Origin of the sequence: Flavobacterium wongokense (genome assembly GCF_021608265.1) — a bacterium.
Taxonomy (GTDB): domain Bacteria; phylum Bacteroidota; class Bacteroidia; order Flavobacteriales; family Flavobacteriaceae; genus Flavobacterium; species Flavobacterium wongokense.
Genome location: NZ_JAKIHP010000001.1, coordinates 403700 through 461370 on the forward strand (window position 1 = coordinate 403700; position 57671 = coordinate 461370).

At 38.4% G+C, this 57671-nt stretch carries 52 protein-coding genes and 2 tRNA genes (1 of these 54 cut by a window edge); 24 read left to right on the plus strand and 30 right to left on the minus strand.

Annotated elements, in window-relative coordinates; genetic code table 11:
• The first annotated feature begins 51 nt into the window (after positions 1-51).
• Entirely contained in the window at positions 52-504 is a 453-nt protein-coding gene (locus L1S31_RS01605; protein WP_236461209.1) for a hypothetical protein, read from the plus strand.
• A gap of 158 nt (positions 505-662) precedes the next feature.
• On the opposite strand, the gene L1S31_RS01610 is transcribed toward L1S31_RS01605, so the two are convergent.
• From L1S31_RS01610 to mraZ, 16 genes are all read right to left on the minus strand, one after another.
• A tRNA-Arg gene (locus tag L1S31_RS01610) sits at positions 663-736 on the minus strand.
• A gap of 11 nt (positions 737-747) precedes the next feature.
• Complete coding sequence (locus L1S31_RS01615; protein WP_236461211.1) at positions 748-1194, minus strand: GatB/YqeY domain-containing protein; 447 nt, start codon at positions 1192-1194, stop codon at positions 748-750.
• A 442-nt stretch (positions 1195-1636) separates the two neighbouring features.
• A complete protein-coding gene (gene ftsZ / locus L1S31_RS01620) occupies positions 1637-3703 on the minus strand; it encodes a cell division protein FtsZ (protein WP_236461213.1) in 2067 nt (688 codons plus the stop codon).
• A gap of 51 nt (positions 3704-3754) precedes the next feature.
• Positions 3755-5146, minus strand: coding sequence for a cell division protein FtsA (ftsA, locus tag L1S31_RS01625; protein WP_236461215.1), 1392 nt, complete (start codon positions 5144-5146; stop codon positions 3755-3757).
• A 6-nt stretch (positions 5147-5152) separates the two neighbouring features.
• The gene (locus L1S31_RS01630) at positions 5153-5875 is read right to left on the minus strand and encodes a cell division protein FtsQ/DivIB (protein ID WP_236461217.1); all 723 of its coding nucleotides are present in this window, start codon (positions 5873-5875) and stop codon (positions 5153-5155) included.
• On the minus strand, positions 5872-7212 hold the full coding sequence (gene murC, locus L1S31_RS01635; RefSeq protein WP_236461219.1) for a UDP-N-acetylmuramate--L-alanine ligase: 1341 nt from the start codon (positions 7210-7212) through the stop codon (positions 5872-5874). Before murC ends, L1S31_RS01630 begins: the two co-directional genes overlap by 4 nt.
• On the minus strand, positions 7190-7393 hold the full coding sequence (locus tag L1S31_RS01640; protein ID WP_236461221.1) for a hypothetical protein: 204 nt from the start codon (positions 7391-7393) through the stop codon (positions 7190-7192). Before L1S31_RS01640 ends, murC begins: the two co-directional genes overlap by 23 nt.
• Positions 7393-8484 carry an undecaprenyldiphospho-muramoylpentapeptide beta-N-acetylglucosaminyltransferase gene (gene murG, locus L1S31_RS01645; RefSeq protein WP_236461224.1) on the minus strand — a complete coding sequence of 364 codons (1092 nt, stop codon included), beginning with the start codon at positions 8482-8484 and terminating at the stop codon, positions 7393-7395. Before murG ends, L1S31_RS01640 begins: the two co-directional genes overlap by 1 nt.
• Position 8485: 1 nt before the next feature.
• Positions 8486-9784 carry an FtsW/RodA/SpoVE family cell cycle protein gene (locus tag L1S31_RS01650; protein WP_236461226.1) on the minus strand — a complete coding sequence of 433 codons (1299 nt, stop codon included), beginning with the start codon at positions 9782-9784 and terminating at the stop codon, positions 8486-8488.
• A gap of 3 nt (positions 9785-9787) precedes the next feature.
• Complete coding sequence (murD, locus tag L1S31_RS01655) at positions 9788-11122, minus strand: UDP-N-acetylmuramoyl-L-alanine--D-glutamate ligase (RefSeq protein WP_236461229.1); 1335 nt, start codon at positions 11120-11122, stop codon at positions 9788-9790.
• On the minus strand, positions 11122-12348 hold the full coding sequence (gene mraY, locus L1S31_RS01660) for a phospho-N-acetylmuramoyl-pentapeptide-transferase (protein ID WP_236461232.1): 1227 nt from the start codon (positions 12346-12348) through the stop codon (positions 11122-11124). The genes murD and mraY overlap by 1 nt, the downstream gene beginning before the upstream one ends.
• A gap of 3 nt (positions 12349-12351) precedes the next feature.
• Positions 12352-13815, minus strand: coding sequence for a UDP-N-acetylmuramoyl-L-alanyl-D-glutamate--2,6-diaminopimelate ligase (locus tag L1S31_RS01665; protein ID WP_236461235.1), 1464 nt, complete (start codon positions 13813-13815; stop codon positions 12352-12354).
• Positions 13812-15830 (minus strand): PASTA domain-containing penicillin-binding protein, encoded by a 2019-nt coding sequence (locus tag L1S31_RS01670; protein ID WP_236461237.1) that lies wholly within the window; start codon positions 15828-15830, stop codon positions 13812-13814. The genes L1S31_RS01665 and L1S31_RS01670 overlap by 4 nt, the downstream gene beginning before the upstream one ends.
• The gene (locus tag L1S31_RS01675) at positions 15821-16168 is read right to left on the minus strand and encodes an FtsL-like putative cell division protein (protein ID WP_236461239.1); all 348 of its coding nucleotides are present in this window, start codon (positions 16166-16168) and stop codon (positions 15821-15823) included. The genes L1S31_RS01670 and L1S31_RS01675 overlap by 10 nt, the downstream gene beginning before the upstream one ends.
• Before the next feature lie 3 nt (positions 16169-16171).
• Entirely contained in the window at positions 16172-17080 is a 909-nt protein-coding gene (gene rsmH, locus L1S31_RS01680; RefSeq protein WP_236461241.1) for a 16S rRNA (cytosine(1402)-N(4))-methyltransferase RsmH, read from the minus strand.
• Complete coding sequence (mraZ, locus tag L1S31_RS01685; RefSeq protein ID WP_236461244.1) at positions 17055-17528, minus strand: division/cell wall cluster transcriptional repressor MraZ; 474 nt, start codon at positions 17526-17528, stop codon at positions 17055-17057. Before mraZ ends, rsmH begins: the two co-directional genes overlap by 26 nt.
• A 374-nt stretch (positions 17529-17902) precedes the next feature.
• Here mraZ and L1S31_RS01690 point away from each other — a divergent pair, with 374 nt between their 5' ends.
• Positions 17903-18667, plus strand: coding sequence for an alpha/beta fold hydrolase (locus L1S31_RS01690; protein ID WP_236461246.1), 765 nt, complete (start codon positions 17903-17905; stop codon positions 18665-18667).
• 44 nt (positions 18668-18711) lie between these two features.
• The gene (gene yihA, locus L1S31_RS01695; RefSeq protein WP_236461249.1) at positions 18712-19329 is read left to right on the plus strand and encodes a ribosome biogenesis GTP-binding protein YihA/YsxC; all 618 of its coding nucleotides are present in this window, start codon (positions 18712-18714) and stop codon (positions 19327-19329) included.
• Positions 19330-19357: 28 nt separating this feature from the next.
• Here yihA and L1S31_RS01700 read toward each other — a convergent pair whose 3' ends face one another.
• From L1S31_RS01700 to gldB, 3 genes are read right to left on the minus strand one after another with little or no spacing between them, the layout of a single operon-like run.
• Positions 19358-19945 (minus strand): hypothetical protein, encoded by a 588-nt coding sequence (locus L1S31_RS01700; RefSeq protein WP_236461251.1) that lies wholly within the window; start codon positions 19943-19945, stop codon positions 19358-19360.
• 38 nt (positions 19946-19983) lie between these two features.
• Positions 19984-20319 carry a gliding motility protein GldC gene (gldC, locus tag L1S31_RS01705; protein WP_236461253.1) on the minus strand — a complete coding sequence of 112 codons (336 nt, stop codon included), beginning with the start codon at positions 20317-20319 and terminating at the stop codon, positions 19984-19986.
• A complete protein-coding gene (gldB, locus tag L1S31_RS01710) occupies positions 20312-21280 on the minus strand; it encodes a gliding motility lipoprotein GldB (RefSeq protein WP_236461255.1) in 969 nt (322 codons plus the stop codon). The genes gldC and gldB overlap by 8 nt, the downstream gene beginning before the upstream one ends.
• A gap of 86 nt (positions 21281-21366) precedes the next feature.
• Here gldB and nadE point away from each other — a divergent pair, with 86 nt between their 5' ends.
• Together nadE and L1S31_RS01720 are read left to right on the plus strand one after the other, a co-directional pair.
• Entirely contained in the window at positions 21367-22179 is an 813-nt protein-coding gene (gene nadE / locus L1S31_RS01715) for an NAD(+) synthase (RefSeq protein WP_236461257.1), read from the plus strand.
• Positions 22180-22257: 78 nt separating this feature from the next.
• A complete protein-coding gene (locus L1S31_RS01720) occupies positions 22258-22887 on the plus strand; it encodes a response regulator transcription factor (protein WP_236461259.1) in 630 nt (209 codons plus the stop codon).
• A 58-nt stretch (positions 22888-22945) separates the two neighbouring features.
• Here L1S31_RS01720 and L1S31_RS01725 read toward each other — a convergent pair whose 3' ends face one another.
• Positions 22946-24199: an ABC transporter permease gene (locus tag L1S31_RS01725; protein WP_236461261.1), complete on the minus strand. Its 1254-nt coding sequence runs from the start codon at positions 24197-24199 to the stop codon at positions 22946-22948.
• A gap of 165 nt (positions 24200-24364) precedes the next feature.
• On the opposite strand from L1S31_RS01725, the gene purH reads away from it, so the two are divergent.
• The 8 genes from purH (at position 24365) to L1S31_RS01765 (ending at position 32216) form a co-directional block, all read left to right on the plus strand.
• Positions 24365-25891, plus strand: coding sequence for a bifunctional phosphoribosylaminoimidazolecarboxamide formyltransferase/IMP cyclohydrolase (gene purH / locus L1S31_RS01730; RefSeq protein WP_236461263.1), 1527 nt, complete (start codon positions 24365-24367; stop codon positions 25889-25891).
• A gap of 53 nt (positions 25892-25944) precedes the next feature.
• A complete protein-coding gene (locus L1S31_RS01735; RefSeq protein WP_121312631.1) occupies positions 25945-26973 on the plus strand; it encodes a rod shape-determining protein in 1029 nt (342 codons plus the stop codon).
• Positions 26974-27046: 73 nt separating this feature from the next.
• A complete protein-coding gene (mreC, locus tag L1S31_RS01740; RefSeq protein ID WP_236461265.1) occupies positions 27047-27874 on the plus strand; it encodes a rod shape-determining protein MreC in 828 nt (275 codons plus the stop codon).
• Positions 27867-28373, plus strand: coding sequence for a rod shape-determining protein MreD (locus L1S31_RS01745; RefSeq protein WP_236461266.1), 507 nt, complete (start codon positions 27867-27869; stop codon positions 28371-28373). Before mreC ends, L1S31_RS01745 begins: the two co-directional genes overlap by 8 nt.
• Entirely contained in the window at positions 28370-30322 is a 1953-nt protein-coding gene (gene mrdA / locus L1S31_RS01750; RefSeq protein WP_236461269.1) for a penicillin-binding protein 2, read from the plus strand. The genes L1S31_RS01745 and mrdA overlap by 4 nt, the downstream gene beginning before the upstream one ends.
• A 12-nt stretch (positions 30323-30334) precedes the next feature.
• Positions 30335-31594, plus strand: a complete 1260-nt coding sequence (gene rodA / locus L1S31_RS01755) for a rod shape-determining protein RodA (RefSeq protein WP_236461270.1) — start codon at positions 30335-30337, stop codon at positions 31592-31594.
• A 70-nt stretch (positions 31595-31664) separates the two neighbouring features.
• Entirely contained in the window at positions 31665-31958 is a 294-nt protein-coding gene (locus L1S31_RS01760) for a hypothetical protein (protein WP_236461272.1), read from the plus strand.
• A gap of 69 nt (positions 31959-32027) precedes the next feature.
• Positions 32028-32216, plus strand: a complete 189-nt coding sequence (locus L1S31_RS01765) for a hypothetical protein (RefSeq protein ID WP_236461274.1) — start codon at positions 32028-32030, stop codon at positions 32214-32216.
• 53 nt (positions 32217-32269) lie between these two features.
• On the opposite strand, the gene L1S31_RS01770 is transcribed toward L1S31_RS01765, so the two are convergent.
• Positions 32270-34540 carry a carboxy terminal-processing peptidase gene (locus L1S31_RS01770; protein ID WP_236461276.1) on the minus strand — a complete coding sequence of 757 codons (2271 nt, stop codon included), beginning with the start codon at positions 34538-34540 and terminating at the stop codon, positions 32270-32272.
• 205 nt (positions 34541-34745) lie between these two features.
• On the opposite strand from L1S31_RS01770, the gene surE reads away from it, so the two are divergent.
• The 4 genes from surE (at position 34746) to L1S31_RS01790 (ending at position 39384) form a co-directional block, all read left to right on the plus strand.
• Positions 34746-35516 carry a 5'/3'-nucleotidase SurE gene (gene surE / locus L1S31_RS01775; RefSeq protein ID WP_236461278.1) on the plus strand — a complete coding sequence of 257 codons (771 nt, stop codon included), beginning with the start codon at positions 34746-34748 and terminating at the stop codon, positions 35514-35516.
• 2 nt (positions 35517-35518) lie between these two features.
• Entirely contained in the window at positions 35519-36631 is a 1113-nt protein-coding gene (gene lpxB, locus L1S31_RS01780) for a lipid-A-disaccharide synthase (RefSeq protein WP_236461281.1), read from the plus strand.
• Positions 36632-36666: 35 nt separating this feature from the next.
• Positions 36667-37320, plus strand: coding sequence for a C40 family peptidase (locus L1S31_RS01785; protein WP_236461283.1), 654 nt, complete (start codon positions 36667-36669; stop codon positions 37318-37320).
• Positions 37321-37464: 144 nt separating this feature from the next.
• A complete protein-coding gene (locus L1S31_RS01790; RefSeq protein ID WP_236461284.1) occupies positions 37465-39384 on the plus strand; it encodes a ComEC/Rec2 family competence protein in 1920 nt (639 codons plus the stop codon).
• A 10-nt stretch (positions 39385-39394) separates the two neighbouring features.
• Here the strand turns inward: L1S31_RS01790 and L1S31_RS01795 are convergent, their stop codons facing one another.
• The 6 genes from L1S31_RS01795 to L1S31_RS01820 form a co-directional block, all read right to left on the minus strand.
• Positions 39395-39862 (minus strand): thioredoxin family protein, encoded by a 468-nt coding sequence (locus tag L1S31_RS01795; protein ID WP_236461287.1) that lies wholly within the window; start codon positions 39860-39862, stop codon positions 39395-39397.
• A gap of 51 nt (positions 39863-39913) precedes the next feature.
• A complete protein-coding gene (locus L1S31_RS01800; RefSeq protein WP_236461289.1) occupies positions 39914-41719 on the minus strand; it encodes a peptide MFS transporter in 1806 nt (601 codons plus the stop codon).
• 7 nt (positions 41720-41726) lie between these two features.
• Positions 41727-43208, minus strand: coding sequence for a peptide MFS transporter (locus tag L1S31_RS01805; RefSeq protein ID WP_236461291.1), 1482 nt, complete (start codon positions 43206-43208; stop codon positions 41727-41729).
• A gap of 72 nt (positions 43209-43280) precedes the next feature.
• The gene (locus tag L1S31_RS01810) at positions 43281-44957 is read right to left on the minus strand and encodes a peptide MFS transporter (protein WP_236461293.1); all 1677 of its coding nucleotides are present in this window, start codon (positions 44955-44957) and stop codon (positions 43281-43283) included.
• Between the two features lie 181 nt (positions 44958-45138).
• On the minus strand, positions 45139-45738 hold the full coding sequence (locus L1S31_RS01815) for a tetratricopeptide repeat protein (RefSeq protein ID WP_236461294.1): 600 nt from the start codon (positions 45736-45738) through the stop codon (positions 45139-45141).
• Positions 45739-45979: 241 nt separating this feature from the next.
• Positions 45980-46052: transfer RNA gene (locus L1S31_RS01820), tRNA-Phe, on the minus strand.
• Between the two features lie 99 nt (positions 46053-46151).
• Here L1S31_RS01820 and L1S31_RS01825 point away from each other — a divergent pair.
• The 7 genes from L1S31_RS01825 (at position 46152) to L1S31_RS01855 (ending at position 53667) form a co-directional block, all read left to right on the plus strand.
• Positions 46152-46880 (plus strand): type III pantothenate kinase, encoded by a 729-nt coding sequence (locus tag L1S31_RS01825; RefSeq protein WP_236461298.1) that lies wholly within the window; start codon positions 46152-46154, stop codon positions 46878-46880.
• Complete coding sequence (bamG, locus tag L1S31_RS01830; protein ID WP_236461301.1) at positions 46877-48157, plus strand: BamG family beta-barrel-assembly machinery protein; 1281 nt, start codon at positions 46877-46879, stop codon at positions 48155-48157. Before L1S31_RS01825 ends, bamG begins: the two co-directional genes overlap by 4 nt.
• Before the next feature lie 12 nt (positions 48158-48169).
• Positions 48170-49438 carry a tetratricopeptide repeat protein gene (locus tag L1S31_RS01835; protein ID WP_236461303.1) on the plus strand — a complete coding sequence of 423 codons (1269 nt, stop codon included), beginning with the start codon at positions 48170-48172 and terminating at the stop codon, positions 49436-49438.
• The gene (gene lptC, locus L1S31_RS01840; RefSeq protein ID WP_236461304.1) at positions 49438-49992 is read left to right on the plus strand and encodes an LPS export ABC transporter periplasmic protein LptC; all 555 of its coding nucleotides are present in this window, start codon (positions 49438-49440) and stop codon (positions 49990-49992) included. Before L1S31_RS01835 ends, lptC begins: the two co-directional genes overlap by 1 nt.
• A gap of 2 nt (positions 49993-49994) precedes the next feature.
• Positions 49995-50192 (plus strand): hypothetical protein, encoded by a 198-nt coding sequence (locus tag L1S31_RS01845; protein WP_236461306.1) that lies wholly within the window; start codon positions 49995-49997, stop codon positions 50190-50192.
• A gap of 3 nt (positions 50193-50195) precedes the next feature.
• On the plus strand, positions 50196-51455 hold the full coding sequence (locus L1S31_RS01850) for a hemolysin family protein (RefSeq protein ID WP_236461308.1): 1260 nt from the start codon (positions 50196-50198) through the stop codon (positions 51453-51455).
• A 106-nt stretch (positions 51456-51561) separates the two neighbouring features.
• Complete coding sequence (locus L1S31_RS01855; protein WP_236461311.1) at positions 51562-53667, plus strand: peptidylprolyl isomerase; 2106 nt, start codon at positions 51562-51564, stop codon at positions 53665-53667.
• Positions 53668-53725: 58 nt separating this feature from the next.
• On the opposite strand, the gene dnaG is transcribed toward L1S31_RS01855, so the two are convergent.
• The 3 genes from dnaG to L1S31_RS01870 all read right to left on the minus strand — a co-directional run.
• Positions 53726-55708 carry a DNA primase gene (dnaG, locus tag L1S31_RS01860; RefSeq protein ID WP_236461313.1) on the minus strand — a complete coding sequence of 661 codons (1983 nt, stop codon included), beginning with the start codon at positions 55706-55708 and terminating at the stop codon, positions 53726-53728.
• A gap of 108 nt (positions 55709-55816) precedes the next feature.
• A complete protein-coding gene (locus L1S31_RS01865; protein ID WP_236461315.1) occupies positions 55817-56881 on the minus strand; it encodes a hypothetical protein in 1065 nt (354 codons plus the stop codon).
• Between the two features lie 35 nt (positions 56882-56916).
• On the minus strand, positions 56917-57671 hold the 3' portion of the coding sequence (locus tag L1S31_RS01870) for a hypothetical protein (RefSeq protein WP_236461317.1). The gene runs 19 nt beyond the window's last position; only the last 755 of its 774 coding nucleotides appear in the window; the start codon falls outside the window, past its right edge — the gene reads right to left on this strand; its stop codon occupies positions 56917-56919.

The following is a 57671-nucleotide window of genomic DNA, read 5'->3' on the forward strand; positions in this document are numbered from 1 at the left end:
TTATTTCAAGGAATGATATTTTTTTTTACTTTTATCAAAACTTACAACACTATGAAGAAATTACTATCATTATCGTTCCTATTCCTTGTCCTTGCAGCCAATGCCCAAATAAAGGTTGCGAAGGCAGAAGCAAAACCTGTTATCATCGGTAAGGTGGGAACACCGACTTTGAGTACCGTAGAAATTACAAAGACTGGCGACCTTGTTACATTTAAATACCAGAATAACAACAAACCACAGGTAGCCGAATTCAAAACCTTTAGCTTTAAGGATGTTGATGGCGCACTGGAGGGATTTTATAGTGTCATTATGGACGGTATGGCAAACCAACCGAAAGAAGACATTAAGATTGAACTGCCGAATGAAACCGTGAACCTTCAATACAAAAAAGAGATGAATATTGCCAGCGTGAAGATGAAGATAAGTTACAACAGTAAGGAAGAAGGTGGTGTAACCGTGTGGTTAACCAAACTGCAGATTGATAAATTATTCGGGAAATTATAAATTAAAAAAGCACTCTGTGGAGTGCTTTTTTATTATGTGACCCCGGCAGGGTTGACTACATCTTCCCAGACATAGCTCCGCTTTGAAAAATAAAAGAGTGCTCTTGAGCACTCTTTTTACCTGACAGCCACTGGCTGTCCTCCTTTTAATTTCAAATGTGACCCCGGCAGGGTTCGAACCTGCAACCATCAGAGCCGAAATCTGATATTCTATCCAGTTGAACTACGGAGCCATTATTGGTTGTTACACCAAAAGTTTCTTAACGATAGCCGAAATGGTTTTGCCTTCCGCCTGGCCACCAATCTGCGCGGTTGCCAATCCCATTACTTTTCCCATCGATGCGATTCCGGATGCGCCGGTTTCTGCAATGATTTTGGTAATGATTGCTTCAACCTCTGCTTCGGAAAGCTGTGCCGGAAGGAATTTCTCAATCACGGCAATCTGCGCCAATTCGGGTTCAGCCAAATCAGCACGGTTTTGTTTGGTGAAGATTTCGGCACTGTCCTTACGCATTTTAACCAGTTTCTGCAAAATCTTGATTTCGTCAGCTTCGGTGATTTCTGTATTGTTCCCGGAAGTCTGGGCCAATAAAAGTTCCGATTTGATGGCACGAAGCGCTTCCAATGCGATGGTGTTTTTTTCACGCATGGCATTTTTCATTTCGTCCATTATTTGGGTTGATAAACTCATAGTCGTATGATTTAATTTTGTTTTAAATGGTTTCCTTTTTAGCCCTGATGGCAGCTAGCTACCATGTAGCGCGGACAGCAGGAAAATGGATGGCAAAAAATACCCCAACCATTCGCTCCTAAAAAGCTTTGCGAAGGTAAAAAAATAACCCGAAAATAGCAATGCCGTTTTCGGGTGATTTCAAGCAAAAAACAATATGTATAAAACCTGTCTCAATAGGTATTATGATTGTTCAAAATAATGAGCAGGTTGCAATGTAACTGGGGATGAAATTAATTGCCGAATGGGTAAGGCAATACTACGGACAAAGTAGGAAATTATCCTTAGGGTTTTTACTATATTTTGATGTGAATTTTACTATATTTTCTATTCGGTCGCTCCAAATAAAAAAATAACCCGTCTCTAACGAGACGGGTTAAGGATTTTGGGGTTATCTGTAGATTTAATCCACATTATCATGCAAGAAGGAATTGTTTGAACGCAACTGCATGTCGTCGTTGCTGTCAGTTCCTATCGACAATCTTGAGTTTGTATCCTGAGTATTTTGTGACAGATCTACTCCAAGGCGTTTGTATGCCGGTTCTTTTTCCATTTCCTCAATTTTTGAAGGATTGTTATGGAATTTATAGTTGAACTCTTTCAACTTTCTTCTTCTATCATCAGCTCGGTGTTTCAAAGTCTCCTCAATAGTCATTTCCACTGGTGAAATGTCTTCGAAAGCCCCAACAACAGTTTGTGGTTTTTCAACCTCTGCCTGTGGCTTCATGGTGATGTTCAGCTCTTCTGCGATTGGCTCTTCAGTGATTGCTGCCGCAGCAGGTTTTGAGTTCAACAAATCGTTTTCCAACTCCATGTACTCTTCCAAAGAATATTTGATGATGCCTTCTTCGTTAAGTTCGGTCATTGGCACGAATTCTACCGGTTCGTTCACAGTGATTTCATTTACCGCTGCTTCCGACAGGTCGAAAACAATCCTGCTTTCTTCAACAGCTTCAATTGGCTTAACCTCTGCTACTCTTTCGAATGTTGGCAGTTCCGGCATGTCAAAAGTGAAGGTGATCTGCTCTTCCTCTTTTTCGATGATTGGCTCGATTACTTTCATTTCCTTAACTTCAGGAGTCGTTACTTTGTAATCGATGTCTTTTATTGGGGAAACAATTTCAAAAGTCACATCAAGGTTCCTGATGAAATGGTTCATTGCGATTAATTCATTTTCGTCGATTACAGCTGTTGGAGTTTGCGGAGCTTCGAATGCGATTGGCTCTGCTACTTCAAATGTTAATGGAGTTTCTTCAGCCAGTTCGCTAACGCTTGTTTCAATTTCAGCAACATGAGCATCAATTTCTAATTCATCTTCGATCAATTCGAATACGATTTTCTCTTCCTTAACTTCAGCAGCCGGAGTGTCGATGATCGTTTTGAAAACGTCAACCGGTTTTTGGGTTAAATCGCGAACAATCGTTTGATTGTCTTCTAAAGCATGAACGATTTTCTTAACTTCAGTATTTACGATACCATTTTGCTGCTCTACATTAAAACCTGTAGCAATGATAGTAACGGCAATCGCTTCACCTAATGTTTCATCTTCACCAACACCCATGATGATGTTTGCACCATGGCCTGCTTCCGATTGGATATAGTCATTGATTTCTCCGATTTCGTCGATAGTGATTTCACTTGAGCCGGAAACGATAAGCAACAATACGTTTTTGGCACCTGCGATTTTATTATCATTCAACAACGGAGAATCCAGGGCAGCAATGATTCCTTCTTTTGCACGGTTATCACCGGTAGCGATTGAAGAACCCATAATGGCTGTTCCGCTATTCGACAAAACAGTTTTGGCGTCTTTTAAGTCGATGTTTTGGGTATAGTGGTGCGTAATTACTTCCGCAATTCCGCGTGAAGCTGTAGCCAACACTTCGTCAGCTTTAGAGAATCCGGCTTTGAAACCAAGATTTCCGTAAACTTCCCTCAACTTATTGTTGTTGATTACAATCAATGAATCAACCTGCTTTCTTAATTTTTCAACACCTAATAATGCCTGCTCAGAACGAACCTTTCCTTCAAACTGGAACGGAATCGTAACAATTCCAACCGTAAGGATGTCTCTTTCCTTTGCTAATTGTGCAATCACAGGAGCAGCACCGGTTCCGGTTCCGCCACCCATTCCTGCCGTAATGAAAACCATTTTGGTATTGGTATCCAACATCTTTTCGATGTCGCCAATGCTTTCGATGGCAGACTGTTGACCCACATCAGGGTTTGCTCCTGCTCCAAGTCCTTCCGTAAGGTTTACACCCAATTGGATTTTGTTAGGCACAGGACTGTTCTGAAGTGCTTGTGAGTCGGTGTTGCAAACAATGAAATCAACGCCTTTGATTCCTTGTTTGAACATGTGATTGATAGCGTTACTTCCTCCGCCACCAACTCCGATTACTTTAATCACATTTGATTGATTTTTTGGTAAATCAAATGAGATGTTTCCAAATTCTGAGTTGCTTATCATACTTCTTTTGGTATTAGGTATTATATATTCTGTACTTTCTGTCTTGTTCTGTTATTCAGCGTTGTCTAAGAAATCCTTGATCTTTTCAACGTAACGGTCAAAAAACGACCTTTTGATTTTGTGCTCTGTCGTTTCCGTTTCAAGGTTGATTTCTTCTTCAATCACATCCGAAACCGGTTCGATTTTCTCTTCCTCTACAACCGGAGCTGCCTGCTGGTAAACAACCTGCTTCGGAGCTTCGGCAACCACTTCCTTCAATTCAATTTTATAGGCACTGTTCGAATTGTTTTCGATGCTGTTCATTACCAATCCAACTGCTGTTGCAAACAATGGGCTTGAAATCTCTTCGCTTGAATTTCCTGCCAAATGTTCATTTGGATAACCAATTCGCGTATCCATTCCGGTGATGTATTCCACCAACTGTTTAATGTGTTTCAATTGCGAACCTCCACCAGTCAATACAATTCCGGCGATTAGCTTTTTACGTGGATCTTCATGTCCGTAAGCTTTGATTTCGGTGAAAACCTGCTCAATGATTTCAACCACACGTGCATGGATGATTTTTGACAGGTTCTTCAATGAAATCTCTTTTGGGTCTCTTCCTCTCAATCCCGGAATCGAAACAATTTCGTTATCCTTATTTTCGCCTGGCCACGCTGAACCAAATTTTGTTTTCAATAATTCGGCTTGTTTTTCGATAATCGAACAACCTTCCTTGATGTCATCGGTAATTACATTCCCACCAAAAGGAACTACTGCCGTGTGGCGGATGATTCCATCTTTGAAAATGGCCAAATCCGTTGTTCCACCACCTATGTCAATCAAAGCTACACCGGCTTCCTTTTCTTCCTGGCTCAACACCGCATCAGCCGAAGCCAAAGGTTCCAAGGTCAATCCTGATAATTCAATTCCTGAACTCTGGATGCATCTTCCGACATTTCGGATAGAAGAAGCCTGTCCAACCACTACGTGGAAACTTGCTTCCAGCCTTCCGCCGTACATTCCGATTGGTTCCTTGATTTCAGACTGACCGTCGATTTTGAATTCCTGTGGCAATACGTGGATAATTTCCTCACCCGGAAGCATCGCCAGTTTATTAACCTGGTCAATCAACAACTGAATGTCTTTTCCGCTGATTACTTCCTCAGGATTTGTTCGGATTACGTAATCGGTATGCTGAATGCTTCGAATGTGCTGTCCGGCAATCCCAACAACCACATCGTTTATTTTGTATCCTGATTTTGCTTCTGCTTCAATGACTGCCTGCTGGATAGACTGGATGGTTTGAGTAATATTGTTAACAACGCCACGAGCCACACCAAGGCTTTTGGATTTTCCAACACCCAAAATCTCTAACTTCCCATACTCATTTTTCTTGCCAATCATGGCAACAATCTTGGTTGTCCCAATGTCTAAACCTACTGCAATATTCTCTTTTTCCATAATCTTCTATTTAATGCAAACCACTTGCTTAGTAAACTTCAGGTTAATCTTTTTGTATTTTGTCAAAGTGCTGTCTGAAACCGCTTTTTGAAAAAATGCCTTATAATTTTTAAATTTCTTTTCAATGTTGATCGTTCGTCCGAAATCAATCTGAAAATCATAATTCCTGTTTGCCATGATTAAGCTGCCGTTAGGCAAAACCTGCACACCGATGATATTTTTTTTCAAAAACTCATCTTCATTAATCATCCTTAAAACTTCAGATAATTTTTCTTTTTTTACTACTGTAATTTCCCCCGATAGTAGCGGCACTCTGGCTGTGTAATTATCTGACAGCGGCATTTTATTTCCCTCATAATCAATATAAAAAGAACCCGTCTCATCAAACACTCTTCCCACTGGTGTTTTTTGTTTCACCACCGCTTTTAGGACACCATCAACACTCACAAAAACATCCGCTTTTTGGACCATTTGCTGTTTATTGATGGACGTCTCCAATTTCTTCAAATCTAAATCAACTTTATCGAATGTTTTTAGGTCTTGATTTTTTTCTATTAACAATTTATTAACCATTTCAGGCTTCAGAAATAAGGCGTTTTCTCCGACAAAAACAACCTCTGTTTTTTTGATTTTCCGGTGCTCATTTCTGTACGAAGTGAACGAAAACAGGGCTATTACAGCGATAACCATCAACACCAACCTGATATTTGTCCAGTTAAATATTTTCATGATAATGCCTTTTTAATTTTTGGAACTAATTCACCAATATCTCCTGCTCCGATGGTCACAATAATTTTGGCTTTACTTTCTAAAATTGACGGAATTAAATCGGTTTTTGAAACCAATTTTTTATGCCTGTTTTCAATTTTTGAAAGCAGCCATTCTGACGTAATTCCCTCCATCGGTAATTCGCGTGCCGGATAAATATCCATCAAGATAATTTCGTCAAATTGAGACAGGCTTTTGGCAAAATCATCTGCAAAATCTTTGGTCCTGCTGAACAAATGTGGCTGGAAAACTGCCAAAACTTTTTCGCGCGGATACAACTCGCGGACTGCCTGATGCACAGCATTGATTTCGGTTGGATGATGCGCATAATCATCAATATAAATCCGATTTTCATTTTTGATTTGATAAGAAAACCTTCTTTGTATTCCTTTGAAAGTTGCTAATGCTTTAGCAATGGCACTGGTCGGGGTGCCATACGTTTTTGCCATTGCTAAGGCCATTAGCGCATTCATTAAATTGTGCCTTCCCGGCAAACCGAATTGTATATTTTCTATGGTTTCTGATGGCGTCTGCACATCAAAAACATAATAGCCATTTTCTATCCTGATGTTGAACGCCTTGAAAGTTGACGCTTCATCAATTCCCACAGTCAGGCCTTCCAATGGCAGTCCTTTCGGAACAAACAGATTCTTTTTGTCTTCCACCTTATCGGCAAATTCCCTGAACGAATCTTCGATGGCATTCTTATCGCCATAAATATCCAAATGATCAGCGTCCATAGAGGTTACGCAGGCTATGTTGGGATGCAGATGCAAAAACGAACGGTCAAATTCGTCTGCTTCAACAACTGTAACTGTTTTTCCGTTTCCAATCAAATTGGAATTATAATTTTCTACAATACCACCAATAAACGCCGTAACATCGGCACCGCTTTCATACAAAATATGGCCAAGGATGCTTGAAGTTGTTGTCTTCCCATGCGTTCCGGCAACGGCAAAACAAAAGGTATCTTTGGTAATAATGCCTAAAACTTCGGCCCGTTTTTTTACCTGGTACTGCCTTTCGATAAAATAGTTCCATTCCGAGTGCGAAATCGGGACCGCTGGCGTAATAATCACCAAAGTATTTTCGATGTAATAATCCTTTGGAATCAGGTTGATATTGTCTTCAAAGTGAATGTCCATTCCAGCTGCAATCAGTTCATCCGTAAGCATCGTCGGAGTCTTGTCATAACCCGAAACATTCTTACCGATGTATTGGAAATAGCGTGCCAAGGCACTCATTCCGATACCACCAATCCCGATGAAATAGACGTTATTTATCTGACTTAAATTCACTTTTATTTTTAATTATTATAGCTTGAATAATTAGATATATTCCAAAAATTATAGATCCAAATCCTGCTATATATCCCTTCATATCATTTATACTTTTCTCTTTCTTTCTTTTATCAAAAACATAGGAAACCAAGGCTAATCCAATGACAAGAAAAATCACTCCTGTTAAAGCATCATTCATTATTTTATCAGCTTGACTATTTGTTCCACTATATCTTTTGTAGCATTTGGCTTCGCCAGTTTTTTAATATTTTGACCTAACTCTGCTTGCAAATTTTCATTGAAAACCAAATTCGAAAATATCGGTTCGAAGGTTGTTTCCAATTCATTTTCCTTTATCAGTATGGCGCCTTTTTTATCCACAATTGCTTTGGCATTTTTGGTTTGATGGTCTTCCGAAACATTGGGTGACGGAATGAAAATCACTGGTTTGCCTACCAAACATAATTCGGAAACCGAGGATGCTCCTGCTCTTGAAATCACAAAATCGGCTGCAGCATAAACCAAATCCATTTTATCAATAAACGAAACAACCTGCACAACCTTACCATCAGTGAAATGGTTGTAATCGTGGTAATACAATTTGCCACACTGCCAGATAATCTGGATGTCTTTGGAAACTATATTGTAAATTTCTTTCTCAATCAATTGATTCAATCTTCGGGCACCAAGGCTTCCGCCAAGCACCAAAAGTGTTTTCTTATTAGGGTCTAAATTGAAATGTCTAATCGCTTCCCTGCGTTTGGAATCAATTTCCAACAAATCCTGGCGCACCGGATTTCCGGTGAAGACAATTTTATCTTTTGGAAAAAAGCGTTCCAGGTTTTCATAAGCCACACAAATCGCATCCGCTTTTTTGCTCAAGAGTTTGTTTGTAATTCCGGGATAGGAATTTTGCTCCTGGATTACTGTTGGAATATTTAAACTATTGGCAGCCTGTAATAATGGCCCGCTGGCGAAACCTCCGGTTCCTATTACTACATTCGGTTTGAACTCCCTGATTATTTTTCTGGATTTCCACAAGCTGCTTGCCACCTTTATTGGAAACATCAGGTTTTGCAACGTCAGTTTTCGTTGCAAACCGGCAATCCAAAGCCCTTCGATTTTGTATCCTGCGTGGGGCACTTTCTGCATCTCCATTTTGTCTTTGGCACCAACGAAAAGAAATTCAGCGTCCGGAAAGCGCAACTTCAATTCATTGGCAATGGCAATCGCCGGGTAGATATGTCCACCCGTTCCGCCTCCGCTTAATATGAATTTTAGTTTTCCCATTTTATTTTTTATTTAAAACAGCACTCATTGGATTTGCAGTATCTACAATTGAGAAACCTTCGAGTTCTACTTTCTCGGCTTCTTCATCTTCCTGTAGTTGTTTATCGATAAGTTTTTGCAAAGCATCTTCGCGTTTTTGTTTTTCGTCCATTTCTTTGGCGATTTCCTCCTCTTTTTTGGTCACGCTCAAAATGATTCCCAGTGCAATGCAGGTCATCCAGATGGAACTTCCTCCGGAACTAATCAATGGCAACGTCTGTCCCGTCACCGGAAGCAGCTCGACAGCAACAGCCATATTGGTCATTGCCTGGAATATTATGGGAAAACCTAATCCAACGACGACAAGTTTTCCAAAAAGTGAATTGGCTTTATGCGCCGCCACTACAAATCGGAACAGCAATAAAAGGTACAATCCGAGAACACATAATCCTCCGAACATTCCGTATTCTTCGACAATAATGGCATAGATAAAATCGGAAGAAGATTGTGGCAGGAAGTTTTTTTGTACACTTTTTCCAGGGCCAAGTCCGTATACACCACCAGTGGCAATGGCAATTTTTGCCTTTTCAATTTGGTAATCATCCTCGTCGGGTTTATCGCTGGTGAAATTGTCAATACGGCTGATCCAGGTATCGACACGGTTTGGGAAAGCATCCGGAAACGCTTTGGCAACCAAAATGAAAAAGGTCAGCCCGATGATTCCGGCACCTAATATGATTCCGATATATTTCAGCGGGTATTTTCCAATAAAAACCAGCATGATTACCATTGAGAAAATCAAGGCTGCTGTGGATAAATTCGCCGGAAGGATAAAAATCAGCGTCACAAAAACCGGAGTCCACAATTCCCAAAGTGAGTTCTGGAACGTGATTGGCGTTTCGCGCTTTTTGGATAAATACCGGGCAACAAAAACATATAAGACTATCGAAGCCAAAGTTGATGTCTGGAACGTAATTCCGATAAATGGAATCTGAATCCAACGGCTGGCATTGGCTCCGTCGATGATGGTTCCTTTAAGCAAAGTGTAAATCAATAATCCCCAAACGACAGGCAACAGGATTTTGGATATTGCCTTGAAATAGTGATAAGGAACTTTGTGGACTTTGTATAAAATAAAGAATCCGACCAAAACCTGCGCTGCGTGTTTCAGCAAATAGGTAAAGGCATTTCCGGAACCGTGGCGCATGTAAGCCAAGTTGCTGCTCGCGCTGAAAACAGGCATAAACGAGAAAAGCGCCAACAAGGCAACGAATGCCCAGATGACTTTATCTCCGTGTAAGCTGTTTACTAATTCCTTCATTTTCTATAGATTTTTAACCGCTGCCTTAAATTGATTCCCTCTGTCTTCGTAGTTTTGGAACAAGTCGAAACTTGCGCAGGCCGGAGACAATAAAACAGCATCGCCTTTTTCCGCAAGGTGTTTTGCCGTAACCACAGCATCACGCATATTGTCTACTTCCACCATCATATCAACAACATTTCCAAAGGCATCGATGATTTTTTTGTTGTCGACGCCAAGGCAGATGATTGCTTTTACTTTTTCGCGAACCAACGACATGATTTCGCTGTAATCATTTCCTTTGTCAACACCACCAACAATCCAAACGGTTGGAACCGTCATGCTGTCCAATGCAAAAAACGTAGCGTTCACATTGGTAGCCTTGCTGTCATTAATGTATTGTACATTTTGGATCTTGAGCACTTTTTCCAAACGATGCTCCACACCTTGGAAATTGGATAAACTCTGACGAATTGTTTCCTTTCTGATTTTCATCAGCTGCGCCACAGAAGTTGCCGCCATAGCGTTTTTCATGTTGTGCTTTCCTTCCAGAGAAATATCTCCGGTTTTCATTTCAAATTCTTCGTTGTTGATGATAATATCCATAATGTCGTTTTTTATAAATGCTCCGTTTTCAAATGTTTTGTTCAATGAAAAAGGAATTAATTGGGCTTTTGTTTTGTTTTTTTTGAACCATCCTTCGATTGCTTCATCATCTGCGTCGAAGATGAGATAATCGTTCTCGGTTTGATTCATTGTTATTCTAAATTTTGATGCGATATAATTGTCATAATTGTATTCGTATCGGTCCAAATGATCCGGACTTATATTTGTAATTATTGCGATGTCGGGCCTGTAATGTATGTTTCCGTCCAACTGAAAACTGCTCAATTCCAACACATAGCAATCATAATTTTCTTCGGCAACCTGCCAGGCGAAACTCTTTCCTATGTTGCCTCCCAATCCTACGTTCAGCCCGCCTTCCTTTAGCAAATGATAGGTCAGCATTGTCGTTGTCGTTTTACCGTTGCTTCCTGTAATTCCGATGGTTTTGGCATTGGTAAACTGCACTGTAAACTCAATCTCCGAAATCACCGGAATCCCTTTTGCAACCAACTTTTTTACGATCGGCGCCTTTTCCGGAATTCCCGGGCTTTTCATCACCACATCAGCATTCAGTATCAGCTCTTCGGTATGGGTTTCGTCTTCCCATTTAATCTCATAAAGCTTAAGAACTTCCCTGTAATTGTCTTTTATCCTTCCAAAGTCAGAAACAAAAACATCGTATCCCTGTTTCTTTCCCAAAATGGCCGTTCCAACGCCACTTTCTCCACCGCCAAGTACTACCAATCTTTGCATTATCTCAATTTTAAGGTCACAATGGAAACGATGGCTAACAGTATGGCAACAATCCAAAAACGGGTTACGATTTTACTTTCGTGATATCCTTTCTTTTGGTAATGATGATGTAATGGTGACATCAGGAAAATCCGTTTTCCTTCACCAAATCTTCTTTTGGTGTATTTGAAATAAGAAACCTGAAGGATTACCGATAAATTTTCGGCAAAGAAAATCGCGCACAAAACCGGAAGCAGCATTTCCTTCCTAACCGAAATGGCTAAAACCGCAATGATTCCACCAATGGTTAAACTTCCTGTATCTCCCATAAATACTGTTGCCGGGAAAGAGTTGTACCAAAGGAATCCGATTAAGGAACCAACAAAAGCGGCTATGAAAACCGTCATTTCTCCCGAATTTGGGATGTACATGATATTCAAATAGCTTGATAAAATAAGGTTACCCGAAACGAAGGCGAAAATCCCGAGTGCGAGTACTGAAATAGCTGAAGTTCCCGCGGCAAGACCGTCGATTCCATCGGTTAGGTTTGCGCCGTTGGAAACCGCAGTAATAATGAAAATCACAATTGGAATGAATACTAGCCATGCCCAGTTTTCGTAACCTTCGCCAGTCCATTCGATGATTTTGGCATAATCCAATTCGTTGTTTTTGGTAAACGGAATTGTGGTTACGGTAGATTTAATTTCGGCCGGAGTTTCAGTAATTACATTCTCGGTCTGATTGAACGATATAGGTGTAGTAGACCTTTCACGAACCGTAACCGTTGGGTTGAAATACAATACCGAACCTACAATTAAACCTAAGCCGACCTGTCCTATTACCTTAAAAATTCCTTTTAAACCTTGTTTGTCTTTTTTGAAAATCTTGATATAATCGTCGATAAAACCAATGGTTCCCATCCAAAGCGTAGTCACTACCAAAAGGATGATGTAGATATTATTTAGTTTGGTCAACAACAAAACCGGAATCAAGGTCGCAATGATGATGATCAATCCTCCCATTGTTGGCGTTCCTGCTTTTTCGTTTTGTCCTTGTAAACCTAATTCACGAACTGTTTCACCAACCTGTTGGTTTCTTAGGAACAGGATGATTTTTTTTCCATAAATTGTAGAAATCATCAGCGAAAGGATTAACGCCAAAGCCGAACGAAAAGTAATGTACTGAAACACTCCGGCTCCGGGAATGTCCATTGTTTTGTCGAGGTATTCAAATAAATAATATAACATAGTTTACTTGTTTAGCTGTTCTAAAATTTCCTTTACAATCTGCATATCGTCAAAATCGTGGCGTACGCCATTGATTTCCTGATACGTTTCGTGGCCTTTTCCGGCAATCAGGATGATGTCATTTGGTCCAGCCAGCTGACAAGCGGTTTTGATTGCCTGTTTCCTGTCGACAATCGACAAGGTTTTTCTTTGATTTTGAGCCTCAACTCCAGCTTCCATATCGGCGATGATGTCAATTGGGTCTTCAGTCCTTGGATTGTCTGAAGTAATAATTACCTGATTGCTCAATGTTGTAGCAATGTTGGCCATGATTGGCCTTTTGGTTTTATCCCTGTCGCCACCACAACCTACAACGGTGATTAATTTTTCGTTATTGGTACGGATGTCGTTGATGGTTTTTAAAACATTATCCAGAGCGTCAGGAGTATGTGCATAATCTACAATAGCTGTGATTTTGGAATCGGAAACGATAAATTGGAAACGACCTGAAACGCTTTCCAGTTCAGACAATAATCGAAGTGCTTCCAATTTATCCAAACCTAATTCAACTGCAGTTCCGTAGATTGCCAATAAATTATAGGCATTGAAAGTTCCGATTAACCGAACCCAAACTTCATTTTCGTTAATCTTCAACAACAAACCTGATAATTGATTTTCCAAAATCTGTGCTTTATAATCAGCATAAGATTTTAAGGCATATGTCAGTTTTCGGGCAACCGTATTCTGAATCATCACCAAACCATTCTTGTCATCGATGTTGGTCAGTGCAAAAGCTGATTTTGGCAGATTGTCGAAGAATGATTTTTTCACATCACGGTATTCGGCAAAACTTTCGTGATAATCCAAATGATCGTGTGAAAGGTTTGTGAAAACGCCACCTTCGAAATGTAGTGCTTCAGTACGTTTTTGATGAACACCATGCGAACTCACTTCCATAAAGCAATATTCCACGCCCATTTCGCTCATTTCAGCCAGGTAATAATTGATGGTCAATGAATCTGGTGTGGTGTGAGTTGCTTTGTATTCCTTATCATCAACCATGATTTTTACGGTTGACAGCAAGCCCACTTTGTAACCTGCTTTTTGGAATAATTGGTATAATAAAGAGGCGATTGTGGTTTTGCCATTAGTTCCGGTAATGCCTACCAATCTTAAATTCTGTGATGGATTTCCGTAGTAATTCGCAGCCAAAAATGCCAAAGCTGAATTGGTGTCTTTCACCTGGATGTAGGTAACTCCGGTTACAATGACATCCGGCAAAGTATCACAAACGATAGACGTTGCTCCAAGATTGATTGCCTTTTCAATAAAATCATGGCCGTTGGAAACCGTTCCGCGAATGGCTACAAAAACATCATTCTCCTGAACCTTGCGCGAGTCAAATTCAATTTTATTGATCGTTATCTCAGTCGAACCTTTAACCGCTTCGATGGCAACTTTGTATAATATGTCTTTTAAAATAATCACGATAATTCGAGTATGATTGTTTTGTTTTTGTCCAATGATTGTCCGGCCGGAACCGATTGTTTTTTTACTTTTCCGATTCCAATGACTTTTACCTTTAGTTTTAGGTTTTCCAAAAGCGCCACGGCATCCATTCCGCTCATCCCTTTTAAATTGGGGATAACCTTCATTTCCGAATTCAACTTGATTTTATAATCATCATAAGCCAATTCCTGTTTTCTGATTTTTCGGTTTAGGTTTTTGATTTCGTTGGTTGATGGCGAATCGGTGAAAATCTTTTGCGCAATACGTTTGAAAACTGGCCCGGCAACATCGGCACCATAATAATTATTGCCTGAAGTATTCGGTTTGTGAACTACAACTATGCAGGAATATTTAGGGTTTTCTGCCGGAAAGAATCCAACGAAAGACGAAATGTAATGTTTGTCCTGTCCGCCATTTTTAGCATAATTTGCCTGGGCTGTTCCTGTTTTACCCGCCATTGAAAAATCTTTGGAATACAACTTAGAGCCTGTCCCTTTTTTCACCACATTCTGCATTACCGCTTTCAATTTTTTAATGGTTTCATCAGAGCAGATTTTCGGATTGATTACCTGCTTGTCGTATTTTTTGATGATTTTATTCCATTCCTTGATTTCAGAAACAAATTGAGGTTTTACCATTTCACCATTATTGGCAATGGCATTGTATAAAGTCAATGTTTGCAAAGGCGTTACCGAAACTCCGTAACCATAAGCCATCCATGGCAATGATAAAGCACTCCAGTGTTTGTCGTCGGGCTGCGGAATATAAGGTATGCCTTCACCCTGGAATGGAAGTCCCAATGGTTTATTCAAACCCATTTTGTCAATTCGGTCCACGAATTCCTGCGGATTGTTTTTGTAATTTTCATAAACAGCCTGAACCATAATCGTATTTGAGGAAACTTCAAAACCTCTTGCCAAAGAAATCCTTCCGTAACCACCTTCGTGTGAATCACGTACTTTTTTTCCTTTAAAAGATGGGTAAGTGATGATACCGCCTTTACTGTCGTAAACAGCGCTTGTGTCAATTTTGTGATCATCAAGCAGGGCAATCATGTCAACCAGTTTGAAAGTAGAGCCTGGTTCGTGGGATTCTGCCACAGCGTAATTGGTAGTTTCGAAATAGGTAGAGTCGGTTGGGTTTAGTTTTCCAAGATTCGAAATGGCCTTGACTTTGCCCGTCTTCGTTTCCATTACAACAACGCAGCCGTGCTCGGCTTTGTATTCCTTTAATTGTTTTAATAAAGCATGGTGTGCGATATCCTGAATGTAAACATCAATCGTAGAAATTACATCGTAGCCGTCCTGTGGATCAACTTCATTCACATCACGGATTGGTTTCCATTGTCCTTTGGCAATTTTTTGCTTCATGACTTTGCCGTCTTTTCCGTTAAGGTATTTCCGGAACGACCATTCAATCCCTTTTCCTACGCGGATTCCGTTTTCATCAATTCGGTCGTAACCAATGGTTCTTTCAGCGATTTTTCCAATAGGATGTTCCCGAACCGTTTCCTGTTCGGTAATCATTCCGCCTTTATTGGCACCCAGATTGAATAGTGGAAAACCTTTGATTTTCATGTATTCGGTATAACTCAAATCGCGTGCAACCAATAAATACCTGTTCTTGTTGGCACGTGCCATTCGCAGTTGGGTATGATAAAAAGAGCTTGGTTTGCCAAACATTATCCCCAAAGAATCCGATAATAATTTTACATTTTTCTCAAACGCTTCGCTTTTTGGAGCAACTGCGTCGAAACGGATGTTGTAATTTGGGATGGATGTTGCGAGCAAGCTACCGTCAGCCGAATAAACATTTCCTTTATTGGCGGGAATCACAAAGTTTCTTACAGTTCTTTCCTTCGCCAACTTTCGGTAGTAATCACCTTCAGACCATTGGATTTTGGTCAATTTGAAAGTAATTGCTACGGTCATTAAGAAGATGCTGAACGCAACTAAATAAATTCGGTAAGAGATATGTTTATCCTCTACTGCCATAGTTTTTGAAAGAAATTTTTTTCTGCTGGTTTTTTAACTTTTATCTTTTGTGGCGGAACTGACGATGGGAAAATTTGCCTTTCTTCCATTTTTTCGGAAACCGTCGATTCCATTTTTAATTTCATTAATTCGGAACGTTTGTCTACAAACTCAGAGCGTAATTCCTTTACTTCATTAGTCAATTCGGTAATACGGAAAACCTTTTGTTCGAATCGGTGCGTGTTGGCAATCATCAAAAGTGCCAACATGAACAGGAACACTATAAAACGCCAATTCCTTGTGGCATCTTCATTGACCAGAAACCGAGCTTTTAATATGCTGTAAACTCCTTTTTTCATTTCTTATTTCTTTTCAGCTACTCTTAGTTTTGCGCTTCTTGCCCTGTTATTCTCTTTTATTTCTTCGTCGGTTGGAACGATTAGTTTTTCGATGCTTTTGAACGGAACCGAAAAATTCCCAAAAAAGTCGCGCTCAGGTTCTCCTTCGAACATTCCGTTTTTGATGAAACGTTTTACCAATCGGTCTTCGAGTGAATGGTAAGAGATTACACTTAAACGTCCTTCGGGTTTCAATATTTCAAGTGACTGTTCCAAAAACTCTTTTAAAACGTCCATTTCCTGGTTTACTTCTATTCGAATTGCCTGGTAAATCTGAGCCAGGATTTTATTTTTAAATTGTTCCGGCAGGTATTTTGACAAAACGATTTTTAACTCATCCGTAGTTTTTATATCTCTTTTTTCCCGTGCTTCTACGATTGTTCTCGCTAAGGCCGGAGCGATTTTCAATTCTCCGTAATCCAGAAACACCCTTTTTAGATTTGCTTCATCATATTCATTCACCACTTTGAAAGCATCCAATTCGTTTTTCTTACTCATTCTCATATCCAGTTCGGCATCGAATCGTGTAGAAAAACCTCTTTCCGGAACATCAAACTGATGTGAGGAAACGCCCAAATCCGCAAGGATTCCGTCAACGCTTTTCACTCCATGAAATCTCAAAAAACGTTTGATGTATCTAAAATTTTCAGGGATCAATACAAATCTTTCGTCCTGCAATGCATTTGCCTGAGCATCTTCATCCTGGTCAAATCCGAAGAGTTTTCCATTTGGACCCAATCTTCTCAAAATCTCTTTGGAGTGTCCGCCACCGCCAAAGGTTACATCCACATAAATTCCGTCAGGTTTGATATTTAATCCGTCAACAGTTTCCTTTAGTAAAACCGGGTTATGATATTCCATTGTCATCATCATTTACATTTCCCATTACATCTTCAGCCAAATCTGCAAAATCAACATCATCGCCTGCAATTGATTTTTCATATAAATCCTTGTCCCAAATCTCTACTATGTTCACAGCAGAAGACAAGACGATATCTTTTGAAATTTTACTAAACGCCACTAAATCTTTTGGAATCAATAACCTTCCTAAGTCATCCACTTCTACCACTTTTACACCGGCAGTAAATCGGCGGATGAAGTCGTTATTTTTCTTTACAAAGCGGTTGAGTTTGTTGATTTTCTGCATCATCAAATTCCACTCTGCCATTGGATACAACTCGAGGCAAGGTTGAAAAACGGAACGCTTCAAGACAAAGCCATCTTGAAGAGAATTAGCAAGCTGCTTCTTCAACGCCGAAGGAATCATCAATCTTCCTTTGGCATCGACCTTGCATTCGTATGTTCCGATAATGGTATTCAAAGTTGGTTTCGTTTTCGATATGAGCAAAAATATAAAATAAATTACCACAATTTACCACAAAATACCACTTTGTTAATAAGTTTTACCACTTTAAACCCTTTTTGATTAAAAAGTTAGGAAAATGGCTTAGAGTTAATTTTTAACGATTCATTAAGAAATATTGAAAAACAGGGAAATGAGAACATTCCGGCAGTCTTTTCCAAGTAAAGCCCTCAGCTAAAACAATTTGGGGAATTGTTGATAATTAATACTTTATCTGTATTTTGGGAATGTTAATGAAAATCGCGTTTTTAGTGGGTAAAAAAAGATGAGATAAATGGGTTTTTATCTTTAAAATCATATATTTGCTTTCGAGGCAAAACTCAAGCATTAACATGGACGGAAAACATAAAAAAGAAGGCAGATATTCCTATTACGAAGCAGGTGAAGGCACGCCAATTGTGATTCTTCACGGATTGATGGGCGGATTGAGCAACTTTACGGAAGTTGCTGATTATTTCTCTTCCAATGGATATAAAGTTGTCATTCCTGAGCTGCCTTTGTACACCCAAAACATTTTGAAAACCAATGTCAAGGCTTTTGCAAAATATGTGAAAGATTTCATCACTTTTAAAGGTTTTGACCGCGTCATTCTTTTAGGGAATTCATTGGGTGGACACATCGCGTTGTACCATGCAAAAGTGTATCCTGAAAAAGTTGCCGGACTTGTCCTTACGGGAAGTTCCGGGCTTTACGAGAGTGCCATGGGTGATAGTTATCCGAAGCGTGGTGATTATGAGTATATCAAGAAAAAAGCGGAAGCCGTATTTTATGATCCTGCGATAGCGTCAAAGGAAATTGTAGATGAAGTTTTTTCGGTGGTTAACGACCGAATCAAGGTCATCAAGACCCTTACGATTGCCAAAAGTGCCATTCGCCATAATATGGCTAAGGATTTGCCAAAAATGCATATAAAAACCTGTTTGATCTGGGGCAAAAATGACCAGGTTACACCGCCTGATGTTGCCGAAGAATTTAATAAACTGATGCCTAACTCAAAATTATACTGGATTGACAAATGTGGCCACGCAGCCATGATGGAACATCCTGAAGAGTTTAACCGCTTGTTGCATAAATGGCTTAAAAAAGCACATCTATAGACTGAAAGTCCTGTTTTAGGGCTTTTTTATTTTAAATAAATATCATGAAAATCAATTCTGCCGAATTTATAATCAGTAATTCTGATGTAAGCAAATGTCCGTTGGAACGTTTGCCGGAATATGCTTTTATTGGTCGTTCAAACGTTGGTAAATCTTCACTGATCAACATGCTGACCAATAATAAAAATTTGGCAAAAACATCCGGAAAGCCTGGAAAGACACAGCTGATAAATCATTTCAAAATCAACCTGAATTGGTTTTTGGTCGATTTGCCTGGTTATGGATATGCACGCGTTTCCAAAAAAACAAAAGAGGTTTTCCAGAAATTCATTACTGATTATTTTGAGAAAAGAGAACAGCTTGTTTGTGCTTTTGTACTGATTGACATTCGCCTTGAAGCGCAGAAAATCGATTTGGAATTCATCAATTACCTTGGCGAAATTGAAGTACCCTTCTGCATTATTTTTACGAAAGCCGACAAAATCAGCAAAACAAAAATCGACTCGCATGTTGCCGCTTACAGAAAAGCGTTATTGGCAAATAACTGGGAAGAAATGCCTCAATATTTTGTAACCTCATCGCTTGAAGCCACAGGAAGGGAAAAGCTCCTGGAGTTTATTGACGGAGTAAATGAGGAAATATTTAGAAGTGGGAATTTATAAAAAAGGCGGTCAAATTGACCGCCTTTTTTTAATTGTGTTCTGTTAGCTTCATCGTTAGAAATATGGATTCTTCCATAACTTCACCCACTTCATCATTCCAGAAAATGTAGTTGTCTCCAATTGAATTTGAAGAGTACTGTTTGTACACTTTACAATGAAAAGTTCCTGCAGGGACTGTAATCAATGAATCAACGTCTATCACTTCACGGGTATAAACAGTTCCGTCAGCTTTCGTATCGTTCCAGGTATCATTCAACTGGGCATTTTTCTTGAACAATCTTTCCCAAAACACCTCAGTAGTATTTGCCACATCGATTGCCATATATCCTGCTTCATTTTTAAGCTTATCAATCTGAGAACCTGTTTCTGCATTGCTGGTGTTATAATATCTTCTGGTTAATGAAAAAACTCCATTCCCATCACAACCACCGAATTCCAATTTCATACCTCCAATAGGAGTCCCGAATTGATCCATCGAATATTTTAGGTATTTACCCGTTTGCAAAAAAGCGATGTCAGATTCACACTCACCTGTAGCCCCACTATCATCACTGCTACTACATGAGAAAAGAAGGAAAGCGGACGCAATAAGCGTTCCTTTTAATAATAATTTCATTTTTAGAATTGTTAAAGGTTAATACCCAAAAATAGAAACTATTTCGTTAATTCCAATTTTTCAGCAAAATAATCGCAAAAATCTTTCATCGTATCGGCCATTTTTTCATCCTGTGTCGCACGTTGGAACGTATCTGCCATTGCAACTAAAGTTTGGTGAAAGAACTTTTTCATTTCATCAACAGGCATGTCTTTGGTCCACAAATCGATGCGAAGCGTTTCCTGGGTAGCGCTATCCCAAATGGAAAGCATCATAGCCTTGGCTTCTTCCTTTTCAACACCACCATCTTGTGCCGACCACATTAGTTTTTCGGGCACGCGGTTTTCGTCTAATTCTACTGCAATTGTAATTTCGGAAGTTATGGTTTTACTCATCTGTCTTTTTAGGTTTGTATTTTGATTTTTCAAATATTTCTTTGGAATCCATTTTAAGCATGTCCTGCAAAGAAACCTCATTATTCTGCATGAAGGAACGAACAATCTGCCAGCCAATCCATTGTCCTACCCTTCCTGGAGACTCATTGTCTATTTCTAAATAAAATTTAGAAAAAGGGGCTAAATTGGTAAAACGGTTTGGCAGTTTGGAATCGGTGCTGTACAAAAGCTCTTTTTCAATAAAATAGCGCCAGATGTAACTTTCGTTTTCCTGGCACCAGCTAAGCTGTTCCGGGAGATAACCTATTTTTTCAGCATCATTATATTCTGGTAACAGCTGATCTTTCAGGTACAATTGTTTTCCGTAATATAACATTTCATCCAACAGGGTATTGTCTTTCGGAGGCGGGATTTTGCGAAGTGAAAAACTCGTAACAATGTCGGGCATCATTTGGCGTTCTTCGAAATTCTGTTCTAAATATTTTGGAAATTCATAAAATTTATGATTGGCTCCAAGGTATAATTCCAATGCGATAATGAGTTTATCATTGGCATAAATGGCTTTGTTGTTATAGTCCATTTCAGCAATTACCGTATAAACTTTGGGCATTGTTGCATTTGGGAAAAAGTATTTGATGTGTTGGAACAAATCTTCGATTTCTGAAGTTTGTTTGCCAAAATCACCGTACTTTTTTTCCACTTCCTGATACAATTCCCGCCATTGTGGATTTTGCATTTTGTCGGTCCAAACTTTATCAGGAGTGCCTTCAGGAAAGAAAAAAGGATATTCAGCCTTCAGGTTTGCCAACTCATTTGGAGGCGTTTCAAAAAATGCCTTGTCAAAACGATATACTTTTAAAGAAACAGGCGGAGTTTCCTCAATTGCTTTTTCAACTTTTGATTTTTTATCGCATGAAGCAAAAGCCAGCACAACAAAAAGAACAAATAAGTATTTTTTCATAATAATATCTAATAAATCAATTCAAAAACGCTTGATTTTTTACATTTGCAAATATACATTTCAGTTTCTAAATACTTTCATAACAAATGGCTAAAAAAAGCACAATTCAGGTAGAAGGGGTAAATCAACATATTGTAAACTGGCTAAGGGAATACGCTGAAAAAGCCAAAGTAAATGGTTTTGTAATAGGGATTTCGGGCGGAGTTGATTCGGCCGTAACTTCAACGCTTTGTGCCCAAACCGGGCTAACAACCTTATGCATCGAAATGCCAATCCATCAGGATCCAACGCAGGTAAACAGAGGAAAAGAGCATATTGAACAATTGAAAAAGCGTTTTCCAAATGTTAAAAACAGCATCGCCGACCTCACTTCAGTTTTTGAAACATTTAAAACAGAAGTTCCCAATTCTGAGAACGAAGCGAAGCTTTATTTATCTTTAGCCAACACCAGAGCCCGATTACGAATGACCACTTTGTACTATTTTGCCGGAATCCATGGGCTGCTTGTAGCCGGAACCGGGAATAAGGTTGAGGATTTTGGTGTCGGTTTTTATACCAAATATGGTGATGGCGGTGTTGATTTGAGCCCGATTGCCGATCTGATGAAAAGCGATGTTTATGCTTTAGGGAAATATTTACAAATTCCGGAATCTATTCAAAAGGCAGCTCCAACGGATGGATTGTTTGGAGATTCACGAACCGACGAAGATCAGCTTGGTGCGAGTTATGATGAACTGGAATGGGCAATGCTTGAAGATGAAAGCAACAAAACCGCAGAAAGTTTTACAGGAAGGGAAAAGGATGTTTTTAATATTTATAAGAAATTAAATACGATAAATCAGCATAAAATGAACCCAATTCCTGTATGTATAATCCCAATAAATTTGAAAAAATCTTAATTTCTGTAGCGTTTTTCAATAATATTTTTTTAACTTTACAGTTAGAATTCTTATTAATTTTTATCAAATACCACAATTATGATAAATTTATGCATTGCTGATAACTTCCCCGTTGTACACTTTGGAATGAAGGCTTATTTCAAGGATCATCCTGAAATAAATGTCGTTTCAAACGTAGGTAATTTTTTTATGGTTCCCGATGCCTTAAGAAATAAAGAAATTGACGTCTTAGTCATTGATTTGGAATTAGATGGATTAAAAAGTATTTATGAAATCAAGTCAATCATTAAAAATTTCCCTAAAACTAAAGTTGTCATTTTTAGTAGCATGTCAGAGCACATCTATGCGCCAAATGCTATAAAGGCAGGTTGCGCAGGATATGTTCACAAGACATCAAAATTGGAAAATTTAGGTATAGCAATTGTCAAAGTTCACCAAGGCCAGACTATCCTAAATGAAGAGATCAAGAAAAACCTGGCTCTAATTGCTAAGCAGAACAAATCAGAACGTTTGTATCGCAAACTTTCCAATCGTGAAATCGAGGTACTGCGCTTTTTGAGCGATGGTAAGAAAAACAACGAAATAGCTAAAATTTTGAATCTTAACGAAAAAACCATAAGTACCTATAAGCTTCGTCTTTTGACCAAGCTGAACGTAACAAACCTGGTCGATCTTGTTAACAAAGCAAAAACGCTAGAAATCGTTTAAAAACTGAATCCCGCAGAAAGCGGGATTTTTTTATAGGATAATTTTAAAAATTTGAATATTACATTCCACTCCTAATGGCTTCAACAGGATCTAAACGTGAAGCTGAAACTGCAGGTAATATACCCGAAATCAATCCGATAATGGCTGCCAAACTTGTTCCTAGGATGATATTGCCTAAGCCAAGGACAAATTCAAAATCCAGTGCCTTGGTCAAAATCAGCGCAATAATCCACACCAAAAGCAACCCAATCATTCCGCCAATTACACAAAGGATAATTGCTTCGAATAAAAATTGGAAAAGGATGAATTTATTTTTCGCTCCCAATGATTTTTGAATGCCGATTAAATTGGTTCTTTCCTTTACGGAAACAAACATAATGTTGGCGATTCCGAATCCTCCCACCAAAAGTGAAAACAAACTGATAATCCAGCCTCCAAATTTCATATTCGAAATCACACCATCAATCATATCAGTAAAGCCTGAAAGCACGTTGATGAAAAAGTTATCTATTTCGCCCTGCTTCACACCTCTGAAATTACGTAATTTCTGCGAAATCTGGCCTTTCAATGCGTCCATATCAGTCCCTTTTTCAGGTTTTATCACAACAACCGGCAAGACATTTGGATTATTATCCCCGTAGTAACTCCTCAGAAAACTAGCCGGAAAAAAAGCAGAAGTATCATCGCCGCCGCCAATATCCATGCCCGAACCTTTCTTTTTGGTTACACCAATAACCGTAAAACGCTGGCCATACATTCGGATTGTTTTGCCAATTGGATCAACATTTTCAAACAACTGTTCTGCAATATCATGCCCTAAAACCACAACCTGCCTTCCCGAATTGGACTCAAGTTCATTAAAAAACCTGCCTTTGTCAAATTCCATTCGTTGGATATCCAAAAATTCTGAAGTCACGCCAACCATATTTACATTGGAAACGGTTTTCGATTCGTATTTTATGTTTTGGCTTCCGGTGAAATATTGAAAACAGGAATTTTCAACATCGGTCAATGAAGTTTTCAAATATTGATATTCTTCGTACTTAACGTTCGGGAATTGTTCCCTTTTCCAACGTGGAATATCACTTGGCCCAAAAGACTGGCTGGTCAAATAAATAGTGTTTTTGTCTAGCGTACTCAAATCCGCCTTGATTTTCCGGTCGAGCGAATCTACTGCTGCCAAAACTGCTATAATGGAAAAGATACCAATGGTTACGCCAAGCAGCGATAACATCGTCCGCAGTTTATTGTTGCGGAGCGCATTCATCGCAAAGGCAAAACTTTCTTTAAGCAGTCTTAAGTAGAGTAACATTTAGAGTTGTTTTATTAGACTTGGTAAATTTCAATAAAAATAATGAAAATCACTACTTTTTTCTGCATTCGGTTATTGGTGTGAAAAAATAAAATATTGTTACAAATCTTGCTTGAATTTTGGCTGTAAAAAAACTACTTTTGTTCGCTCAAACACAACTACAAAATGAGCACAACAAAAACAATCCAATCGGCATTGATTTCGGTCTTTTCAAAAGACGGTTTGGAGCCGATAGTTCGCAGACTACACGAACAAAATGTTACAATTTATTCTACTGGCGGAACTGAAGAATTCATCAACAATTTGGGAATTCCGGTAGTTCCTGTTGAAGAAGTCACTTCTTTCCCTGAGATTCTTGGTGGAAGGGTAAAAACCCTGCATCCGAAAATTTTTGGCGGAATTCTTAACCGTCAGGACAATGAAACCGATGTGGCACAAATGAAGGATTTCGAAATCCCACAGATTGATTTGGTCATTGTCGATTTATATCCTTTTGAAAAAACGGTAGCTTCGGGTGCCAGCGAACAGGATATTATTGAAAAAATTGACATTGGTGGAATTTCGTTGATTCGCGCTGCTGCAAAAAATTTCAAGGACACAGTTATCGTGGCTTCTGTAAATGAATATTCGCTTTTGCTGGATTATATTTCAACCCAAAACGGAGCGACGACTTTAGAACAAAGAAAACTTTTGGCATCTAAAGCCTTCCATGTTTCCTCCCATTATGACACGGCGATTTTCAATTATTTCAATGAAGATGAGACGTATTTCAAAACCAGCATTTCGGAAGGACAGATTTTGAGATATGGTGAAAACCCTCATCAGAAAGGGTTTTTCTTTGGGGAATTTGATAAAATGTTCAGCAAATTACACGGAAAGGAATTGTCTTATAACAATCTATTGGATGTTGATGCAGCGGTAAACCTGATTTTGGAATTCAAAAACAACGAACCAACTTTTGCCATATTAAAACACAACAATGCCTGCGGATTGGCAACAAGAAGCACGATGAAAGAGGCTTATATGGCAGCTTTGGCCGGTGATCCAACTTCAGCTTTTGGCGGAGTTTTAATTGCAAACGGTAAAATCGATTCGGCTACCGCCAGGGAAATAAACCCGCTTTTCTGCGAAGTTGTAATTGCACCAGGCTTTGATGAGGAGGCAATCGCCATTTTATCTGAAAAGAAAAACAGGATTATTTTGGTGCAGCACGATGTGGATTTGCCAAACAGCCAGGTAAGGACTTGCCTGAATGGTTTATTGGTTCAGGACAGAAATAACATAACCGACTCAAAATCAGACTTAAAAGCCGTTACAAATACAGCTCCAACCGAACAGGAAATCGACGATTTATTATTTGCATCAAAAATTTGTAAAAATACCAAATCAAATACGATTGTATTCGCAAAAAACAGTACATTAGTCGCATCAGGAACAGGTCAGACTTCTCGTGTTGATGCCTTGAAACAAGCTATTGAAAAAGCGCAAAATTTTGGCTTTGATTTGAATGGCGCAGTGATGGCGAGCGATGCCTTTTTCCCTTTTCCTGACTGTGTAGAAATTGCCCATAACGCAGGAATTACGGCTGTTATTCAGCCTGGTGGTTCGATAAAAGATGAGCTCAGCATTAATTTTTGTAATGAAAATAATGTTGCAATGGTATTTACCGGAACGCGTCATTTTAAACATTAATTTGTTTACCTTTGTGCGATAAAATTTTATAAACGTTAAACCCAAAATAATCTATGGGATTTTTTGATTTCATGACCGAGGACATTGCAATTGACCTTGGTACCGCAAACACTCTGATAATACACAACGACAAAGTCGTAATTGATAGCCCTTCAATTGTTGCTCGTGACCGAATATCGGGAAAAATTATCGCTGTTGGTAAGGAAGCCAACATGATGCAGGGAAAGACACATGAAAACATAAAAACCATACGTCCTTTGAAAGACGGGGTTATCGCCGACTTTGATGCATCCGAAAAAATGATTTCGATGTTCATCAAAAGCATTCCAGCCTTAAAGAAAAAAATGTTTACACCGGCACTTCGAATGGTGGTTTGCATCCCTTCCGGAATTACAGAAGTGGAAATGCGTGCAGTAAAGGAAAGTTGCGAGCGTGTAAACGGAAAAGAAGTATACCTAATCCACGAACCAATGGCTGCGGCAATTGGTATCGGCATCGACATCATGCAGCCTAAAGGAAACATGATTGTGGATATCGGTGGTGGAACAACAGAAATCGCTGTTATCGCTTTGGGCGGAATTGTTTGTGACAAATCTGTTAAGATTGCAGGTGACGTTTTCACCAATGATATCGTTTACTACATGAGAACCCAGCACAATTTATTTGTGGGTGAAAGTACTGCTGAAAAAATCAAGATTACCATCGGAGCTGCTACAGATGATTTGGAAACTCCACCAGATGACATGTCGGTGCAAGGTCGAGATTTATTGACCGGAAAGCCAAAACAGGTTGAAGTATCCTACAGGGAAATCGCAAAAGCCTTAGACAAATCCATCCAACGTATCGAAGATGCGATTATGGAAACCTTATCCCAAACACCACCGGAATTAGCTGCCGATATTTACAACACCGGTATTTATCTTGCTGGTGGAGGTTCGATGTTAAGAGGTTTGGACAAACGTATTTCCCAAAAAACAGACTTACCGGTTTACATTGCTGAAGACCCATTAAGAGCTGTTGTCCGTGGAACCGGAATGGCACTTAAAAATATTCCTAAATTCAGAAGTATTTTAATTAAATAATTAGCCTACGACACTAATTATTTTTTACCTTTATTTCGACGGATATTTATAACAAACTTTATACAGTTTAAAAATGCAGCAAATTTTTAATTTTATACTAAAAAACAGTAATCGCTTACTGTTTTTGCTGCTTTTGGTAATATCCGTTTCGCTCACAATCCAGTCGCATTCCTATCACAAAAGTAAAATCATCAGCTCTGCCAATTTCTTCACTGGTGGGATTTATGAAAAGATAAACAATATAGACGAATATTTCGGACTGAGGAAACAAAACGAAGAACTGGCACAGGAAAATGCGCGTTTGAAATCGATTTTGTTCAATCAGAAAGACACTACCAAACTTCCTCAGATTGATACCATACGAGGCGTTAAGAAAACAGATATCATTGTCTCGAAGGTAATCCACAACTCGTACAGCATTCAGGAAAACTTTATCACAATCAACAATGGTTCGGCCTCAGGTTTAAAACCAAACATGGGTGTAATCAACAGCGCCGGGATTGTTGGAATTGTCGACAAGACTTCTAAAAATTATGCAACCATCATCAGCGTGTTGAATGTCAATTCAAAAATCAACGCCAAAATCAAAAAATCAAATCACTTTGGTTCTTTGGTGTGGAATGGGAAAAGCACCGGCTTTGTCCAGCTGATTGACGTTCCGCGTTTGGCCGGAGTTCGAAAAGGCGACACCATCGTGACAGGAGGACAATCGATTGTTTTTCCTGAAAATATCGGAATTGGAACCATTGACAAGGTTTACATCGACAACGAGACCAATTATTATACGCTGGACATCAAATTATTTAATGACATGACTAACCTTGGGCATGTTTACATTATTAAAAATAAGGATGCGGCCGAAATCGAAAATTTAGAAAATCAAAACAAAAAAGATGAATAGCGCTTTGATATCCAATATTGCCCGGTTCATACTGTTGCTTGCTGCGCAGGTTTTGATCTTTAACCGAATTGATCTTTTCGGATTCATCAATCCGTTTCCTTATGTGCTTTTCATCATTCTTTATCCAGTCAACGGAAATAAAAGTGGTTTATTGGCCGCTAGTTTTTTCCTGGGCTTATTGATGGACATGTTCTGGAATTCTGGCGGCGTTCATGCTGCTGCCTGTTTGATCCTTGCCTATTATCGACCGGCCATCTTCAAATTTTCATTTGGTTTAAGTTATGAATACCAAACTGTTAAACTCAACGACGTATTGACTCCTGAACGGTTTTCGTTCATCTTGATTGCTGTTGTATTGCATCACTTTGTGCTGTTTGTTCTTGAGGTTTTCAAAATAAGTTTCCTTTGGGATATTTTGGTTCGTACCATTTTAAGCACTATTTTCACAATCATCACCTGCATTATCATCATCTACATTATTAAGCCAAGTAAGCGATGAGAAAAGTTTTGCTGCCTACAATCATTTTCGTTTGTACAATTTTACTTGTATTGCGGCTTTTTTACCTTCAGGTAATTGATGATTCCCTAAAACTGAAATCAGATAACAATGCCATCAAAATAAGCTACGATTATCCTGAACGCGGTTACATTTATGATAGGAATGGCCAGCTTTTGGTAGCCAATCAGCCTTCGTATGATATTATGGTCATCCCGAAAGATGTAAAGGATTTGGACACTACCGAGTTTTGTTCGTTGCTAAAAATCACCAAAGAAGACTTCCTTAAAAAAATTGCAAAAGCAAAAGTATACAGCCCAAGGCTTCCTTCGGTGTTCTTATCGCAGCTCAACAAAAAAGAATATGCAGCTTTTCAGGAAATAGAGCGAAAATTTAACGGATTCTATATCCAGAAGCGTGCGCTGCGTGATTATCAGGTGACTTTTGGTGCCAATGTATTTGGTTTTATCACTCAGGTAAATGATAAAATCATCGAAAAAAATCCGTATTATAAAAGTGGCGATTTAATTGGAAAGCAAGGAGTTGAAGAGAGTTACGAAGAATTTTTACGCGGAGTAAAAGGAGTAAAATACATCCAAAAAGATAAATACAACAGGGATATTGCTTCTTATAAAGAAGGGAAATTTGATACAATCGCCGTTCAGGGGAAAGACATCAACCTATCGATTGACGCTGAACTTCAGAAATATGGAGAGCAATTGATGATCAATAAACGTGGTGGAATCGTAGCCATCGAACCCAAAACAGGTGAAATCCTGGCTTTGGTAACGGCTCCGTCTTTCGACCCGGCTATCCTTGTGGGAAGGCAGCGTTCTAAAAATTATACGATGCTGTACCACGATTCCATAGCGAAACCATTGTACGACAGAGGATTGCTGGCAGAATACACTCCGGGTTCCCCTTTTAAAATCTTAACCGGTTTAGTGGCTTTACAGGAAGGTGCTATAGACGAAAATTTTTCGGTTAACTGCCATCACGGATTCAGCTACGCTCCAGGCCGTTTTATGAAATGCCACTGCCATGGAGGTGCCATGCAGCTTCATCGTGGGATTTACGAATCATGTAATACTTTTTTCTCTACTTCTTACATGAGGACTATTGACAAATACAACAATCCGCCAAAAGGTGTTGATGTATGGAGCAATCACCTGAAAAGTTTTGGCCTTGGGCAATTCATGGGCTATGATTTACCAACAGGGCGTAAAGGAAAGATACCAACTTCTAAAACCTATAAGAAAATGTATCCGGGTTGGGGTTGGTCGAGCAGGACGATTGTTTCGAATGCCATTGGTCAAGGGGAAGTTTTGATGACGCCAATCCAGTTAGCCAATATGATTGCAACAGTTGCGAATCGCGGATATTACTACACGCCTCACATCATCAAGAAAATCAAGGGTACGCCTATTGACAAGAGATTTACAACCAAGCATGTTACGACGATTGATAAGAAGTATTTTGAGCCAATGATTTCCGGATTATTTGACGTTTATAATTTTGGTACCGCTCACGGACTGAATGTTGAAGGAATTGACATTTGTGGTAAAACCGGAACCGCTGAGAACTTTGCAAAGATTAACGGAAAACGTGTGAAACTTCAGGATCACTCTATCTTCGTAGCATTTGCGCCTAAGGATAATCCAAAAATTGCAATTGCGGTCTTTGTTGAAAACGGATATTGGGGAGCACGTTGGGCTGGTCCTATTACGAGTTTGATGATTGAAAAATATATCAAAAAGAAAATTACCAGAACCGATTTGGAAAAACGAATGCTGGAAGGAAGCCTTGAGGCGGAATACAATAAATATTTAGCTAAGCCAATAATAGATACCTTAATCAAATCTAAAATTGATTCGGGAATAAAACCTTTGGCAGTAAAGCCTGAAATCAAATCAGAAAAGCCACAAATTAAACAAAAAGATACAGGAAATTAATTCCTAAGGAAAATGAAAAATCAGAGTGTAACAAATAATCTGGACTGGATAAGCATCACCATCTACATTCTATTAGTAATAATGGGCTGGCTGAATATTTATTCCTCTTCATTATCTTCCATTGCAGAAGAGACTTCGATTTTTGATTTTAGCCAGATTTATGGTAAGCAGTTTATGTTTATCATCCTTTCGATTCCATTGATATTTGTGGTTCTTTCAGTGGATGGAAAGTTTTATGAAAAGTTTTCCAGTGTAATTTATGTTATCGGATTGCTCTCGCTGGCTGGTTTATTTGTCTTTGGTAAAACCATCAAAGGACAGGCCAACTGGTATTCCTTCGGTTCTTTTGGATTGCAGCCATCTGAGTTTGTAAAAGCCGCTACGGCTTTGGCTTTAGCCAAATATTTAAGTGATGTCCAGGTCAACCTGAAGGACATGAACCGGCAGATCCAGGCATTGGGAATCTTATTTTTACCGATTTTATTGATTGTGCCTCACGATCCAGGAAGTGCCTTAATTTACAGCGTTTTCATTTTAATATTATATCGTGAAGGTTTGCCATCCTGGTATGTCTGGACCGGATTCATCGCCATTGTCCTGTTTGTTTTGTCCTTAATGATAAAACCTTTGATATTAACCGGAATTGCCGGTTTGGTAATTGTTTTTATTTATTACAGAAGCCGAATTATCAACAGGAACTGGATCCTAAGTGCCATCATATTTATAATGATTGGTGGTTTTGCCTTTTCGGTAGATTATGTCTTTACCAATGTTTTTAAACAGCATCACCGTGACCGTTTCAACATCCTGCTTGGAAAGGAAGTTGATATGAAAGGCATCGGATACAATACTAACCAATCCGAAATTGCAATTGGTTCCGGAGGTTGGTTTGGGAAAGGCTATCTTGAAGGAACACAAACCAAAGGTGGTTTCGTACCCGAACAGCACACCGATTATATCTTTACGACTGTTGGTGAAGAATGGGGTTTCCTGGGTTCTATTTTTGTAATTGCGCTTTTTGTCTGCCTGATTATGCGGATCATTTACCTCTCAGAACGACAGAAGACTAAGTTTAGCCGGGTCTATGGTTATTGCGTCGCCGGAATTCTATTCATACATTTCTTTGTAAATATCGCAATGGTTGCAGGGATTTTTCCAACCATCGGAGTTCCGCTCCCTTTCTTTTCATATGGAGGTTCCGGTTTGTGGGGCTTTACAATATTGCTGTTCATTTTCCTAAAAATGGACGCCAATAAAGTAAACGAATGGTAATTTAAACTTCAATTGGTTTTTTTAAATAATAGTTTCTGCCTACTTTTATTCTACTTAAAATAGAACGATTATGAAACTAAGATTCATCGCATTACTATTCCTGGCGCAAATTGTTCCGGCCATAGCACAAGAAGAAATCAATACAACAAAAGCTGTTGATACGATTGCACTAAAAACTGTAGCTGTTGAAGCAGTAGATGATTCTGCTGCCACAGAAGAAACTTCAAGGCTTACACCAGAACAAATCCTGGCAATTCAAAAAACAACCCTGCAAAATCAAAAAGAGGCCGAAAGAATTAAAGCCGAAGCGGAAGCTGCTGCCAAAGCAGTTGAGAAGGATCAAAGAAAACTGGAAAAGGAGTAACGTAAATTTGAAAGGGAACAGGAACGGATTGCGGATGCTGAAAAAGAAGTAATCAAGGCAAAGGAAAAAATGATAAAAGAAACTGCAAAGCTGGCAAAAATGTTGTCCAAATTAGACAAAAACAAACGAAAAGGAAAGCTGACCGAAATCGAAATCGAAAAGGAACACATCAGAATCAGCAAGCAGCAGATAGAGATTAGGGAACTTCACGAAGAGATTGACAAAGCCGAAAAGAAACTCAACAAGCTAAGAAGCTAACAAAAAAGCCACCAATTTACTCGGTGGCTTTTCTTTTCTATAACAAAATCAGATTATGATTTTACCAATTTATCTTTTTTCAATTTTGTTGTCAAACCTTTATTATTCTCAGATTGCAAATCATTTAGAATGTGAATCGCTTCTTCAATATAAATGTCTTTTGACAAACTTTCGTGCCATCTGTCGCGTTTCTCTTTCAATACCGAATCCTTGTTGGTCTCTTCAACTTCATAAGGAAGTGATTTGAACTCAAAGGCATTTTTATAGTCAACAATTGGTTTGTACTTTTTGTTTTTCTCATCCAATGCTTTTTGCTCAGCCTTGAATTTATCTATGTTTAAGCTATAAACATTTTCTTTATTTCGCTCATCAAGCCATTTCGCATTATCATCAATCAGGTTCATTTGCGCATTGTTGCTCATTCTTTCCCTGCTTTTTTGGATTGCCAAATCAAAGTTGTTTTGCTTATCCCAAATCTTGTAATCTGCAGCGTCAATTTTATCCCAAGGCATTGCATTGTCAATGTCCTTCTCTCCCATTTTCAAATAAGAATATCGGTCTGGGATTGCGATGTCACTCTTTACTCCCTCCAATTGGGTTGAACCACCATTGATTCTGTAGAATTTCTGGGTAGTAGTTTTCAATGCTCCTAAATCGCCGTAAGTACTTCCGCGAACAAACTGATTCAAATCAATTACATTCTGAACCGTTCCTTTTCCGTAAGATTGTTTGCTTCCGATGATAACGCCACGTTTGTAATCCTGGATTGCAGCTGCCAAAATCTCAGATGCAGAAGCGGAAAACTCATTAATCATAACTACTAATGGCCCGTCCCATTGTACTTTAGCATCTCTGTCGTACAAAACTTCTTTTTTACCTGCAGCAGATTTAATCTGAACGATTGGTCCTTGATTGATAAACAATCCGGCAATATCAACAACTGTTTTCAAAGAACCTCCACCATTATCACGAACATCCATCACGATTCCCTGTACGCCTTCCTTTTTCAAACGCTCTACTTCTAAAGCAACATCTTTTCCGGCATCACGGCTGTTTTGGTCTTCAAAATCGATATAGAATTTTGGCAGATAGATGATTCCGTATTTGTAACCATCTTTCTCAACAACGCTTGATTTTACATATGTTTCTTCAATTTCTACTTCATCACGGATGATGGTAATTACCTTGATGGTTCCGTCTTGTTTTTTTACTGTCAGACGAACTTCGGTTCCTTTTGGGCCTTTAATCTTTTTAACCACATCATCCAATCGCATGCCAACAACATCAACCGGTTCAGCATCAGCCTGTGCCACCTTAAGGACAACATCTCCGGCTTCCAGTTGTTTACCTCTCCATGCCGGTCCACCTGAAATTAATTCAGTGATTTCAGTAAAATCATTTTTCTTTTGTAAACGGGCACCGATTCCCTCCAATTTTCCACTCATGCTCACGTCAAATTTCTCTTTTTCGCTTGGGCCAAAATAAGAAGTGTGTGGATCAAAACGTGAAGCAATTGCATTTACATAAATGGAGAACCAATCTTCCCTATCCAAATCTTTGATAAAACTAAAGTTGTCGTTCAAGGAAGTTAGCGTACTTTCCCTGGTCTCTTTTTCTAGTTGATCATAGGTTTTTGGAGCTTGGTTTTTCTTTTTCTCTACGTCTGCAATAAATTTCTTTTCACCTTCCGGAGTAAGGTTTTCACCTTGGCTGGTTCTGTAATCCTTTAGTTTTTCGTCTAAGGATTTGTTTTTGTCTTTAACCAAATCCTCTTCCAATTTTTGTTTTTCAACCAGAGAAGACAACGTAGAAAGTTTCACCTGCAAACGCCATCTTTCCTTGAGTTCCTGAACATTTTTTGCATAAGGAAGCTTTTCGTAATCGGTGTTTATGGATTCCATTTTCTTGTAATCAAATGGTTTGTCCAAAGCGATTTTGTAATACTCTTTGGATTCATCCATCCTTTTCATCAATCTGGTATAAGTCAGATCGAAGAAAGTCAAATCCTTATTGATAATCTGGTCATCAATCTGGTTTTCATACTTGGCGAATTCATCAATGTCTGACTGCAGGAAGAAACGCTTAGAAGGATCTAATGCGTTCAGGTAATCCTTGTAAACACCTTTTGAAAATGTATCGTCAATTTTGGCCGGATTGTAGTGCCCTTTTTCGATAACAAATGTCAATAATTCAATCAACATTTTGTCTTTTTCAGGGTCAGATGATTTTTCTTTCGGCATGAAACTCCATAACCCAACTGCTAATCCTATTACAATTAGCAGGATTTTATAATTCCTTTTCATATATTGAATTAATTTATTCATTAAAATTTAATCTAAAGTAAACAAAAAACTAAGTCTAGGATTTCTCAATCAGATAAAGTTTTGTTAAAAATCGTTATTATCATTGATTTCACAAGACATAAAGGTCAAAGTTATAAAAACGATGCCATATTAAATCTTAAAAATAGTTTAATTTTGCAAAGCATTAGACGTACAAATACTGTGCTAGTTACACAATTTCAAAAATATGACAGTAAAGCCAACCATTTTAGTAACCAATGATGACGGAATCAATGCTCCGGGAATCCGTGCCTTAATTGATGTAATGTCCGAAATTGGCGATGTTATCGTGGTTGCACCTGACAGTCCGCAAAGTGCGATGGGCCACGCCATTACCATCAATAATACTTTGTACCTAAATAAGGTTTCAAGTGAAAATGCAGTAATTACTGAATATAGTTGCTCAGGAACTCCTGTTGATTGTGTAAAACTGGCAGTAAATGAGATTTTGAAAAAGAAACCCGACTTGTGTGTGTCGGGCGTGAACCACGGTTCGAATTCTTCCATCAATGTGATTTATTCCGGGACGATGAGTGCTGCTGTGGAAGCCGGAATTGAAAACATCCCGGCAATTGGATTCTCCCTTTTGGATTATTCCTGGAATGCCGATTTTGAAACAATTAAGCCCTTCATCAAAAAAATAGCCTTGGAAGTTCTGACCAAAAAATTACCTGAAGGCACCATCCTCAATGTCAATTTCCCAAAATTAAAAGCCAAGGAAATCAAAGGAATTAAGATTTGCCGTCAGGCGAAAGCCATCTGGATGGAAAAATTTGACAAAAGGCAGACACCTTATGGAAGGGATTATTATTGGCTGACGGGTGAATTTGTAAATCAGGACAAAGGTGAAGACACCGATGAATGGGCACTTTCACAGGGTTATATTTCCATTGTTCCTGTGCAATTTGACTTGACGGCACATCATGCAATTCAGCAACTCAATACTTGGAATTTATAGTTATGAGGTATTACATTATAGCAGGCGAAGCTTCGGGCGATTTACACGGTTCCAATTTAATGAAGGCTCTATACAAAGAAGATCCTGCAGCTGATATTCGGTTTTGGGGTGGCGATTTGATGCAGAATGTTGGCGGAACTTTAGTAAAACACTATCGGGAATTGGCTTTCATGGGATTTGCCGAAGTAGCAATGAACCTGAAAACCATTTTGAACAACATCAAATTTTGCAAAGCTGACATTGAAAAATTCAATCCTGATGTAATTATTTTCATTGATTATCCTGGCTTTAACATGCGTATTGCCAAATGGGCAAAGCAGAAAGGCATCAAAACCCACTATTATATTGCGCCTCAAATTTGGGCCTGGAAGGAAAACAGGATTAAAGCCGTCAAAAGTGATTTTGACAAACTGTTTGTAATACTGCCTTTTGAAAAAGATTTCTTTGAAGTAAAACATAATTTCCCTGTTGAATTTGTTGGGCATCCGCTAATTGATGCGATTCATAACCGTCCAAAAACAGGCGAAACTGCATTCCGAAAGGAAAATAATCTTGACCAAAGGCCAATCATTGCCATTCTTCCCGGAAGCAGGAAACAGGAAATTTCAAAAATGCTGAGCGTGATGTTGAGCATTGTATCCGATTTTCCGGATTATCAGTTTGTAATTGCTGGTGCTCCAAGCCAGGAATACCATTTTTACGAACAATTCCTGAACACCAAAAATGTAAAATTTGTCTCGAACAAAACCTACGATTTATTGAGCATTGCTACAGCTGCCTTGGTTACCTCGGGAACTGCTACTTTGGAAACAGCACTATTCAAAGTGCCGGAAGTAGTTTGCTACAAAGGAAGCTGGGCTTCTTATCAAATTGCAAAAAGGATCATTACGCTTAAATACATTTCATTGGTAAACCTAATCATGGATGAAGAAGTGGTTACTGAGCTTATCCAGGACAAATTCAATCCTAAAAATCTCAAAAAGGAACTTACAAAACTCTTGGACGATAACTACAGAAAGAATTTATTGGAAAAGTACGAAGCCCTGGAATTAAAGCTGGGAGGCATTGGCGCCAGTGAAAAAACTGCTAAATTAATCCTAAATGATTTGAGGTAAAATTTAATTTTTTATCTTTGCCCAAACCAAATTTCTTGAAACAGTACTTATTTACCATAGCACTCTTATTGTTGTTTACAGCCTGTAAGCCAACATCGTCGGCTATTATAACTTCCAAGGATGAGGCTTTGAGAAAGGGCATTTACTCGCAGCCTATATTGGTAAAAAACAATACGATTAAAAACAAAAAAAGCCCAAAACAATACGCTAACAAACAGGTTGTGGCTTTCCAAAACCCTAAAAAAATTGTCGGATTGAATGACCAAAATGCTTCTGATATTATCATCGAAGATAGCGACTCAAATTATTTGGTTGACCAGCTGATCAATACCGCTTCAGACAATTTAGGTGTAGGTTATCGCGGTGGCGGAACCACTAAAGATGGTTTTGATTGTTCGGGTTTGATGTATTCAACGTTTAAGAAATTTGATATTACGCTTCCCCGTTCCTCTTATCAAATGGCAGAAGTTGGAACTCCAGTTAATTTGGATAATGCAAAAAAAGGAGATTTAATCTTCTTTATCAATAGAGGCCAACACCGTATTAATCATGTTGGAATGATTGTAGAAGTAAAAGGTGATGATGTAAAATTCATCCATTCTTCTACACAAAGCGGCGTTATCATTTCCTCTTTAAAGGAATCCTATTACGACCGGACATTCAAGCAGATTAATAGAATCATACAATAATACCCCACATTAAATGAATTTTTGCGTAATTAAGATTATGTGAAAATTTTATTCTTCCCCTTAGCGCGGATTTTTATCGGATTTGTATTCGGACTGCTTTTGTTTCGGATGATACATCCTGATTGCCTTTTTATTTTTTGCAGTTTGGCACTAAGCATCACCGGACTTTTGATTACTTATTTTTATGGTAGAAAACATACTTTTCCCAAACTACTCTTTGGGCATTTTGTGATTTCCACTTCTATTTTAGTCGGAGTTTCAACAGCAATGGTTCACAAGGAAAATTCCAACCCAAAGCATTACACCAATCAAATCAATGATTATGAAAAACCGCGTTTTCTCGATTTACTGATTACAGAAAAATTAAAAAACACTTCAAAAAACATCCGTTATGTTGGGATTGTAAAAGGACTTGATGCTCAAACCAGTTGCGGGAAAGTTATCCTGAATCTTGCCAAAAAAGACAGCTCCATTCTTCCAAAAATTGGAAATCGGATACAGGTTAACGGAATCATTTTTAAAAACAAACCTCCGCTCAATCCAGACCTTTTTGATTACGGCAAGTATCTTGAAAATCAGGAAATCTATGCACAGGTTTATGCAAGGCACATTCGCATCGTAAAATATGAATCGGGATTGTGGTCAGGTTTTTCAAATTTCAGGGAAAACATCATTAAAAATTTGAGCAGGTCCAAAATAACCAAAGAAGAATTGAATGTCCTGAATGCTTTGATTCTTGGCCAGCAGCAGGACATCTCTCCCGAGATTTTAAAAGATTATCAATACGCAGGAGCTGTTCATGTATTATCGGTTTCGGGTTTGCATGTAGGTTTCATTTTATTGTTTATTACCTTTTTACTAAAACCGATTGGCAATTCCAGAAGAGGTTCCTTATTCAAATTGGTCCTAATACTTTTATCGCTTTGGGCTTTTGCAATTTTGACAGGTTTATCGCCATCAATTGTGAGGTCAGCGGTGATGTTTTCTTTTCTCGCCATTGGAACCCATTTGAGAAGAACGGTCAATATCTATCATACTTTATTGGTATCGATGTTGTTGATTTTATTGTTCAAACCTTCATTTTTATTTGACGTTGGATTCCAATTGAGTTATCTCGCTTTATTTTTCATTCTTTGGCTGCAGCCGATTCTGGCTAAAATCTGGGAGCCAGAAAATAAAATCATCAAATATTTCTGGGACATAATCACCGTTTCTTTTGCAGCTCAAATTGGAGCGATGCCATTGAGCATTTATTATTTCCATCAGTTTCCCGGATTATTTTTTGTAACCAATTTGCTGATTTTACCTTTACTCGGAATCATTATGGCTGTGGGTGTACTTGCAATCCTGATTGCCTGCTTTGGCGCAGTGCCTTATCTTATAGCAAAAACAATTGAATTCCTGATTCGTCTGCTCAATAACATCATTCATTGGGTTGCCTCAATGGATAATTTTGTTTTCAGGAACATTTCGTTTTCAAAAGAAATGCTGTTAGCATCTTATTTGGCAGTCATACTTATCATACTGTGGATTAAGAAACCCAAATTTAACCGACTGGCAATAGCTTTTCTAGGTATTGTGACACTCCAGGGCATTTTCATTTTCCAAAAGAGTGATACATCAAATAAAGAAGAATTGATCATTTTTAATTGCAGGAAAAACACAATAATTACCGAAAGAATTGGAAAGGATGTCACGATTTATAGCAATGACAGCATCCTCAAAGGCATCGATAACAATTTACTGATTCAATCGTATTTGGTTGGAAATTTTTGCCAGATTCGGAATAAAAAGAAATTGCAAAACCTGTTGTATTTCAAGAATCAAAAAGTGCTGATTATTGACAGCTCCTGCGTTTATACCAACGGAATCAATCCCGATGTTTTAGTTATCACTGCATCGCCCAAGTTGAATATTGACCGGCTTTTGAAAACCTTTAAGCCAAAGAAAGTAATTGTTGATGCATCAAATTACAAAAGTTATATCCGGCTTTGGGAAGCAAGCTGCAGGAAACAAAAAATCCCTTTTCACAATACTAATGAAAAGGGATTCTATAAGATTTAATTCCGTGGAATTATGATTTTTTTGGAGCGAGGATTTTGTCAGCTTCAGCAATCCAGGCATTTGGCCCACCAGCAACATAACCGGTTTTTCCAAGTTTTTCGAGGTTGATTTTTCCATCTTTCTTGCTTGCTTTTACAAACCAAACTGTTGGATATCCTTGTATCATGAAGGTCTGTTGCAATTCCTGGTTTTGTCTTTGGATTTCTGGTTGTTGTGGTGTTTGTCTTGGGTAATCCAATTCAACAAGGATTACATTCTTTTTTGCCCACTTTTCAAATTCAGGAGTTTTGAAAACTTCTTTTTGCAAACGCATGCACCAACCGCACCAATCACTTCCTGTGAAAAATAAAAACAATGGTTTTTTGGATTTTTTAGAAATCGCCATTGCTTTGTTCATATCTGTTTGCCAAGTTAGTTCCTGAGCCTGTATTGTCAACGAACCCAAAACTAAAAATAAGGTAATTGCTATTTTTTTCATTGTTGTAAATTTTTTCCAAATATAACAAAAAGAATGCCAAATAAATGCCAATTATCTGACTCCATGCATTAATTTTTTGATAACTGGCGACATTAATATAGACAAAAGTGCTATTGCGACAGAAATTATTGTCAAAAGCCAAAAGAAATAACTCAGGCCATGTTCATTGGCAATCTTATCTATATTCTCACCAAAAATACCTGCTCCTTTCATCCCAATTGCCACTGCCAGATACCAAACCCCAAACATAAAGGCAATCATTCGTGCAGGAACCAGTTTGCTTACATAAGATAATCCAACAGGTGAAATGCAAAGTTCACCCATTGTATAAAATAAATACACCAAAATCAACCAAACCATGCTTACTGAAGCCGTTTTGGCTCCAGGCTCAATTCCGGTTGCGCCAATTGCAACACATGCCATTCCTAATCCAAGGAACAACATTCCCATTCCGTATTTCACGTTTGCTCTTGGGTTGTATTTGCTTTCCCATAACTTAGAAAATAGTGGCGCCAATGAAATAATAAACAGGGAATTCAATGTTGAGAACCATGTCGCCGGAACTTCGGTAAGTGGTTTTGTCACTTTCTCAATTTTTAACAAATCAAGTGTTCCGTCGGAAAGCGACAGTACTCCCGCTGTGTAATAATCCTTTAGCAGCATCCAAATGGCGATGCTCCAGATGATGACAAAGCTCAGGCTCAGGATAATATTGGCTACAGCGTAATTTTTGAAAGTCTGCCTAAACATTTTCAGCATCAGCCAGGTTATGATGGCTAATGGCAGAACGGTGATTAGTGAGTTAACAACTAAAAAAATGGTACTCCAGTTTCCTTCCAAAACCCTGTTCGTATAATCTTTTGCAAAAATGGTTAAACTGTTTGGTGATTGTTCAAATATCGCCCAAAAGAAAATGGCAAGGAAAGCAAAGAACGTCACTGCCATCAATTTTTCGCGTGTGATTTTGGAATACTGTGTAAAACGGTAAACCAATAAAATAATGAATAGGATTAAGGCAGTCAGGATTGCGATTGCGTTTCCGTTTTCTCCCAAAAACGAAAAGACATCCACTTTCCCATCTGATATTTTTGAAGCTGGTGCATTGATTACCCAAAGCAGTCCTAACGTAACTGAAAGGCCTATTACAATTAACTGCCACGCAGTGAAAGGATTTCGGGTGTCATCATCTGAAATTGCTTTTTTTGCTTTTGATTCTTGGGTTGGTTTTAATCCGATGTCGCCAAAGATATTTTGGGACAGCCAAAACTGTATCATTCCGAAGAACATGAAAATTCCGGCCAGACCAAATCCATAACCCCAGCCTACTTTTTCGCCTAAATATCCGCAAAGCAGGATCCCGAAGAAAGCTCCGGCATTTACACCCATATAAAACAAGGTATAAGCTCCGTCTTTTTTCTCAGGTCGGTCTTTGTACATTTCTGAAATAATCGAAACCATATTCGGCTTGAAAAATCCGTTACCAAAAACCAATAAAACCAAACCTAAATAAATTGAAAAATGGGTTTCAACAGCCATCGCTGCGTGCCCCAATGTCATTAGAAAAGCTCCAACCATAACGGCCCAACGGAAACCAATGACCTTGTCGGCAAAATATCCTCCGAGCATTGTGGACAAATAAACCAATCCGACATAAGAACCAAATAGCGAGGAAGCTGTTTCCCTGGTCCATTCCCAACCACCATCAGCAAGTGTTGATGTCAGGAATAAAATCAATAAGGAACGCATTCCGTAGAATGAAAATCGTTCCCACATCTCTGTAAAGAATAAAACAAATAAACCCGCAGGATGTCCTAAAACGTTGCTTTTGAAATACTGATCTGTTGAATTTTCACTCATGATTTTATTATTTAACTCCCTGCATTAATTTTTTCAATATTGGTGTAGTAACAATTAAAATCAACCCGGCAATAAGGGCATAAACCGCTAAAAGATAATATCCTTCCGTATAAGATTCCAATTTAGACTGCAAAGTCGTTCCCGTATTGGAATCTGAAATTGCCGCACCTAATTTTCCTGCTGCCAATTGCCCAAAAGCGCTTGCCAAAAACCACAATCCCATCATCATCCCGAATAATCTTTTAGGCGAGAGTTTCGTTATGATTGACATTCCGATTGGACCAAGGCAAAGTTCACCGATGGTAGTTACAAAGTAAGCAAAGGTAAACAGGTTCAGTGAGGCGATTCCACCGATTGCAGAAAACTTCGTATAATAAAAAATGTAAAAGGAAGCTGAAAGGAATAAAAATCCGATTCCGAATTTGATTAAAGTATTCGGCTCGATTTTCTTTCTTGCCATTGCCAGCCATAGTAACCCTATTAAAGGACTAAGGACAACTACAAAGAGTGTATTGGAGCTGTTGTTCACCGCATTTGGGTCGATGGTAAAACCAAGTAAATTGCTGCTAAGATTGTCTTTGGCAAACAAAGATAAGGAACCACCACTTTGTTCATAAATAGCATTGAATACAAAATAAAAGAAGATGAATATGAAAGCTGCCAATAGTTTTTTCTTAGCGCTGCTATCAATTGTTTTGAAGACTTCATACCCAAAATAACCTAATGCAATTGCTCCGATGGTATACATAAAATAATCCGTATAATCGGTATTTTTTACCATGATGAAAATGAACGGTATGGTTAACAATGAGCCAATGTAAACTGCAATTTCCCTGAATTTTCTTTTGGATTCCGGAAGGTTTAATAATGGCGACTGGCCAATTGGCCCAAGGTATTTTTTAGTAAACATAAATGTCAGTAAACCAAAAGCCATCACAATTGCCGCCGAAAGGAAACACAACTGCCAGGAATAATATTTCCCTAAATAAATACATAATATTCCGCCTAAAAATCCTCCAACATTAATACCTGCATAGAACAAACCATAACCGGCGTCACGCCTTGGGTCTTTTTCATCATACAATTCACCAACCATTGAAGAAATATTCGGCTTGAAGAAACCCGTTCCAATGATCGAAAATGCCAGACCATAGTAGAACATGTCTTTGGGTGCAAAGGCAATCAACAAGTTGCCCAGTATCATCACAATCCCACCAAAAAACAAGGATTTCCTGAATCCCAAAATCTTATCGGCAAAGATTCCGCCAATGAATGTAAAGGCATAAACGAACGCCTGGATTGCTCCATACTGCAGGTTTGCCGCTGATTCGCCCAACAATAACTGATCAACCATAAAAAAGGTAAGCACGCCACGCATTCCGTAGAAGCAGAAACGTTCCCACATTTCAACCGTAAATAAGTACCATAATTGTTTTGGATATTTTCCTTCGAAGTTTTGGATTTGGTCTAAAGAGAATTCTTCTTTCATAAATGTATTAATTAAAAAACCTCCAAGTAGTCTTGGAGGTTTGAAAGATATAAAAATATTTTAGAATAATGACTAGCGAACGCCGTGCATCATCTTTTTCAATTTTGGTGTCAATGCCATAAGGATTACAGCCGCAAGACCTGTTAAAATAACGAATACCATAAAGAATTCGAAAAGGTTATGGATTTCAAAACCGGCAAAAACAGGATAATGATCAGATATTTGATTATCAGCCAATACCTTTAACTGTTCCGCTGTTGGAGTTACTTTTTTATCCAAAATAGATTGCAAATCGATTCCAAGTTCTTTGGCTTTTACAAACTTATCACCAGTTGCAGGAAGGATAGAACCTAATGTTCCTGCCAAAGCGTAACCCGATGCATTTGACAAGAAGAATACTCCATATAATAATGAAGAGAAACGTTTTGGAGATAATTTACCTACCAATGACAATCCGATTGGAGACAAACAAAGCTCCGCACAAGTCTGGATTAAATATAAAAGGATCAACCATTTAATAGCTAAAAGCCCACTGTTACCTAAATCTTTTACATTGTAAGCAATGATGAAGTAACTCAAAGCGATTAATCCCAAACCAACTGCCTGTTTTGCAGGAGAAATTGGCTCTCTGTCCTTGCTTCTTAAATAATCCCAAAGCATACTGAACGGAACCGCAAAAGCAACAACGAACAATCCGTTGAAGATTTGAACCATCGATGGCGGCATATTGTAGCCAAAGAAATTACGGTCGCACTGATTATCTGCGATGAACGTTAGCGACGATCCAGCTTGTTCAAAAGCAGCCCAGAAGAAAATGATGAAGAAGGCAACGATATAAATTACAAAGATTCGGTCTCTTTCCACTTTTGTCAATGAACTGTCCGAAACGATTAATCCTGCTAATGTTAAACCGCTAGAGTATATTAAAGAGTAAATAAAGTTTTGTCCAAAACCGTAATGGAAAACCAATCCTAAGGCAAAGAAAGCAACTACAGCTCCAATCAAAGCTTTTTGGGAGAAAACCGCTTTTTGTGATTCTCCTTCTTCATAATCCTCAGAAACATTGTGTTTTGGCAAACCTCCTAATGGTCGTCCTTCCGGAGTAACTACATATTTATTCTTAAGCATGTAAAACACCGCAGTTCCAATTAACATTGCTGTTGACGCTGCAAGGAATCCCCATTTGAAAGCATGGATATCCCTGATTCCTGCTTCGTTCTTCACGTCACCTACGATTGGGCAGATTAATTGTCCAAGGAAAGCTCCAAGATTAATCCCCATATAGAATATTGTAAAGGCTGTATCCAATTTTGATTTCTCTTGTTTTGGGTACAAACTACCCACCATTGAAGAGATGTTTGGTTTGAAAAATCCGTTACCAAAAATGATGATTCCCAATGCTGACCACATTAACGTAGTTGCCAGTCCGATATTATCACCAAAAACGCTTGCGCTAAAAAACAGCAGCAACTGCCCTATCGCCATCATCAATCCTCCGAGCATGATGCAGTTCCTGTTTCCGAAAAAACGGTCAGAAATAAATCCACCCAACATTGGCGTTAAATAACAAAGTCCTAAGAATCCTCCATAAATAAGGGAAGCTTCCTCTTCTTTCATCATTAGGGAATTCACAAGGAATAAGGTTAGGATGGCGCGCATTCCGTAGAAGTTGAATCGCTCCCACATTTCTGTTCCGAATAATACCCAAAGTCCTTTTGGATGTCCTGTTTTTACAGCTGTTTCACTCATATTAAATTATTTTAGGTTGGTTTTGAATCGTTTAGATTTCTTTATAAAAACCGTCAATTTTAGTGAAAAAATTACACATAACAGCACTTTTTTATGTTAAATGCAATTTTTAAGAGTTTTTGGCTTTTGAAAAAGATTGGAAATTTGGGAAGATGCCAAACCGTAGCATCAATTAGGTGAATTATTTACAAAGTTTTTTGATGACCTCTTTAGCATATTCCTTACCTAGTATCATCGACATAGTCCAATCGCGGCAGGCGTCTTCTTTTTGCCCTATGTTGTATTTTGAATAACCTCTTACAAAATAGGCGTGGGCATATCCCGGATCAAGCTGAATGGCTTTATTTAAATCTTCGATTGCTTTGCCATAATCCCTTAGCCTGTCCTCAACAATACCTCTGGCGCAATAGTTGTCTGCGCTTGGATCCAATTCAACTGCTTTTTGAAAATCTACCAAAGCTTCGTGGATTTTTTCCATATACAAATAGGTATAACCCCGATAGGAATAATTTTCAACATATCTCGGATTTAGTTTTATGGATTTGGTAAAGTCTTTAATGGCTTCGGCATTGTCTTCCAACTGGTATTTTGAAACACCTCTATAAAAATAAGTCAGCGAATTGAGCGAATCTTTTTCAATGGCTTTGTCAAATTCCGGAATGGCTGCTTTATAGTCCTTAGATTTGGCTTTATCAACTCCGCGGTTGATGTATTCCAAAGCTGTCTGTGAATGCGAAACGAATCCCAGTAAGGAAATAGTGATTAGGATGATTTTCTTCATGATGAGTGATGATATATAATGACAAACGCGAAACTAAGGGATTTATTACATACTTAAACAAAGTATAAATAAAAAAAACCGCTTTCCTGAATTGGATGTTTTATCAAAGCGAGCTAAAGCTCGCGTACCTGACTGCCACCGGCAGTCCTCCTCTTAATCTCAAATCTCCAGGAATCGAACAAGTGACACATGGATTTGGTATAAAAAAACAAAACCCGAACTTATCGTTCGGGTTTTGTTGTGGTACCTCCAGGAATCGAACCAGGGACACATGGATTTTCAGTCCATTGCTCTACCAACTGAGCTAAGGTACCTTGCTTTGTAGCGGGTGCAAATATAGGATGATTTTTAATTTATCCAAAACAAATAATAAAAAAAATCTATTCGTAACTTTGAACCTCAAAAACATTCCTATGCTTTTAACCATTGATGTTGGAAACACCCGAATCAAAGCTGCTGTCTTTGAACAGGATAGACTTGTGGAGTTTTTTATTTTTACCAAAGAAGAACTTTTAAACCAGCTTGAAAATATTTTAAATAAGCATCCAAAAATCAAAAATCTGGTGGTTGCTTCAGTAGGAAATGTGGCAAAAGAGCAATTCTTATCCGTTAAGGATAAGCTCGAAATCCATTTTATAACCCACGAAAGTAAATTTCCGTTCACCAACTTATACAGCACTCCGGCAACACTCGGAATTGACCGCATGGTTTTGGCAACTGCAGCGGTTTTGCAATTTCCAAATCAAAACAGGCTTGTTGTTGGCGTTGGAACCTGTGTTACCTATGATTTCATTGATGCCAATGACAACTATCTTGGTGGTGCCATTTCACCGGGAATAAGGCTGCGTTATGAATCGATGCATCAGCAAACCGCTAAATTGCCTTTGCTCGACAAAAAATATCCTGAAAACTTCATTGGAAATTCTACTCAGGAATCCATTCATTCGGGCGTAATTAATGGGATTGCCCTCGAAATTGATGGGTTTATTAAACTGTACAAAACCCAATACGCTAAATTTATCATAATTTTAACTGGTGGCGACGCAGAATTTTTGGCTAAGAGATTAAAAAATACCATATTTGCCAATTCAAATTTTCTGCTGGAAGGTTTGAACCAAACATTTCAATACAATCAAAAATGATTAAAAAAGTTATAGTAAGCATATGTTTACTTTTTTCATTGGCAATTTTTGCTCAAGAAGGAACGTCTTCCCCATATTCTTTTTACGGAATCGGTGATATTAAATTTAAAGGAACAATAGAAAACCGTTCTATGGGTAGTATTTCGGTTTTGCCGGATAGCATCCACCTAAACATCCAGAATCCTGCTCATTTTGCCAGTTTAAAACTGACCAGCTTTACCATTGGAGGAACCTATGCCAATACCAAATCTGTAACGGAATCCCAGGAAGCTAAGGCAAGAAGGACTTCATTAGATTATTTAGCGTTTGGAATTCCGGTTGGAAAGAAGTTAGGAATTGCATTTGGACTTGTTCCTTATTCGTCTCTTGGTTATAAAATTGGAAAAATAAAGCACGATATTGTTGGCACTGATACCATCCGCAGCATTTATTCGCAGTATAGCGGAATTGGCGGTGTCAATAGGGTTTTTGTTGGTTTTGGATATAAGCTTACAAAGAATCTTAACTTTGGTGCAGACATTCAGTATAACTTTGGAACCATTGAAACCAAAAACCTTAAATTTCAAAATGATTTACAATATGGCTCAAGAGAAATCAATACTTCCGATTTAAGAGGAGTGAACTTTGATTTCGGATTGGCTTATCAGACAAAAACAAGTACAAAACACACTTTTTTCAGCAGCATTGCCTATACTCCGCAATCCGAGCTGACATTAGGCAATTCGCGTGAAATTCAATTGATACAGTTTTTGAGTTCGAGTGCCATACAAACCATCGAATCGCAGGATGTTCCTGTAGCTGACACCAAAATCAAGCTTCCTTCGAAACTTACCATTGGTGCCGGTTTTGGCGAAATAAAAAAATGGTCTGTTGGTGGAGAAGTGAGTTTTATCAAGAATAGCGTAATGTCCAATCGTTTTGACGACATTGATGAAGCCGGAAGGACTTCGTTTGAAAACTCTATCCGTTACAGCATTGGTGGTTTTTATATCCCGAACTATAACTCCTATTCGAACTACTACAAAAGAGTGGTTTACCGTGGAGGTTTGCGTTATGAAAATACCGGTTTAGTCATCTTGGACAAATCAATAAATGACTTTGCAGCCAATGTTGGTCTAGGTTTGCCTTTGGGTGGAATTTTCTCAAACATAAATGTTGGACTTGAAATTGGAAAAAGAGGCACAAAATATTATAACTTAGTAGAGGAAAACTATGTTAACATAAGCGTAGGTTTATCCTTAAGCGATAGATGGTTTGTGAAACGTAAATTCGACTAAAACTAAAACGTCATGAAGGCAATTATCTTTACACTTGGAATCTTGTTCATTACCAGTAGCAATGCTCAAAAGTTTGATTGTGCTTCAAAAATAAAGACCTATCAGGAATTTTTAAAGGAAAAGAAACTGGCTGAATCTTACGACAGCTGGAGCGAAGTTCGTAAAAATTGCCCAAAAGAAACCGAAGACCTTTACAAAGACGGAATCCAAATCCTGCAATACCGAATTGATGTTGCAGCTGCTGAAGACAAGGAAAAACCAGTCCGTGATTTGATGAAGCTGTACGACCAATACAACAAAAATTTCCCAACAGCTGTCCCTGATTTTGAAGTTCAGAAAGGAATGGCTTTGGTCGACAATAATATTGAGGCCAAAGAAGAAATCTTTACCTTATTGGATAATGGTTTTACCAAAGCATCTCAAAATGTAACTTCGGCCAAAGCAATCTATACCTATTTCAGCATGTTTTCCGAACGATTTAATGCGGGAGACAAGAAAATCACTCCTGGTGCAGTCTTGGAAAAATACGCAATGATTAATACTTTGCTCAATCAGTTAAAGATTTCCAATGTCAATAACAGCGATTATAAAACCGCGCAAAACGCAATTGACAATCTTATAAAGGATGTTGCAACCTGTGAAAACCTGGCTGATTTTTACAATAAAAACTTTGAAGCAAATAAAGACAATACCGACTGGATTACTTCAGCACTGGTAAGCCTTTCGGGCAAATGCAGCTCCAAACCAATTTTCCTTACTTTAGCTGAAAAGCTTTATGGAATCCAAAAGAACGCACAATCTGCAAATTTTGTAGCCTTGGGATACATCAGGCAGAAAAAGTTTACCGAAGCGATAAAATTCTATAACGAAGCCGCTGAACTGCAAACCAATCCGGTTGAAAAAGCCCAGATATATTATACGCTTGCATCAGGTTTGCTGGCAAACGATCTGCCAAAATCCAAAGAATACCTGAATAAGGCATTAGCCGCAGATCCAAAAATGGGCAAGGCTTATTTATTCCTGGCACAGCAATACATCAATGGTTCAAAAGACTGTGGGCAAACAGATTTTGAAAAGAAAACTGTTTATTATTTGGCTTCACAAACCCTTCAAAAAGCTGCCATTGCAGATGTAAAACTTAAACCAACAGTCGATAAAATGGCTGATGATTACAACGCAAAATCACTAACTGCAACTGAGATTTCCAAAGCAAAAATGAATGGGAAAACGATTACGATAGGTTGCTGGATTAATGAAACCATTACTTTCCCTGCCAAATAATGAAATCCTTAACCCGAAATAGTATTCCTTTTGGTCTGGCTATCCTTTTTTGTCTTGCAATAACGGGTTGCGAAAGTAATTTCCGCGATGTTCAGAAAATGGGATTTTCAGAGTTTTCACCAAGCGGCGATGCTGACGGAATCAATCTAAAATATACCGATTCCGGGAGGATTACAGCCAATCTCGTGAGCCCAAAAATGCTCGATTATGCAACGGTGCAATATCCATTTACCGAATTTCCACAGGGAATGCATTTGACCCTATATGATAAAAACGGAAAGGAAACCTACATCGATGCCAGATATGCCGTATCACACAAAGCGACAAACCTGATTGATTTGCAGGACCATGTAAAAATATCGAATCAAAATGGTGAAATGCTCGAAACGGAGCAATTGTATTACGACCAAAAAAACGAATGGTTTTTTACCGAAAAAAAGTTTAAATTTACTTCTCCAAAAGGAGTTTCCTATGGTGAGGGAATTGACTTTAGCAAAGATTTCAAAAAAGTAAACTCGCAAAAAATATCTGGAGAAGTCCAGTCATCTGAATAACTATGAATTATTTAAAATTTACCTCATACGCTTACATCCTTGCTGCTGTCCTTTTTGGTGTAGAAGCTTATACACAATTACAAGGTGGCGACAACAACAAGGCAATCCTTATGGCACTTTTTGCTGTGGGAAGCCTTTTCCTTTTCTTTTTTAGGAGGAATTATGCCAAAAAATTTGCCGAGCGCAACAAAAAACCCTAATCTATGGAAATCGGAATAATCATTCTATGCCTGATTCTTTCCGCTTTCTTTTCCGGGATGGAAATCGCTTTTGTTTCCTCCAATAAAATCTACCTTGAAATTGAAAAAAAACAGGACGATTTTATTTCCAAAATCCTAACCAAACTTACCCAAAAACCTTCCAAATTCATTGCCACGATGCTTGTAGGCAATAACATTTCGATGGTTGTCTACGGATTTTTCATGGGTGAATTATTGATGCGTTGGTTCGAAACCTTTGGATGGAACCTTACTTCTTTTTCCAATTTAATGTTGCAAACCACCATCTCAACGCTTATTGTTTTGATGACTTCGGAGTTTTTGCCTAAGGTGTTTTTCCAAATTTATGCCAATACTTTTATCAAATTTTTTGCACTGCCTGCGTATTTTTTCTACAGGCTTTTTTATTATATCTCTTCTTTCCTGATTTGGATTTCCGATTTTGTGCTTCGAAAATTCTTCAAAACCGAAGGCGATCAAATCAACCTTTCGTTCAGCAAGGTCGAATTGGGGAATTATATTTCAGAGCAGATGAATTCGGTACAGGATCATGAAACGGTTGATTCTGAAATACAGATTTTCCAGAATGCATTGGAATTTTCGGCTGTAAAGGCAAGAGACATCATGACGCCGAGAACCGAGTTGGTCGCCGTCGACCTGCATAGCTCCATTGTTGATTTGAGGGAACTTTTCATAGAAACCGGTTATTCCAAAATCCTGGTTTACATCAATACGCTCGATGATATTGTAGGTTACGTTCATTCGTTTGAACTGTTTAAAAAACCCAGAAGTATTAAATCCATCATGATTTCGGTGGAGTTTGTTCCCGAAACCATTTTGATTAAGGACGCGATGAACCTGATGTCAAAAAAACGGAAAAGCGTTTCTGTAATCCTCGACGAATATGGCGGAACTTCAGGGATTGTGACCATGGAAGATATTGTTGAAGAACTTTTTGGAGAGATTGAAGATGAGCACGATTCCGACGAAGAACTGATAGAAACCAAGGTTGACGAGAACACTTATCTGTTTTCAACACGCCTTGATGTGGAATACCTCAACGAAGAATACAAACTCAATATTCCCGAAAGCGATTCTTATGGAACGCTTGGCGGATTTATAGTGGATTTCACAACAGAAATTCCGCAAAAAGGGCATCAGATTACCATCGGAAACTTTCAATTTGTCATTGAAGAAGCGACGAATAAGAAAATCGAATTGGTAAAAATGACCCTATTGGATTAATTCCCCGAAAAAATTCACTTTTCAACGAAATTATGCACGTGTAAGTTTTGTTATTACACATATAATTGTATTTTCGCAAACTTAAATAGAATTAACAAAAATAGAAATGGCAGTTTTATCAAAAATTAGAAATCGTTCGGGCTTACTTTTATTAGCTATAGGTTTTGCTTTGTTAGCTTTTGTAGTACAGGATTTATTTACAAAAGGGTTTAAAAGCATTGGTACAGACGTAGGAAGCGTAAACGGGAAAGATATCTCTTTTGACGAGTTTAGAGTAAAGGTTGCAAATGTTGAAAAGAACTCTCAAGGTCAGCAGAATATAACATCAATGCAGGCTTCAAACCAGGTCTGGAACCAGGAAGTAAACATCGCTTTGCTTTCGGCGGAGTTTGACAAATTAGGAATCCGTGTTGGTGAAAAACACCTTTTGGAAGTTTTCAAGGCAGATCCAAATATTGGTCAGAATCCACAGTTCTTAAATGCTGCAGGAAAATTTGACTTAAACAAATTCAAGGATTATTTCAAAGCTGCTCCTGAAGGGATTAAGATTTTACAGGAAAGAGAAAAAGATGCAGAAGTAAATGCAAAATACATGATTTACAACTCTTTGGTAAAAGGAGCAATGTATACTACCAATACTGAAGGTAAATTCAAATACGAAGCTGAGAATAACAAAGTAACTTTTGATTTTGCAATGGTTCCTTACTCTTCAATCAAGGATAGTGATGTAAAGATTTCTGATGATGAAATCGTTGCTTACATGAAAACGAAAGAGAAAAAATTCAAATCGGAAGAATCCCGTGAATTGGATTATGTTTTAATCCAGGAAAAACCATCAGCTCAGGATGAAGCTGAAATCAAGAAAAATGTCGAAGCATTATTGGTGCCAAGTGTTACTTACAACAAAGAAACCGGTAAAAATGACACTATTCCTGGATTCAGGTCAGCTGTAGATGTTGCCGATTTTGTAAATGCACATTCGGACATTCCTTTTGATTCAACTTATATTGCAAAACAAGATTTACCACCAGCTGCTGCTGAGCAGTTGTTCAACCTTCCTGTAGGTGAAGTTTACGGGCCATACATCTTTAACAACTACTATGCGCTTTCAAAGGCATTGGGAAGAAAAGCTGGAGCAAAAGCAAAATCAAGCCACATCCTTATTAGTTGGATTGGTGCAGAAAGAGCGCAGCCAAAAGAAAAAAGAACCAAAGAACAGGCAAAAGTAAAAGCAGAGGGCATTTTGGCTCAGGCTAAAGCTAATCCAGGAATGTTCCAAATGCTTGCGATGACTATGTCTGAAGATCCATCTGTTCAACAAAACGGAGGAGATATGGGTTACATTACAAAAGAAACTGGTTTTGCAAAAGGCTATAAGGATTTTGTATTCAACAATCCAGTTGGAACAATCGGTATCGCAGAAACAGAATTTGGTTACCATATCATTAACGTTACTGACAAACAGGACGCTGTAAAATTGGCTACAATTGCTCAAAAAATCGAGCCTTCTGAAGCTACAAACGATAAAACGTATTCAGAAGCTACCAAATTTGAAATGGAAGCTGCAGATAAGGATTTTGCCGGATTGGTAAAACAAATGAAGCTTACGAAAAACGAGCCTGTAAGGGTAAAAGCAATCGATGAGAGCTTTGGTCCTGTTGCTAATCAAAGACAAATTGTAAAATGGGCTTTTGATGGCGATACCAAAATTGGAAATGTGAAACGTTTCGAAATTGTAAATGTTGGACACGTAATCGTTAAACTAAAAAGCATCGCTGAAAAAGGACTTATGTCTGCAACAGAAGCAAGGCCACAAGTTGAAACAATCCTAAAAAACAAAAAGAAAGCAGCAATGATTTCTGCTAAAATGAAAGGTGGAGATTTAGCTTCAATTGCAGCAGCTAACAAAGTAGCGGTTATGAGCGCTATTGATGTTACTGTTGAAGCTCCGAATGTTCCGGGTGCAGGTTTTGAACCAAAAGTAGTTGGAAATGCATTTACTTCTAAAATCGGACAGGTTTCTAAACCAATCGATGGAAATTCGGGTGTTTATGTATTTAATACAAAAATGGTAACTAAAGCACCAAAAGTTCAGAAATACGACGAGTATATCGCTAAAATGAGACAACAGGTGATGAACTATTCAGGAAGAGTTATGCCGGCATTGAAAAACGATGCAGACATCAAGGATAACAGAGCTGATTTCTATTAATAGAAAATCTCATTCAAACATAAAAAAACCCGAAACAATGTTTCGGGTTTTTGTTTTTTTATAAATAGGTCGAACGAATCCTGCCAATTTTATTCGTCAGGTTGACCTTTAATTTGTTATAATCATTGATGGTTGCCTTGAGCTCTTCCAGATCGTTTTCTTCGGCATTACTACTGTAACTGTTCATCAAATCCATAATCAGCTTATTAATTAAATATTCCCGCAACGAAACAATAGTTTCCGAAACATACTGGCTTACGTTTTGGTCTTTGGTCTTGACATAAATCTGTTTGGCTTCCCAATTATGGAGCAATTCCCTTTCTTCCATCATCAGGATATCAGTCACCATTTCAGAATGTTCTGCCGATAACTGCATCAGGTATTGCTCAATGTTGAATTCGTCATTCTGATTGTAATAGGCAATCAAATCATTATAAATTTCCTTGAACAAAGGATTGGCCAGTTCAACTTCATCTTCCTGCAGGCTGAGATAAATTCGCTGATGGACTCTGACTTTGCTGGTTTCCTTTTCCTCTATCATTTCGCCTTCTTCATTGGCTTTCAAAATAAAATCATCAAAATCGGCTTCCTGTGAACCGTACAACAGCAACATTTCAATAATTTTGCGCTCCAATTCGTAAACGATGTTGACTTTCTCCTGAGGCGATTGAGGTTCGCTTTTGACAACCTCTAATGCCTTATATTCCTGTTTTAATTTTTTTCCGGCTTCCGAAATATCCTTTTGAACCAACTGCGCCAAAGTGTTGAGCAATATTTGTTCAGAAATATCCATAATCCTGGAAGTTTCCTGGATGTAAATCTGCCTTTTGATGCTGTCTGGAATTTTGGAAATGCTGACTACCATATCCCGAATCAAATCGGCTTTCTTGATAGGATCATTTTTGGCTTCATCCATCAAAAGCGAGGCCTTGAACTGGATAAAATCCTTTGAATTGTTTTCCAAATGATTTACCAAATCCTCATAGGAATTGTTTTTGGCAAAACTATCAGGATCTTCTCCGTCAGGAAAAGTGCAGACTTTTACATTCATTCCTTCTTCGAGGATCAAATCAATTCCACGAACCGAAGCACGCAATCCTGCAGCATCACCGTCAAAAAGAACTGTAATGTTTTTGGTCAATCTATTTATTAATCGGATTTGATCCGGAGTCAAAGCGGTTCCTGAAGAAGCCACCACGTTCTCAACTCCTGCCTGATGCAGTTGGATCACATCGGTATAACCTTCGACCAGATAGCAATTGTTTTGTTTGGCAATTGCCTGTTTGGCGTGGAAAATTCCATATAAAACCTTGCTCTTATGGTAAATATCACTTTCGGGCGAATTGAGGTATTTTGCTGCTTTTTTATCGTTGGTTAAAATCCTTCCGCCAAAACCTAGATTCCTTCCGGACAAGCTTTGAATCGGAAACATTACACGTCCTTTAAAACGGTCAAAATGTTTCCCGTCTTCGCGGACAATGGTAAGCCCAACTTTTTCCAGGAACTCTAATTGATATCCTTTTGACAATGCTTCTTTTGTAAAGGCATCCCAAGTTTCGGGAGAATATCCCAACCCAAATTTGGCAATGGTGTCATTGGTAAAACCTCTTTCCTTAAAATAGGACAACCCGATTGCCTTACCTTCTTCGGTATTTAAAAGTGTGTCGGTGAAATAGCTTTTAGCAAACTCAGAAACCAGATACAGGCTCTCCTTTTCATTCGCTTCGGCTTTATCTTCCTGCGAAACTTCAGTTTCTACAATTTCGATATTGTATTTATTGGCCAAAAAACGAATCGCTTCCGGATACGTGAAATGTTCGTGTTCCATCAGGAACGTAACCACGCTTCCACCTTTTCCCGAACTAAAATCCTTCCAAATCTGCTTGACAGGCGAAACCATGAAGGACGGTGAGCGTTCATCCGAAAATGGGCTCAATCCTTTGTAATTGCTTCCGGCACGTTTTAACTGGACAAAATCACCGATGACTTCTTCCACACGTGCGGTTTCAAATACTTTATCTATAGTTTCGCGGGTAATCAAAATGGATTGAAAAATTAAAATTGAAAGATGGTAAATTTACACAAAAATAAAAAAGATGCTCCTAATAGAAGCATCTTTTTCGGAAGTATAAATAACCTAAACAAAATTCTAATTCAAGTCGAAACGCACACCCAATGAGATGTTGTTTTGTTTGATTGCATTGTCCTTAAACAATGGATTCAAATCGTATTTCAGATACAAACTCGTAGCACCATAACCTAAATAGGTACTTACTCCATAAATGAAATCCTCTGTATTGAATCCACCTTTTTGTTTTATGGTGTTGTTGTGTCCTTCATCATTATATTTTAAAATCTGTTTTGATTTTACACGGAATCCGGCGTAACCTCCGATTCCGAAACGTAAACTTTCGTGGGTTCTGAATAGTTTTTTGCCGTCAGCATTGGTTCCTGTCTTAGTGAAATCGAATTCCAAATGGATTGGCGCTGTAACGTATACATTCCTGAAACGGGAATCCTTAAGATTTACCGGACTATATTCCAAATCCGTTTGGTTGCCATTGGCTACAAAATACCTGCCTTGTGTTGGGCGAAGGTTGTTGTACATCACCGAAAATCCATATTTCAAATGCAACAAATTATCATTTTTAAAAAGTCGGGTGTTATTGGTAAAACCCCATTCGTAGAAATGTGAACCCCAATACCTGTAATCAGAATGTGCCACAGCGCCATCGGTAACCAGATTGTTTACACCGGCAGCAAATACGAATTGTGAAGTTGTTCTTGCCTCAGATCTGTTATTTCTGATAGAATCCTGTTTGGTTTTATCTCCTTTGCCCCATCGGAAACTAAAATGGTCCCAATCGCTCTTTAATTTTCCGTCTACTTTTTGTTTTACCACATCCTTCAATTCATCCTGTGCCTGCCCAACCCGGGTTTCAATGTTTTTGGAACGTATTTCAGCTAATTGCATTTTCTTTTCATCGGCCTGTGCTTTGGTAATGGTTCCCGCTTCCAGTTCTTTGTTTACGTCTTCAATTTCTATTTTCAAGGCCGCTTTTTCTTCTTTGGTGATGGCGTCAATCTTGTTGGCAATAAGTTTGACTTTCATTTCAAATGTTATGTCCCGGTCTTTGTTTTTTTCTTCCTGTGCGGATAATTTGCTTGCCAAAAGGCAGGCTGCCATTGCTAAGTAAAGTGTAAAATTTTTCATGGTTCTTGTGATTTATTTTTGATTAATGATTTTTATTATTCGTTATTCCTGTTGGCCAAAGCCACTTTAACTTCTTTGTAATTTTTGGATATTTTGTTGATTACTTTTTCCCTGAAAGTGTATTCTACTTCGCCATCTACCTGCGACAGCAAACTTTTGGCATCCACTTTTACGGTTGATTTTTGACTTGCAGTTTGTTTTGCTACATTATCCAAGCCTGCTAATAACTGTTCGTCTGATTTAGCTGCAGGCCGATTGTCAACTATAATCGGTTTTGGATCCACAGTCTTTGGCAGGTCTTTTACGGCAACGTCAGAGCTGTTTTTAAATTCGATTTGTTTTTCATGATTGATTAATGGATTGTTTGATTGATTTTGATTACTGTTCGTTGGTTTTTGATTGTTTTGATTGAAACTCTTATCTGATTTGGCGATGATTGATTTATTGGATTGCTGTGCTGATTTTTTAAATTCAGAATTATTAAGTTCTTCAGGAGTATATACATCTTTATAAACTTTTTGACCAGCTGGCATGATGTCCAGCGACTTTGTGCCTTCCTTTTTTTCAGTCCCAACCACATCATTTTGAGGTTGGATATTGGAACCTTTCTGAGTAAACAAAAACATACCAAGTGTTAGCAAAACCAAAACGCTTGCAGCAATATACAACCAGCCATACGAAGGCTTTGTTTTTTTTTCTTCAGCAACTGTAAGCATGGCATCCAATCGATCCCAAGCTTGAGCTGATGGTTGAATCTCTCTCGAGTTCAATTGCTCTCTTATCTGATTTT

Excerpts from the sequence above, each read along its gene's own strand:
- ftsZ (WP_236461213.1), bottom strand. The coding sequence starts at position 3,703 with ATGATAAGCAACTCAGAATTTGGAAACATCTCATTTGATTTACCAAAA.
- ftsA (WP_236461215.1), bottom strand. The coding sequence starts at position 5,146 with ATGGAAAAAGAGAATATTGCAGTAGGTTTAGACATTGGGACAACCAAG.
- L1S31_RS01845 (WP_236461306.1), top strand. The coding sequence starts at position 49,995 with ATGAATTATTTAAAATTTACCTCATACGCTTACATCCTTGCTGCTGTC.
- L1S31_RS01795 (WP_236461287.1), bottom strand. The coding sequence starts at position 39,862 with ATGAAAAAAATAGCAATTACCTTATTTTTAGTTTTGGGTTCGTTGACA.
- L1S31_RS01800 (WP_236461289.1), bottom strand. The coding sequence starts at position 41,719 with ATGAGTGAAAATTCAACAGATCAGTATTTCAAAAGCAACGTTTTAGGA.
- L1S31_RS01675 (WP_236461239.1), bottom strand. The coding sequence starts at position 16,168 with ATGAAAAAAGGAGTTTACAGCATATTAAAAGCTCGGTTTCTGGTCAAT.
- L1S31_RS01690 (WP_236461246.1), top strand. The coding sequence starts at position 17,903 with ATGGACGGAAAACATAAAAAAGAAGGCAGATATTCCTATTACGAAGCA.
- lpxB (WP_236461281.1), top strand. The coding sequence starts at position 35,519 with ATGAGGTATTACATTATAGCAGGCGAAGCTTCGGGCGATTTACACGGT.
- L1S31_RS01650 (WP_236461226.1), bottom strand. The coding sequence starts at position 9,784 with ATGAAGGAATTAGTAAACAGCTTACACGGAGATAAAGTCATCTGGGCA.
- mrdA (WP_236461269.1), top strand. The coding sequence starts at position 28,370 with ATGAGAAAAGTTTTGCTGCCTACAATCATTTTCGTTTGTACAATTTTA.
- L1S31_RS01765 (WP_236461274.1), top strand. The coding sequence starts at position 32,028 with ATGATAAAAGAAACTGCAAAGCTGGCAAAAATGTTGTCCAAATTAGAC.
- bamG (WP_236461301.1), top strand. The coding sequence starts at position 46,877 with ATGATTAAAAAAGTTATAGTAAGCATATGTTTACTTTTTTCATTGGCA.
- L1S31_RS01605 (WP_236461209.1), top strand. The coding sequence starts at position 52 with ATGAAGAAATTACTATCATTATCGTTCCTATTCCTTGTCCTTGCAGCC.
- L1S31_RS01810 (WP_236461293.1), bottom strand. The coding sequence starts at position 44,957 with ATGAGTGAAACAGCTGTAAAAACAGGACATCCAAAAGGACTTTGGGTA.
- mreC (WP_236461265.1), top strand. The coding sequence starts at position 27,047 with ATGCAGCAAATTTTTAATTTTATACTAAAAAACAGTAATCGCTTACTG.
- L1S31_RS01630 (WP_236461217.1), bottom strand. The coding sequence starts at position 5,875 with ATGAAAATATTTAACTGGACAAATATCAGGTTGGTGTTGATGGTTATC.
- L1S31_RS01825 (WP_236461298.1), top strand. The coding sequence starts at position 46,152 with ATGCTTTTAACCATTGATGTTGGAAACACCCGAATCAAAGCTGCTGTC.
- L1S31_RS01760 (WP_236461272.1), top strand. The coding sequence starts at position 31,665 with ATGAAACTAAGATTCATCGCATTACTATTCCTGGCGCAAATTGTTCCG.
- L1S31_RS01700 (WP_236461251.1), bottom strand. The coding sequence starts at position 19,945 with ATGAAATTATTATTAAAAGGAACGCTTATTGCGTCCGCTTTCCTTCTT.
- L1S31_RS01815 (WP_236461294.1), bottom strand. The coding sequence starts at position 45,738 with ATGAAGAAAATCATCCTAATCACTATTTCCTTACTGGGATTCGTTTCG.
- L1S31_RS01850 (WP_236461308.1), top strand. The coding sequence starts at position 50,196 with ATGGAAATCGGAATAATCATTCTATGCCTGATTCTTTCCGCTTTCTTT.
- L1S31_RS01670 (WP_236461237.1), bottom strand. The coding sequence starts at position 15,830 with ATGGCAGTAGAGGATAAACATATCTCTTACCGAATTTATTTAGTTGCG.
- gldB (WP_236461255.1), bottom strand. The coding sequence starts at position 21,280 with ATGAAAAAATACTTATTTGTTCTTTTTGTTGTGCTGGCTTTTGCTTCA.
- L1S31_RS01745 (WP_236461266.1), top strand. The coding sequence starts at position 27,867 with ATGAATAGCGCTTTGATATCCAATATTGCCCGGTTCATACTGTTGCTT.
- L1S31_RS01770 (WP_236461276.1), bottom strand. The coding sequence starts at position 34,540 with ATGAATAAATTAATTCAATATATGAAAAGGAATTATAAAATCCTGCTA.
- gldC (WP_236461253.1), bottom strand. The coding sequence starts at position 20,319 with ATGAGTAAAACCATAACTTCCGAAATTACAATTGCAGTAGAATTAGAC.
- L1S31_RS01640 (WP_236461221.1), bottom strand. The coding sequence starts at position 7,393 with ATGAATGATGCTTTAACAGGAGTGATTTTTCTTGTCATTGGATTAGCC.
- mraY (WP_236461232.1), bottom strand. The coding sequence starts at position 12,348 with ATGTTATATTATTTATTTGAATACCTCGACAAAACAATGGACATTCCC.
- rsmH (WP_236461241.1), bottom strand. The coding sequence starts at position 17,080 with ATGATGATGACAATGGAATATCATAACCCGGTTTTACTAAAGGAAACT.
- murD (WP_236461229.1), bottom strand. The coding sequence starts at position 11,122 with ATGCAAAGATTGGTAGTACTTGGCGGTGGAGAAAGTGGCGTTGGAACG.
- nadE (WP_236461257.1), top strand. The coding sequence starts at position 21,367 with ATGGCTAAAAAAAGCACAATTCAGGTAGAAGGGGTAAATCAACATATT.
- rodA (WP_236461270.1), top strand. The coding sequence starts at position 30,335 with ATGAAAAATCAGAGTGTAACAAATAATCTGGACTGGATAAGCATCACC.
- surE (WP_236461278.1), top strand. The coding sequence starts at position 34,746 with ATGACAGTAAAGCCAACCATTTTAGTAACCAATGATGACGGAATCAAT.
- yihA (WP_236461249.1), top strand. The coding sequence starts at position 18,712 with ATGAAAATCAATTCTGCCGAATTTATAATCAGTAATTCTGATGTAAGC.
- L1S31_RS01835 (WP_236461303.1), top strand. The coding sequence starts at position 48,170 with ATGAAGGCAATTATCTTTACACTTGGAATCTTGTTCATTACCAGTAGC.
- L1S31_RS01735 (WP_121312631.1), top strand. The coding sequence starts at position 25,945 with ATGGGATTTTTTGATTTCATGACCGAGGACATTGCAATTGACCTTGGT.
- murG (WP_236461224.1), bottom strand. The coding sequence starts at position 8,484 with ATGGGAAAACTAAAATTCATATTAAGCGGAGGCGGAACGGGTGGACAT.
- purH (WP_236461263.1), top strand. The coding sequence starts at position 24,365 with ATGAGCACAACAAAAACAATCCAATCGGCATTGATTTCGGTCTTTTCA.
- lptC (WP_236461304.1), top strand. The coding sequence starts at position 49,438 with ATGAAATCCTTAACCCGAAATAGTATTCCTTTTGGTCTGGCTATCCTT.
- L1S31_RS01865 (WP_236461315.1), bottom strand. The coding sequence starts at position 56,881 with ATGAAAAATTTTACACTTTACTTAGCAATGGCAGCCTGCCTTTTGGCA.
- L1S31_RS01805 (WP_236461291.1), bottom strand. The coding sequence starts at position 43,208 with ATGAAAGAAGAATTCTCTTTAGACCAAATCCAAAACTTCGAAGGAAAA.
- L1S31_RS01725 (WP_236461261.1), bottom strand. The coding sequence starts at position 24,199 with ATGTTACTCTACTTAAGACTGCTTAAAGAAAGTTTTGCCTTTGCGATG.
- L1S31_RS01720 (WP_236461259.1), top strand. The coding sequence starts at position 22,258 with ATGATAAATTTATGCATTGCTGATAACTTCCCCGTTGTACACTTTGGA.
- L1S31_RS01855 (WP_236461311.1), top strand. The coding sequence starts at position 51,562 with ATGGCAGTTTTATCAAAAATTAGAAATCGTTCGGGCTTACTTTTATTA.
- L1S31_RS01615 (WP_236461211.1), bottom strand. The coding sequence starts at position 1,194 with ATGAGTTTATCAACCCAAATAATGGACGAAATGAAAAATGCCATGCGT.